The organism is Tabrizicola sp. YIM 78059 (genome assembly GCF_004959785.1).
Lineage (GTDB): Bacteria > Pseudomonadota > Alphaproteobacteria > Rhodobacterales > Rhodobacteraceae > Tabrizicola > Tabrizicola caldifontis.
Genome location: NZ_SJZH01000005.1, coordinates 223380 through 265571, shown reverse-complemented (window position 1 = coordinate 265571; position 42192 = coordinate 223380). Strand labels below are relative to the sequence as shown.

General features: G+C 64.9%; 44 protein-coding genes, 1 tRNA gene and 1 pseudogene (1 of these 46 cut by a window edge). 29 read left to right on the top strand and 17 right to left on the bottom strand.

Translation table 11 applies throughout. From position 1 onward, the window contains the following. Window positions 1–65: 65 nt before the first annotated feature. The 6 genes from pstA to EZM81_RS09395 all read right to left on the bottom strand — a co-directional run bounded on the left by pstA (window position 66) and on the right by EZM81_RS09395 (window position 7836). The gene (pstA, locus tag EZM81_RS09420; protein ID WP_135451057.1) at window positions 66–1361 is read right to left on the bottom strand and encodes a phosphate ABC transporter permease PstA; all 1296 of its coding nucleotides are present in this window, start codon (window positions 1359–1361) and stop codon (window positions 66–68) included. 10 nt (window positions 1362–1371) lie between these two features. Next, entirely contained in the window at window positions 1372–2748 is a 1377-nt protein-coding gene (gene pstC / locus EZM81_RS09415) for a phosphate ABC transporter permease subunit PstC (protein ID WP_136645530.1), read from the bottom strand. Between the two features lie 66 nt (window positions 2749–2814). After that, the gene (locus EZM81_RS09410; protein WP_136645529.1) at window positions 2815–3864 is read right to left on the bottom strand and encodes a PstS family phosphate ABC transporter substrate-binding protein; all 1050 of its coding nucleotides are present in this window, start codon (window positions 3862–3864) and stop codon (window positions 2815–2817) included. 124 nt (window positions 3865–3988) lie between these two features. After that, window positions 3989–5572 carry a GMC family oxidoreductase gene (locus tag EZM81_RS09405; protein ID WP_136645528.1) on the bottom strand — a complete coding sequence of 528 codons (1584 nt, stop codon included), beginning with the start codon at window positions 5570–5572 and terminating at the stop codon, window positions 3989–3991. Next, window positions 5569–6966, bottom strand: coding sequence for an aldehyde dehydrogenase family protein (locus EZM81_RS09400; protein WP_136645527.1), 1398 nt, complete (start codon window positions 6964–6966; stop codon window positions 5569–5571). Before EZM81_RS09400 ends, EZM81_RS09405 begins: the two co-directional genes overlap by 4 nt. 381 nt (window positions 6967–7347) lie before the next feature. Beyond that, complete coding sequence (locus tag EZM81_RS09395) at window positions 7348–7836, bottom strand: Hint domain-containing protein (RefSeq protein ID WP_169052345.1); 489 nt, start codon at window positions 7834–7836, stop codon at window positions 7348–7350. Between the two features lie 178 nt (window positions 7837–8014). On the opposite strand from EZM81_RS09395, the gene EZM81_RS09390 reads away from it, so the two are divergent. Both EZM81_RS09390 and tig read left to right on the top strand, forming a co-directional pair. Further along, window positions 8015–8099, top strand: a tRNA-Leu gene (locus tag EZM81_RS09390). A gap of 161 nt (window positions 8100–8260) precedes the next feature. Continuing rightward, a complete protein-coding gene (tig, locus tag EZM81_RS09385) occupies window positions 8261–9595 on the top strand; it encodes a trigger factor (protein WP_136645525.1) in 1335 nt (444 codons plus the stop codon). A gap of 437 nt (window positions 9596–10032) precedes the next feature. Here tig and rplI read toward each other — a convergent pair whose 3' ends face one another. The 3 genes from rplI to rpsF are packed head-to-tail and all read right to left on the bottom strand — an operon-like array spanning window position 10033 to window position 11271. Then, on the bottom strand, window positions 10033–10602 hold the full coding sequence (gene rplI, locus EZM81_RS09380; protein ID WP_135451064.1) for a 50S ribosomal protein L9: 570 nt from the start codon (window positions 10600–10602) through the stop codon (window positions 10033–10035). 12 nt (window positions 10603–10614) lie between these two features. Continuing rightward, complete coding sequence (gene rpsR, locus EZM81_RS09375; RefSeq protein ID WP_103256213.1) at window positions 10615–10842, bottom strand: 30S ribosomal protein S18; 228 nt, start codon at window positions 10840–10842, stop codon at window positions 10615–10617. An 18-nt stretch (window positions 10843–10860) separates the two neighbouring features. Continuing rightward, the gene (gene rpsF / locus EZM81_RS09370; protein ID WP_135451065.1) at window positions 10861–11271 is read right to left on the bottom strand and encodes a 30S ribosomal protein S6; all 411 of its coding nucleotides are present in this window, start codon (window positions 11269–11271) and stop codon (window positions 10861–10863) included. Between the two features lie 311 nt (window positions 11272–11582). Here rpsF and EZM81_RS09365 point away from each other — a divergent pair, with 311 nt between their 5' ends. Then, window positions 11583–12158, top strand: coding sequence for a YceI family protein (locus EZM81_RS09365; RefSeq protein ID WP_136645524.1), 576 nt, complete (start codon window positions 11583–11585; stop codon window positions 12156–12158). A 93-nt stretch (window positions 12159–12251) separates the two neighbouring features. Here the strand turns inward: EZM81_RS09365 and EZM81_RS09360 are convergent, their stop codons facing one another. Further along, entirely contained in the window at window positions 12252–13442 is a 1191-nt protein-coding gene (locus EZM81_RS09360; RefSeq protein WP_136645523.1) for a cytochrome b/b6 domain-containing protein, read from the bottom strand. Between the two features lie 141 nt (window positions 13443–13583). On the opposite strand from EZM81_RS09360, the gene fabD reads away from it, so the two are divergent. From fabD to EZM81_RS09250, 22 genes are all read left to right on the top strand, one after another. Beyond that, the gene (fabD, locus tag EZM81_RS09355) at window positions 13584–14513 is read left to right on the top strand and encodes an ACP S-malonyltransferase (protein ID WP_135451069.1); all 930 of its coding nucleotides are present in this window, start codon (window positions 13584–13586) and stop codon (window positions 14511–14513) included. 11 nt (window positions 14514–14524) lie between these two features. Continuing rightward, window positions 14525–15262, top strand: a complete 738-nt coding sequence (gene fabG / locus EZM81_RS09350) for a 3-oxoacyl-ACP reductase FabG (RefSeq protein ID WP_136645522.1) — start codon at window positions 14525–14527, stop codon at window positions 15260–15262. A gap of 164 nt (window positions 15263–15426) precedes the next feature. Further along, a complete protein-coding gene (locus EZM81_RS09345; protein WP_103256210.1) occupies window positions 15427–15660 on the top strand; it encodes an acyl carrier protein in 234 nt (77 codons plus the stop codon). Window positions 15661–15807: 147 nt separating this feature from the next. Next, on the top strand, window positions 15808–17067 hold the full coding sequence (gene fabF / locus EZM81_RS09340) for a beta-ketoacyl-ACP synthase II (protein WP_136645521.1): 1260 nt from the start codon (window positions 15808–15810) through the stop codon (window positions 17065–17067). Window positions 17068–17070: 3 nt separating this feature from the next. Then, window positions 17071–18249 (top strand): endolytic transglycosylase MltG, encoded by a 1179-nt coding sequence (mltG, locus tag EZM81_RS09335; protein WP_136645520.1) that lies wholly within the window; start codon window positions 17071–17073, stop codon window positions 18247–18249. A 186-nt stretch (window positions 18250–18435) separates the two neighbouring features. Then, on the top strand, window positions 18436–18765 hold the full coding sequence (locus EZM81_RS09330; protein ID WP_135451073.1) for a hypothetical protein: 330 nt from the start codon (window positions 18436–18438) through the stop codon (window positions 18763–18765). After that, window positions 18758–20053, top strand: coding sequence for a DNA-packaging protein (locus EZM81_RS09325; RefSeq protein WP_136645519.1), 1296 nt, complete (start codon window positions 18758–18760; stop codon window positions 20051–20053). The genes EZM81_RS09330 and EZM81_RS09325 overlap by 8 nt, the downstream gene beginning before the upstream one ends. Before the next feature lie 89 nt (window positions 20054–20142). After that, on the top strand, window positions 20143–21321 hold the full coding sequence (locus EZM81_RS09320) for a phage portal protein (RefSeq protein ID WP_136645546.1): 1179 nt from the start codon (window positions 20143–20145) through the stop codon (window positions 21319–21321). Then, window positions 21318–21563 carry a hypothetical protein gene (locus EZM81_RS09315; RefSeq protein WP_135451075.1) on the top strand — a complete coding sequence of 82 codons (246 nt, stop codon included), beginning with the start codon at window positions 21318–21320 and terminating at the stop codon, window positions 21561–21563. Before EZM81_RS09320 ends, EZM81_RS09315 begins: the two co-directional genes overlap by 4 nt. A 4-nt stretch (window positions 21564–21567) precedes the next feature. Then, window positions 21568–22122, top strand: coding sequence for an HK97 family phage prohead protease (locus tag EZM81_RS09310; RefSeq protein WP_136645518.1), 555 nt, complete (start codon window positions 21568–21570; stop codon window positions 22120–22122). A gap of 33 nt (window positions 22123–22155) precedes the next feature. Next, the gene (locus EZM81_RS09305) at window positions 22156–23352 is read left to right on the top strand and encodes a phage major capsid protein (protein WP_135451077.1); all 1197 of its coding nucleotides are present in this window, start codon (window positions 22156–22158) and stop codon (window positions 23350–23352) included. Window positions 23353–23438: 86 nt separating this feature from the next. Beyond that, complete coding sequence (locus tag EZM81_RS09300) at window positions 23439–24035, top strand: head-tail connector protein (protein WP_136645517.1); 597 nt, start codon at window positions 23439–23441, stop codon at window positions 24033–24035. Beyond that, complete coding sequence (locus EZM81_RS09295) at window positions 24032–24370, top strand: head-tail adaptor protein (RefSeq protein WP_135451079.1); 339 nt, start codon at window positions 24032–24034, stop codon at window positions 24368–24370. The genes EZM81_RS09300 and EZM81_RS09295 overlap by 4 nt, the downstream gene beginning before the upstream one ends. Next, window positions 24367–24762 (top strand): DUF3168 domain-containing protein, encoded by a 396-nt coding sequence (locus EZM81_RS09290; RefSeq protein ID WP_135451080.1) that lies wholly within the window; start codon window positions 24367–24369, stop codon window positions 24760–24762. The genes EZM81_RS09295 and EZM81_RS09290 overlap by 4 nt, the downstream gene beginning before the upstream one ends. A 32-nt stretch (window positions 24763–24794) precedes the next feature. Next, window positions 24795–25208: a phage major tail protein, TP901-1 family gene (locus tag EZM81_RS09285; protein WP_135451081.1), complete on the top strand. Its 414-nt coding sequence runs from the start codon at window positions 24795–24797 to the stop codon at window positions 25206–25208. 1 nt (window position 25209) lies between these two features. Further along, window positions 25210–25530: a gene transfer agent family protein gene (locus EZM81_RS09280; protein WP_135451082.1), complete on the top strand. Its 321-nt coding sequence runs from the start codon at window positions 25210–25212 to the stop codon at window positions 25528–25530. After that, window positions 25527–25778, top strand: a complete 252-nt coding sequence (locus tag EZM81_RS09275) for a rcc01693 family protein (RefSeq protein WP_135451083.1) — start codon at window positions 25527–25529, stop codon at window positions 25776–25778. Before EZM81_RS09280 ends, EZM81_RS09275 begins: the two co-directional genes overlap by 4 nt. Beyond that, the gene (locus EZM81_RS09270; RefSeq protein ID WP_136645516.1) at window positions 25735–26385 is read left to right on the top strand and encodes a phage tail tape measure protein; all 651 of its coding nucleotides are present in this window, start codon (window positions 25735–25737) and stop codon (window positions 26383–26385) included. Before EZM81_RS09275 ends, EZM81_RS09270 begins: the two co-directional genes overlap by 44 nt. Before the next feature lie 8 nt (window positions 26386–26393). Then, on the top strand, window positions 26394–27026 hold the full coding sequence (locus EZM81_RS09265; protein WP_135451085.1) for a DUF2460 domain-containing protein: 633 nt from the start codon (window positions 26394–26396) through the stop codon (window positions 27024–27026). Further along, window positions 27023–27943: a DUF2163 domain-containing protein gene (locus EZM81_RS09260; RefSeq protein WP_136645515.1), complete on the top strand. Its 921-nt coding sequence runs from the start codon at window positions 27023–27025 to the stop codon at window positions 27941–27943. The genes EZM81_RS09265 and EZM81_RS09260 overlap by 4 nt, the downstream gene beginning before the upstream one ends. Next, window positions 27940–28383, top strand: coding sequence for a peptidase (locus EZM81_RS09255; RefSeq protein WP_135451087.1), 444 nt, complete (start codon window positions 27940–27942; stop codon window positions 28381–28383). The genes EZM81_RS09260 and EZM81_RS09255 overlap by 4 nt, the downstream gene beginning before the upstream one ends. Then, window positions 28384–32280 carry a glycoside hydrolase/phage tail family protein gene (locus tag EZM81_RS09250; RefSeq protein ID WP_136645514.1) on the top strand — a complete coding sequence of 1299 codons (3897 nt, stop codon included), beginning with the start codon at window positions 28384–28386 and terminating at the stop codon, window positions 32278–32280. It begins immediately after the preceding gene. Between the two features lie 31 nt (window positions 32281–32311). Here the strand turns inward: EZM81_RS09250 and EZM81_RS09245 are convergent, their stop codons facing one another. Beyond that, window positions 32312–32554 carry a hypothetical protein gene (locus EZM81_RS09245; RefSeq protein ID WP_136645513.1) on the bottom strand — a complete coding sequence of 81 codons (243 nt, stop codon included), beginning with the start codon at window positions 32552–32554 and terminating at the stop codon, window positions 32312–32314. Between the two features lie 87 nt (window positions 32555–32641). Between EZM81_RS09245 and cysE the strand changes: the two genes are divergently transcribed. From cysE to EZM81_RS18540, 4 genes and pseudogenes are all read left to right on the top strand, one after another. Then, window positions 32642–33448: a serine O-acetyltransferase gene (cysE, locus tag EZM81_RS09240; protein ID WP_136645512.1), complete on the top strand. Its 807-nt coding sequence runs from the start codon at window positions 32642–32644 to the stop codon at window positions 33446–33448. A gap of 10 nt (window positions 33449–33458) precedes the next feature. Next, the gene (locus EZM81_RS09235) at window positions 33459–34106 is read left to right on the top strand and encodes a lysophospholipid acyltransferase family protein (RefSeq protein ID WP_136645511.1); all 648 of its coding nucleotides are present in this window, start codon (window positions 33459–33461) and stop codon (window positions 34104–34106) included. Continuing rightward, window positions 34103–35050, top strand: a pseudogene (locus EZM81_RS09230) (phosphatidate cytidylyltransferase). Before EZM81_RS09235 ends, EZM81_RS09230 begins: the two are co-directional and overlap by 4 nt. A 218-nt stretch (window positions 35051–35268) precedes the next feature. After that, window positions 35269–35679, top strand: coding sequence for a CDP-alcohol phosphatidyltransferase family protein (locus tag EZM81_RS18540; RefSeq protein ID WP_248298176.1), 411 nt, complete (start codon window positions 35269–35271; stop codon window positions 35677–35679). 90 nt (window positions 35680–35769) lie between these two features. Here the strand turns inward: EZM81_RS18540 and EZM81_RS09220 are convergent, their stop codons facing one another. The 6 genes from EZM81_RS09220 to pgk all read right to left on the bottom strand — a co-directional run. After that, on the bottom strand, window positions 35770–37104 hold the full coding sequence (locus EZM81_RS09220; RefSeq protein WP_136645509.1) for a pyruvate dehydrogenase complex dihydrolipoamide acetyltransferase: 1335 nt from the start codon (window positions 37102–37104) through the stop codon (window positions 35770–35772). 9 nt (window positions 37105–37113) lie between these two features. After that, window positions 37114–38499 (bottom strand): pyruvate dehydrogenase complex E1 component subunit beta, encoded by a 1386-nt coding sequence (locus EZM81_RS09215; protein ID WP_136645508.1) that lies wholly within the window; start codon window positions 38497–38499, stop codon window positions 37114–37116. 13 nt (window positions 38500–38512) lie between these two features. Beyond that, complete coding sequence (gene pdhA / locus EZM81_RS09210) at window positions 38513–39499, bottom strand: pyruvate dehydrogenase (acetyl-transferring) E1 component subunit alpha (protein WP_135448769.1); 987 nt, start codon at window positions 39497–39499, stop codon at window positions 38513–38515. Between the two features lie 255 nt (window positions 39500–39754). Next, complete coding sequence (locus EZM81_RS09205) at window positions 39755–40057, bottom strand: septum formation initiator family protein (protein WP_135448768.1); 303 nt, start codon at window positions 40055–40057, stop codon at window positions 39755–39757. A 112-nt stretch (window positions 40058–40169) separates the two neighbouring features. Beyond that, window positions 40170–41054, bottom strand: coding sequence for a fructose bisphosphate aldolase (locus tag EZM81_RS09200; protein WP_136645507.1), 885 nt, complete (start codon window positions 41052–41054; stop codon window positions 40170–40172). A gap of 49 nt (window positions 41055–41103) precedes the next feature. Then, window positions 41104–42192, bottom strand: partial view of a phosphoglycerate kinase gene (gene pgk, locus EZM81_RS09195; RefSeq protein ID WP_135448766.1) — the 3' portion only. It continues 102 nt past the right edge of the window; the window shows 1089 of its 1191 coding nt (coding positions 103–1191); the start codon falls outside the window, past its right edge — the gene reads right to left on this strand; it ends in the stop codon at window positions 41104–41106.

The window sequence follows — 42192 nt, the reverse complement described above, 5'->3', positions numbered from 1 at the left end:
TCTTGGCCGTGACAGTGCCCGCATCAAGGCCCGTGCGTGTCATGTCATTCATCGCGTCCATTCCCTTACCAGCGCCGTTCGAATCTGCGGCGCAGCCAGATCGCCAGGGCGTTCATCATCACCAGGATGGTCAGAAGCACCAGGATCGCGGCCGAGGTCCGGCTGACGAATCCGCGTTCCGGACTGTCGGCCCAGATGAAGATCTGCGTCGGCAGGGTAGTGGCGCTTTCGAACGGTGTCGAAGGCGCGGCCGTGATGAAGGCGTTCATCCCGATCAGAAGAAGCGGAGCCGTTTCGCCGATGGCCTGTGCCATGGCGATGATCGTGCCGGTCATGATGCCGGGCATGGCCAGCGGCAGCACATGGTGGAAGACGACCTGCTGGCGCGAGGCGCCGATCCCCAGCGCCGCCTCGCGGATCGACGGCGGCACGGCCTTGAGCGAGGCGCGCGTGGCGATGATAATTGTTGGTAGCGACATCAGCGCAAGTGTCAGGCCGCCGACCAGCGGCGACCCGCGCATCAGGCCGAACCAGTTCAGAAAGACCGCCAGGGCGAGAAGGCCGAAGACGACCGAGGGCACCGCGGCGAGGTTGTTGATGTTCACCTCGATCAGGTCGCTGATGCGGTTCTTTGGCGCGAATTCCTCGAGATAGATCGCCGCGCCGATCCCGACCGGCAGGGCGATGGCAAAGCAGACCAGAAGCAGGTAGCCCGTGCCGACAAAGGCCCCCTTGAGCCCGGCCAGTTCGGGAAAGCGCGAATCGGCACTGGTGAACAGTGCCCAGTTGAAGGGAGTGGATATCCGGCCCGCGGCGACAAGCTGGTCGAAGGCGGCGATCTGGGCATCGCTGACGCGGCGGTTGGCCTCGGGCGTGTTGCGGTCGACGGTGCCCTTGTTCAGCTGGTCGAACGGGTCAGAGACCGGGACACGGATGGTCAGGACCGAACCGATCAGCGTCGGATCGGCCACCACGCGGTCGCGGACCATGAAGGTTGCCCCGTCAGACAGGATGGCGCGCACATCGCGCAGGGCGCGGTCTTCAAGGCCGGGGAACATCTCGGCGACGGCGGCCTGCATCACCCGGCGCCAGTTGCTGCCTGCCACATCCTCGGCATCGACCAGCGCCGGGTCGAGGCGGACATCAATGGTGACATGGGTCTGGGTGAAGGCCTTGTAGCCGGTCGTCGCCAGAGAGCCGAGCATCAGCATCAGGAAGCCGATTGCCAGACTGATCGAGACCAGCCCCGCCATACGCAGCAAAAGCTCGCTGCGCCGCCGCTTGCGCAGCCTTTCGCGGTAGGCGTCCGAGGTCCAGTCAAACCCCGCTCCGGTTTGCGACGAGGGAGAGGTATCGGTCATGGGGGGCCGCCTAGTCGTAAAGTTCGCGGTATTTCCGCACGATGCGGAGCGCGAGGATGTTGATGAACAGCGTGACGACGAAGAGAAGCATGCCAAGCGCGAAGGCAGCCAGGGTCTTGGGGTTGTCGAATTCGGTATCGCCGATCAGCAGCGTGACGATCTGGACGGTCACGGTTGTCACGGTGTCGAGCGGGTTGATCGTCAGCTTGGCGATGATGCCGGCGGCCATGACGACGATCATCGTCTCGCCGATGGCGCGGCTGACGGCCAGCAGGATGCCACCGACGATGCCGGGAATGGCGGCGGGAAAGAGCACCTTCATCATCGTCTCGCCCCGCGTGGCGCCAAGCGCCAGCGAGCCGTCCGACAACGCCCGCGGCACGGCCGACAGCGCGTCGTCCGTGAAGGAAGAGATGAACGGGATCAGCATGATCGCCATGCAGACACCGGCCGCAAGCGCGGTGTTCGGCGCGACATCCAGCCCCAGGCTGGCCCCGGTCGAGCGCAGGAAGGGCGCGATGATCAGGATGGCGAAGAAGCCATACACGATGGTCGGCACGCCGGCGAGGATTTCCAGCACCGGCTTCACGATATTGCGGGTGCGGGGAGAGGCGAATTCGTTCAGGTAGATCGCGGCAAACAGGCCGATCGGCACAGCGACGACCAAGGCGATCATCATGATCACGACCGATCCCAGCAGCACGGGCAGCACGCCGAAGGCACCCTGGCCCGCCACCTGGTCGGCCCGGATGGCGATCTGCGGTTCCCAGCGCAGGCCGAACAGGAATTCCTGGATCGGCACCATGCGGAAGAACTTGATGCTTTCAAAGACCAGCGAAAGGACGATGCCGACGGTGGTGAAGATCGCCACGGTGGAACAGAAGATCATCAGGCCATAGATGATGCGTTCAACCCCGTGCCGGGCGCGGAATTCGGCCGAAACGCGTGTGCGTGCGAAGACCATCAGCGCGATCGACATCAGCGCCACGATTACGACCATGGCAAGCCGGGCCGCGGCGGTGCGTTCCTTCAGCAGCTCGGCTGCTGCAAGCTTCCATTCCTCGGGCGTACCGAAAACCTGGCCGCGGGCGATGGACTTGATTTCGGTCAGGATCAGGGCGGTCTGACCCTTGTCAAGGCCTTCAAGCACCCCGGGGGGCAGCGAGGCCATAACGCTGCGGTCGATCACGCTGCCTTGCAGCATCAGCCATAGCAGGATGACCACAATGCCCGGGACAGCGATCAGCAGTGCGGAATAGAGGCCATGAAAACCGACAAGCGAGTGCAGCCTTGTTCCGTGGGCGCGGATCTGCGCGGCTGCATGACGGTTCAGGAGGTAGCCGATGACGACGGCTGCGAAGAGGATCAGGAATGCAAGCGTGGTCATGGTTGGCCCCTTGTAGGCTGGGCAGAGCACCGCCCGGGGCACAGGGCCCCGGGCGGATGCGTTGGATCACTTCTGGGGAGCAGCCATGTTGACGCCCTTGGTCAGCGCGTCCTGCACGGCAGCCAGGGCTTCGTCGCTGAGGACCACGAGGCCCCGCTCTTCCAGGTAGCCGCCCTTGCCCAGGGCGTCTTCCGAGGCATAGGTCGCCAGGAATTCGTTCAGGCCCGGGATCACGCCGCGGTGGGCGTTCTTCACATAGATGAAGAGCGGCCGCGAGATCGGGTATTCGAAGCTGGCAATCGTGTCCATGTTGGCCTCGACGCCGTTGATCTTGACGTCCTTCAGCTTGTCGAGGTTTTCATAGAGGAACGAATAGCCGAAGATCCCGACCGCGTTCGGATCCGCCTCGAGGCGCTGGACGATCAGGTTGTCGTTCTCGCCCGCCTCGACGAAGGGGCCGTCCTGACGCATGCGCGAGCAGTCTTCCTCGACGAACTTCTTGTAGTCGTCGGCGTTGGCTTCCTTCAGTGCCTTGGCATAGTCGGTCGCGGCGCAGCCGACATGCATCGCCAGTTCGACGAAGGCGTCACGGGTGCCCGAGGTGGGCGGCGGGCCGTAGGCAAGAATCGGGGTGTCGGGAAGCGCGGCGTCGATGTCCGACCACTTCTTGTAGGGGTTGTCCACCAGCTGGCCATCGACCGGCACCTTGGCGGCCAGGGCCTTGTAGACCTGTTCCAGCGTCAGATCCCAATCGGTTTCGTTCGCGCGGCTGATGGCGATGGCCAGGCCGTCGTAGCCGATCATGGCTTCGGTGATGTCCGTCACGCCATTCTGCACGCACAGCTCGTATTCCGACTTCTTCATCGCACGCGAGGCGCCGGTGATGTCGGGATGGTCTGCGCCCACGCCGGCGCAGAAGATCTGCATGCCGCCGCCAGTGCCGGTGGATTCCACGACCGGAGCCGCGCCGCCCTGGTTGGCGAATTCTTCGGCGACCGCCTGGGTGTAGGGGAAGACGGTCGAAGAACCGACGATGCGGATCTGGTCACGAGCTTCGGCCATCGGCGCGATGGCAGCAAGGGCCAGCACCGAAGCGGTGATCTGGAAGGATTTCATGGATGCACTCCTGCAATACCTGCGGCCTCGGATGGCTGCATGGGACCGGCTCTAGCCCCGCCACGTGACGCTTATTCATCAGTTTTGTAAAAACTGTATGACAGTCTGTCCGGCTGCTGCGCTGTCAGTGCGGGGTCGGCATCATGCGCGCAATGTTCTCGGCAATCATCATGGTCGGTGCGTTGGTGTTGCCCGCGATGATCGCCGGCATCAGCGAGGCATCGACGACCCGCAGTCCCTCGACCCCCCGTACACGGCCTGCCGGATCGGTGACCGAAGCCGAATCGCGGCCCATGCGGCAGGTGCCCACAGGGTGGTAGATCGTCTCGGCCCGTGCCCGGATGTCAGCGGCAAGGGCCTCGTCAGAGGCGATGTCGGCACCGGGCTGGGTTTCCCGGGCGATGTGGCGCGCCAGGGCTGGTGCCCGGGTGATGGCGCGCGCCTGTTTCAGGCCGGCAAGCAGCACCGGCAGATCATCGGGGTCGGACAGATAATTCGGGTCGATCCGGGGCTTGGCCGTGGGGTCGGGAGAGGAGAGCGTGATGCGCCCGCGTGACTTCGGCAGAAGGTCGCAGACATGCAGCGTGAGCCCATAGCCGAACGAGGTGCGGCGACCATGGTCGTGCAGATAGGCCGGGATGAAGTGGAATTGCAGGTTTGGCCGGTCGCGCGATGCATCGGAGCGCGCAAAGCCCCCGGCCTCGGCCACGTTAGATGTCAGTTCCCCGGTCCGGTGGCGGGCATAGGCCCAGGCAGCGCGGATCGCGCGCGGAAGGAACGAGGGAGTTATGCCGATCGCCTCGCGGCCTTTCAGCGCGGCCTGCACGGTGATGTCGAGATGATCGGCCAGGTTTTCCCCGACTTCCGGCGCGTTGAAAAGGATCGGGATCCCCATGGCGTGAAGATGTGCCGCCGGCCCGATGCCGGAGAGCATCAGCACCTGTGGCGAGTTGATCGCGCCGCCGGAAAGGATGATCTCGCCGCCCTCGGCCAGAGAAAGGTCGCGCCCTTTCAGGCGGACACCAGTTGCCCGGCGCCCGTCGAAAAGGACACGGTGAACCTGCGCACCGGTCAGGATGGTCAGGTTCGGCCTCTGGCGCACGGGGTCAAGAAACGCGCGGGCGGCACTGTGTCGCTGGCCGTTTTCTTGCGTGACCTGATAGAGACCGACACCCTCTTGCGTCGTGCCGTTGAAGTCGGGGTTTTCGGCGTGCAGGCATTCGATCCCCGCCTGTACGAAGGCCCGGGAAAGCGGGTTGGGGTGGCGAAGATCGCTGACCGTCAGCGGCCCATCGGTGCCGTGATGGGGTTCGGTGAACGCGGTGTTCGCCTCATGTTCGAGAAAGATCCGCCGGACTGCAGGCCAGTCCCATTCGGGACCGGCAGCCTGTGCCCATCCCCGGTAGTCTTCGGGATGGCCGCGCATGTAGATCATGGCGTTGATCGAGCTGGACCCGCCAAGGACGCGGCCCCGGGGCCAGTAGAGGCTGCGGTTTCCCAGCTGGGGCTGTGGCTCGGTATCATAGGCCCAGTTGATGTGCCGCGACCGCGCAAGAAGGGCGAGGCCCAGTGGCACGTGGATCAACGGGTTGCGGTCCGGTGGTCCGGCCTCGATCAGGCAGACGCGGGTTCTGGGGTTCCGGGAAAGGTGGTTGGCCAGGACGCAGCCTGCAGACCCGGCGCCGACGATGATGTAGTGCCAGGTCATCCCAGCACCCGCTTGATCAGCCCGATCAATCGCATCTTGTGCCGGTCGTAAGGCGGGAACAGAAGGGGCAGGGCCAGGAACCGGTTCTGCAGGATGGCGCGTTCGTGGCTGAAGGCGCGGAAGCCCCATTCCCCATGCGCGGCACCTATTCCGGAGGTGTTCACCCCGCCGAAGGGCAGGTTGGCCTGGGTATAGTGCACCACCGTCAGGTTGATCCCGACCCCGCCCGAGGTGGTCTGGCTGATGATACGGTCGATTCGTGCCTGGTCACGGTCGAAGATGTAAAGCGCAAGCGGCTTGTCGCGGGCGTTGATCCTGTCGATCACGGGGGAAAGGTCGTCAAAGGGCAGGATCGGCAGGATCGGACCGAAGATTTCCTCCTGATCCAGCAGCATTTCGGGGGTTATGCCTTGCAGCAGAAGGGGTCCTCTGGTCCGGCCTTCGCCTCCGTTGTCGTGAACGGGGTCGGCGCCCTTTTCCAGCGCATCGGCGATGAGCGCAGAAAGGCGGCTTGCGTGCTGGTCACTGACGATCTGGCAAAGGTTTTCGCTTGCTGCCGCGGTGCCGTATGCCTTCGCGATGCGTGCCCGAAGGGCAGAAAGGAAGCGGTCCTTGATGCTGACGTGTACGAAAAGGTGGTCGGGCGCGATGCAAACCTGACCTGCGTTCAGGAACTTGCCGAAAACGATCCAGTCAGCGGCACGTTCGATGTCTGCGCCTTCGCCGACGATGACCGGGGACTTGCCGCCCAGTTCCAGGGTGACGGACGTCAGGTTCCGCGCGGCTGCGGCCATCACGATCTTTCCGACTGCCGGACTGCCGGTGAAGAAGATATGATCGAAGGGCAGGGCGAGAAGCTCTTCCGCCACCTCCTTTCCGCCCTCGATCACGCTTACCAGGTCTGGCGGGAAGGCTGCGGCGATCATCCTTGCGATCAGGGCGCTGCTTGCTGGCGTCACCTCGGACGGTTTGAGGATCGCGGCATTACCGGCTGCGAGACAGGAGACGAGGGGGGAAAGCGCAAGGCAGAATGGCAGGTTCCAGGGCGAGATGATCAGGCAGGTGCCCCGCGGCTGCGGGATCACCTTGCCCGAGGCGCCGAAGGTGGCAAATGTGGGCGCAACGCGGCGGGGCCGCATCCACGCGTGCAGTCGGCGGCGGGCATGGCGGATGTCCTGCAGCACCGTGAGGTAGTCGATAAGGATCGTCTCGGCCTCGGGGCGGCCAAGGTCGGATCTGACGGCTTCCACGATGGCCTTTTCGTTGGCGCGCATCACACTGGCCAGCCGGTCGAGCGCGGCGCGTCGTTCACCGAGGCCGAAACGGATGCGGCGTTCGGCATTGCCGGCGCGCATGGTCTCGAAGGTGGTGCGGATGGGGGACAGGGGTGTCATGCGGCGAGATTAGCGAGGAAATCGCGCATGGGTAGTGGGACGCGGCGTCATCCGCACGCTTCGCCGGCCCCCATCCCCACCCCCTACCCACGAGGGGGTGGCAGGCGCCTGGTCTGCGGTGCGCGTGGCAGGACAGGCAATCGGATCGGGAAGGCCGCACCCCGGCTGTATCACGCCCCGGTGGGCCGAACCGCGAAATGTGATGCTGGCGCGGTCGCGGGCAGGAGTGGCGAAGTCTGCTGCGGCTTACGCTGCCCGGGACACTGGCGAAGGCATTGGCGCCGCATCTTCGGGATGTCGATGCGAGAAAGACGCCGACGCCGGTCGGGTCGGGGCGCGACGACCCAAGGTTCCCGTGCTGCCCGCGGGGCAGGCCGGGGATCAGACCCCGCTTTCCTCATGCGCGAGGGCAGGGCAGGCGAGTTCCAGCCCCTCTGCATAGATTACCGCGTCCTCCTCGAAGCGGAGGGTATAGAGGCGGACCTGGCCATGAAACTCCCGAAGGACGAATTCACCATCTTCCAGCCGGGCGGCGGGAATGGCGGCAAAATCGCGACCATAAAGCGCCCGGGCGCGCCAGTCGCGGATCAAGAGGCACTGGCCGGGGGCGAGAAGCAGATCTTCTTCGGGTCGGCCGTGACCGAGGACCGAGCCGCGGACCCGCACCAGCTCCATCGCGCGGCGGCGCAGCACGGAAATGGCCAGAAGCTTGCGGCCCCCGGTGCGCGTCACGATGCGGTCGCCGGGTTGCAGGTATTCGACAGGCAGCAGCCCATCCATCGTCGCGATGCGGGTGCCTTCCAGGACGCCGGTCAGTGTGGTGGCGCCACTGTCCACCCTGATGCCGGAAATGTGCGACGTCGTGTCCATGGCAAACCCTGACCTGATCCTTCCTGGTGCAGGAATTTCACCGATTTGTGACCCGGCTTCGGTCCACATTCGGTCATTTCGGGGCAGATGTGGCGGCATCGCGCAGGGCTTGCGGCAACAAGATGGCGGGCGATTGCCCCTCGCGCATGTGCATCCGGTTTGCTAGAAGGACGGGCGTGCGGGTGTGGCGGAACTGGCAGACGCACCGGATTTAGGTTCCGGCGCCGCAAGGCGTGGGGGTTCAAGTCCCTTCACCCGCACCACGTCACCGGGTTCCCGGCCGTGACGATTTGCCCCTTATTCCCCCTTACAACCGCGGAAAAGCTTTGATAGAAGGCCCGCGACCCGCGCGGGGCTTGCGCCTTGCGCCGGTAGGCTATTGCGCAATCGCGCCCGGATTGGATCGTAGGAAGGACACCCCAGCATGCAGGTCACCGAGACCCTGAACGAAGGCCTCAAGCGCGGCTATACCATCACCGTCACGGCGGCCGAACTGGATGCCAAGGTGCAGGAAAAGCTGCTGGAGGCGCAGCCCGAGGTCGAGATCAAGGGTTTCCGCAAGGGCAAGGTGCCGCTGGCCATCCTGAAGAAGCAATTCGGCGCGCGTGTGCTGGGCGATGCGATGCAGGAAGCCATCGACGCGGCGATGCGCGATCATTTCGACAAGACCGGCGACCGGCCGGCGCTGCAGCCGGAAGTGAAGATGGTCGGCGGCGAGACCTGGAAGGAAGGTCAGGATGTCGTCGTCGAGATGACCTATGACGCGCTGCCCCCGATCCCCGAGGTGGATGTATCGAGCATCAAGCTTGAGCGGCTGATCGTGAAGGCCGACGACAAGTCGATCGACGAAGCGCTGGAGAACCTGGCCAGCTCGGCCAAGACCTTCGAGGACCGCAAGAAGGGCTCGAAGGCCAAGGAGGGCGATCAGGTTGTGATCGACTTCAAGGGTTCGGTCGATGGCGAGCTCTTCGATGGCGGCTCGGCCGAGGACTACCCGCTGGTGCTGGGCTCGAAGAGCTTCATCCCCGGTTTCGAGGACCAGCTGATCGGCGCGAAGGTGGGCGACGAGGTCAACGTGAACGTGTCGTTCCCGGAAAACTACGGCGCCAGCCACCTGGCGGGCAAGGCTGCAGTCTTTGCCTGCACCGTGAAGGCGGTGAAGGAGCCGAAGCCTGCCGCGATCGATGACGAGCTGGCGAAGAAGTTCGGTGCCGAGGATCTGGACAAGCTGAAGGCCCAGATCGCCGAGCGGCTGGAAGCCGAATACAAGGGCGCCGCCCGCGCGGTGCTGAAGCGGTCGCTGCTTGACCAGCTGGACGCAATGGTCAAGTTCGACCTGCCGTCGAAACTGGTTGAGGCCGAGGCAAACCAGATTGCCCATCAGCTTTGGCACGAGGAGCATCCGCACGAGCACGGCCATGACCACGGGGCGATCGAGCCGACGGACGAGCACAGGAAGCTGGCTGAGCGCCGTGTGCGCCTGGGGCTGCTGCTGGCCGAGATCGGCCGCAAGGCCGAGGTCACCGTGACCGATGCCGAGATGACCCAGGCCGTGCTGGCCGCCGCCCGCCAGTACCCGGGGCAGGAGCGGCAGTTCTTCGAATTCGTGCAGAAGAACGTCCAGATGCAGCAGCAGCTGCGCGCCCCGGTCTTCGAAGACAAGGTCGTCGATCACCTTGTTTCGCTGGCCAACGTGACCGAGAAGGAAGTGTCGAAGGACGAGCTGCAGAAGGCCGTCGAGGCGCTGGACGAGATGTAAGCCGGCAGCAGATCCGGCAGAGAGGATCAGGCCGCGCCTTCGGGTGCGGCCTTTACGTTTGCGCTGATCGCGCCTGCAGGGCACGCTTCCTTATCGGTCCTGCGCGTATCTTAAGGTGACGCTGACCCAGCCATTGGATGACAGGGGGGCGGTCGCCCCGGACCGCACGGCGCCTGGCCCGCGGCCGGGAACATGACAGGGTGCGCGACGGGGCCACCGGCAGCTGTGGAGAGATCGGGGCCCTGAACAGGAGGGGCCGTGTTCCGTGGGTCGCGCAGGGTCGCTGCGCGATATTGCCGAAAGATCGTGCATGACATGATGCGCGCAGATACGGATCGGCCTTCACAACACCGAAGGCGGCCTGCTGCGGCCGCGCGGCAAGAGAAAACCGCGCCCGGGACAGCCCGGACGCGGTTTGCAGCCCCGTGGGGACCGGCCTATTCCTCGGAAGCGGCGGCGCCAACTTCGTCGAACAGCTCGGCGATCTCGAACTCTGCCTGGGCTTCGGCCTCGGCGGCAAGTTCCTGGATCGACTTGCCCGAGGCCTGCAGTTCGGCTTCTTCGGCCGACCGGGCCACGTTCAGCGTGATCTTGACCGCGACTTCCGGGTGCAGGCGCACCGAAACGGTATGAAGCCCCAGTTCCTTGATCGGCTTGTCCAGCACGACCTGGGTCCGGCTGATGGTGAAGCCTGCCTCGGTCGCGGCCTCGGCCGCATCGCGCGGCGTGACAGAACCGTAAAGAGCGCCGGCGTCCGAAGCCGAGCGGATCACGATGAAGGTCTGGCCGTCGAGCTTCTCGGCCACGGCCTCGGCTTCCCGGCGGGTTTCCAGGTTGGTGGCTTCCAGCTGGGCCTTCTTCGCCTCGAAGGCCTTGATGTTGGCCTCGTTTGCGCGAAGCGCCTTGCCCTGCGGGAGCAGGTAGTTGCGGGCGTATCCGTCCTTGACGTTCACGACCTCGCCCATCTGGCCAAGCTTGGCCACGCGTTCCAGAAGGATGACTTGCATGTGCGTCGCTCCTTATTTCACGGCATAGGGCAGCAGGGCCAGGAAGCGGGCGCGCTTGATGGCCTGGGCCAGTTCACGCTGCTTCTTCGCCGAGACTGCGGTGATGCGGGACGGCACGATCTTGCCGCGCTCGGAGATGTAGCGCTGCAGCAGACGCGTGTCCTTGTAGTCGATTGCCGGAGCATTGTCGCCCGAGAAGGGGCAAACCTTGCGGCGGCGGAAGAACGGTTTGTTCGCCATGATGTGTCCTTTCTCAGATCAACGACGCGGGGCCGGGGAACGTTCGCCGAACGACGGGCGCTCGCGGCGTTCGCCGCCAAAGCCGCCACGGTCGCCATCACGGTCTTCCCGCTTCTGCATCTGGACCGAGGGGCCTTCGCCGTGCTTGTCCACCTTGATGGTCAGCACGCGCATCACGTCGTCATGCAGGCGCATCAGGCGTTCCATTTCCTGCACGGCAGCGGCGGGCGCGTCCGTCTTGAGGAAGGCGTAGTGGCCCTTGCGGTTCTTGTTGATCTTGTAGGCCATCGTCTTGACGCCCCAGTACTCCTGATCAACGACCTTGCCGCCGTTGTCCGCGAGGACGGTGGAGAAATGTTCGATAAGGCCTTCGGCCTGCGCGTTGGAAAGGTCCTGGCGCGCGATGAAGACATGCTCGTAAAGAGGCATGCGGGCTTCCTTCGTTTCAGGGCGGCTTCACAGGACGGGCGATTGGCCTTTCCGCAGCCCGTCCACGAGAGGCATCGCCAGTTCATGGATAAGCGGAAAGGATGCGGCCTTATACAGGGACTTGCCGCACTTGCAAGTGAAATGGGCGGAATGAAAAAGGCCGCGCTGCGCGCGGTTCGCCGATTTCCGCGCCAGTTGTTCATTTTCGAACAGTCAGCCTTCCGGCCTGCCGGATTGCCGCGCTGCGGCGACGCCCGCATCCTTCGCCGCCTCAACCCACGGCCTGCGGGCCGCAGATCACAAGGTGAAGCATGACCCGTCTTTTCGCCCTGGCCATGTCGGCCGCCCTTGTCACAACCCCCGCCCTTGCCGAAGCGGAAAGGTATGTGCTGGACGCCAGCCACAGCCAGATCGTCTTCAGCTACAATCACCTGGGCTATTCGACCAGCTGGGGCATGTTCTCTGGCTTTGACGGGGAGATCATGTTCGACCAGGCAAACCCGGCGGCCTCGTCGGTCACGGTGGCCTTTCCGGTGCGCACGATGCTGACCGGCTGGGAGGCTCGGTTCGACCATTTCATGTCGCCCGACTTCTTCGGAGCGGCCGAGGACGAGATGGTGACCTTCACCTCGACCGGCATCGAGGTGACCGGAGAAAATACCGCCAGGATCACGGGGGATCTGACGCTGAACGAGGTGACGAAGCCTGTGGTGCTTGAGGCGGTGCTGAACCAGGTCGGCGACCATCCTATGGAGGGCAAGCCCTGGGCGGGCTTTTCGGCCACGACGACGCTGTTGCGCAGCGACTTCAATCTTGGCCAGTTCGCGCCCTTCGTCAGTGACGAGGTCGAGGTGCAGATCTCGATCGAGGCGATGAAGGCCGAGTGAGCCATCTGTCAGTGGCGAAGGGGCCGTCCGGTAGTCCGGGCGGCCCCTTTCTTTTCGGGCGGCTGTTCGCGCGCTTTGCCCGTCTCTCGCGGGTCAGCTGCGGGCAGCCGTCAGGACGACATCAACCACCACCTGAAAGCCGACCGCGGCCTCGTCGTCGTAGCTTTGGCCCATGCCGAAATCGCGTCGGTCGAGGGTGACGGTTCCGGTCATTCGCGCCGTGTCGCCATCGATCAGAAGCGAGAAGGGCAGGGTTACGGGCCGGTCAACCCCGCGCAGTGTCAGGGTGCCCTGGGCCGCATAGCCATCGGGCGCGGGCAGGATGTCAGCGCTGAAGGTGGCGGTCGGGTGGGTGGCGACGTCGAAGAATTCGGCCTCCTGCGCCTGCCGGGTGACGCTGCCCAGGGTGAGGCTGCCGGTGTCGATGGTGACGACGACGCTGCCGTGGCGACCTTCGGTCGGGGTTTCATCAAAGGTGATCCCGGCGGTCCACGCGGCGAAGCTGCCGGTGACTTCGGCGCCCATCTGGCGCACGGTGATCGAAAGTGTACCATCCTCGACCGTCCAGTTGCCGGCGGCCGGCGGGGGCGGTGGGGCGCTGGCCACGGCTTCTGTATTCGGCACCAGAAGGGTGGCAAGGCCTGCGGCTGTGGAATAGAGCGCAAGGGCAAGGATGGCCGGCAGGGCGGCGTGGCGCACCGGATGCGGGCGGTCGGGGGCGCTGACCCCGCGCAGCATGCGCAACAGGGTAGCGTCGCGGTCGATGAGGTGGTGTTTCATCGCGCCGGCGATGTGCAAGAGGATCGCCAGCCCAAGGAGCCTGGTGAAGACCCAATGCGCGGCACCTGCGGCATTGGCCACGGCCTGGGACTGCGGGACGAAGGGAAGGGTCTGTCCGAAGGGCCAGAGGATCGGGGCGAAGCCGGTCATCGCGGCATGATGCACCCATCCCGAAAGCGGCACTGCGACAAGCGAGAGGTAAAGAATCCAGTGGACCAGCCATGCAAGCGTCAGTTCCACCTTGCGCTGGGGATGAAGCGGCACGGGGCGCCGTTCCACAAGCGCCCATAGGATGCGGGCCAAGCCGAGGAAGAAGGCTGCGAGGCCCAGTGTCTTGTGGAACGAGAAAAGCTGTGCCTTGCGCGCCAGTGCCTCGGCCGTGTCGTGGGGCAGCCGGTTGGCGATGACGCCAAGCAGGATCGCGGTCAGGATCAGCAGCGCCACCAGCCAGTGAAAGGTTCGGGTGACGGTGCCGAAGCGTGTGTCGGAGTTGCGGGCGGGCATCGGGACTCCTGCGATGGTGTGTTGACCATCTAGTCCCCTATTTCACCCTGCGCACAGGGCGCAGGCCGCACAGGACTTGTGCGGGCGATTGCGCACTGGTTTCCACCGCGCTATCCGGTGACAAAGCAAGGGGAGAAAGCCATGAGCCGCGCATTCGTCTTTCCGGGGCAGGGGGCCCAGACCATCGGCATGGGGAAGGCCCTGGCCGAAGCCTATCCGGTGGCGAAGGCCGTGTTCGACGAGGTGGACGCGGCGTTGGGCGAGAAGCTGTCGGCCCTGATCTGGGAAGGCGACATTGCCGAACTGACGCTGACGCAGAACGCCCAGCCCGCGCTGATGGCAACTTCCATCGCGGCGCTGAGGGCGCTTGAGTCGGAAGGTTTGGGGATCGAGCAGGCAAGCTTCGTTGCCGGGCACTCGCTTGGCGAATATTCGGCACTATGCGCGGCGGGGTCGCTGACGCTTTCGGATACCGCGCGGCTGTTGCGGATCCGGGGTCGCGCGATGCAGGAGGCAGTCCCGGTGGGTATCGGGGCGATGGCGGCGCTGCTGGGGCTCGACTTCGAGACGGCGGCTGCGGTTGCGGCCGAGGCGGCCCAGGGCGAGGTCTGCCAGGCAGCGAATGACAACGATCCGGCGCAGGTGGTGGTGTCGGGCCACAAGGCAGCGGTTGAACGGGCGGTCGAGATCGCCAAAGCCAGGGGGGCGAAGCGGGCGCTGATGCTGCCGGTATCCGCCCCCTTCCATTGCGCGCTGATGCAGCCGGCCGCGCGCGTGATGGCCGAGGCGCTGGCGGCGGTGCCTATTGCCAGGCCCGCCGTGCCTGTCGTCGTGAACGTCCGCGCCGAGGCGGTGACGGAACCCGACCGGATCATGGACTTGCTGGTGGCGCAGGTTACCGGTTCGGTCCGCTGGCGGGAATCGGTGCTCTGGATGGAAAGGGCGGGTGTGACCGAGTTCTGGGAGATCGGCGCGGGCAAGGCACTGTCGGGGATGATCAAGCGCATTGCGCCCGGTGCCGTCACCCGTGCGATCGGCACGCCCGAAGACATTGCCGCCCTGAAGGGCTGAGAGGAGACAAGATGTTCGATCTGACCGGAAAATGCGCGCTGGTGACCGGCGCGAGTGGCGGCATCGGTGCCGAGATCGCCCGGGTGTTGCATACGGCGGGGGCAACAGTGGGCCTGTCCGGCACGCGGATACAGCCGCTGGAGGCTCTCGCCGCTGACCTGGGCGAGCGTGCCCATGTGCTGTCCTGCAACCTGTCGAACCCCGAGGAAGTCGAGGGTCTGGTCAAGCGCGCGGTCGAGGCGATGGGTGCGGTGGACATTCTGGTAAACAACGCCGGAATTACCCGCGACGGCCTTATCATGCGGATGTCGGACGAGGACTGGCAATCCGTCATCGACGTGAACCTGACAGCGACCTTCCGGCTGTGTCGCGCTGCGGTCCGGGGAATGATGAAGGCGCGCTGGGGGCGGATCGTCAACATTTCGTCCGTCGTGGGGACTACCGGAAATCCCGGCCAGGTCAACTATGCGGCGTCGAAGGCCGGGATGGTGGGGCTGTCGAAGTCGCTGGCGGCAGAAGTGGCCAGCCGGGGAATCACCGTGAACTGCGTGGCGCCGGGCTTCATCGAGACGGCAATGACCGACAAGCTGAACGAGCAGCAGCGGGCAGCTATACTGGGTGCGGTGCCGGCGGGCCGCATGGGCACACCGCAGGAGATTGCCGCGGCGGTTCTTTATCTCGCCTCACAGGAGGCGGGCTATGTGACAGGGGCCACGCTGCACGTGAACGGCGGCATGGCGATGGTGTGATGACGGCCCGCCACAAGTCAGGTTAAAGCGTTTGCCATGCGCCGCGACCCTTGCTATAGGCGCGCAGGATTTCCGCAGGGGCCCCGGCCCAGGCAGACAACCGCCCGGCAACGGGCAGAATGAGACAAGGCCGGGACGAGCCCCGCCAAGATAGAGGAACGGACATGAGCGACATCGCTGATCGCGTGAAGAAGATCGTCGTCGAGCATCTGGGCGTCGAAGAGGACAAGGTGACGGAATCGGCCTCGTTCATCGACGATCTGGGGGCGGATTCTCTGGACACGGTCGAGCTGGTCATGGCCTTCGAGGAAGAATTCGGCATCGAGATCCCCGATGACGCCGCCGAGACCATCCAGACCTTCGGCGACGCGGTGAAGTTCATTTCGGAAGCCGCCTGAGATCCCTTCCCTTTGCAGGACAGCGGGGCACCCTTCGGGGTGCCTTTTGCGTTTGCGCTGGCCGCCGATCCCGGGGCCCCACGGTTGCGCGGGTGAAAGGCGGCGTGTATCACCCGGCAAAAGCCTGTCTTCGAGGGAGAGAGCAGCATGCGGCGTGTCGTGGTCACCGGCCTTGGTTTGGTCACCCCCCTGGCCTGTGGCGTGGAAGAGACGTGGAGCCGGTTGCTCGCCGGCCAGTCGGGGGCGGGCCCGATCACGCGGTTCGACCCATCAAATGTGGTCACGCAATATGCCTGCGAGATTCCAAGAGGCGACGGGTCGGATGGAACCTTCAATCCCGACGACTGGATGGAGCCGAAGGAACAGCGCAAGGTCGATGACTTCATCATTTATGGCATGGCGGCAGCGACGCAGGCGGTGCGCGACGCCGGGTGGGAGGCCCCATCCGAAGAGGAAAAGCTGCGGACCGGGGTCATGATCGGGTCGGGGATCGGCGGACTGACCTCGATTGCCGAAACCGCGGTGCTGATCAAGGAGAAGGGCCCGAAGCGGGTTTCGCCCTTCTTCATTCCCGGCGCGCTGATCAACCTGGTCTCGGGTCAGGTGTCGATCCGCTTCGGCTTCAAGGGGCCGAACCATGCCGTGGTGACAGCCTGCTCCACTGGCGCCCACGCGATTGGTGACGCGGCGCGGCTGATTGCCTTCGGCGACGCCGATGTGATGGTTGCCGGTGGCGCGGAAAGCCCGATCAGCGAGATCGGGATTGCCGGGTTCAACGCCTGCAAGGCCCTGTCGACCAAGCGCGCCGACGATCCGGCCAAGGCAAGCCGTCCCTATGACGCGGACCGCGACGGCTTTGTGATGGGCGAGGGCGCGGGCGTCGTGGTGCTGGAAGAATACGAGCACGCCAAGGCGCGCGGGGCAAGGATCTATGCGGAAGTGCTGGGCTATGGCCTGTCGGGCGACGCCTATCATATCACCGCACCGTCCGAAGATGGCGACGGGGGCTTCCGGTCGATGTCGGCGGCATTGGCCCGCGCTGGTCTGTCGCCGGCGGAAATCGACTACATCAACGCGCATGGCACCAGCACCATGGCGGATACTATCGAACTGTCCGCCGTCGAACGGCTGCTGGGCAACCATGCGGTCAATGCGACGATGTCGTCGACCAAATCCTCGATCGGGCATCTTCTAGGCGCGGCGGGGGCGGTCGAGGCTATCTTCTGCATTCTTGCGATCCGCGACCAGGTCGCACCGCCGACATTGAATCTGGACAATCCGGCGGTGACGCCGAAGCTGGACCTTGCCCCGCACCATGCGGTGCGGCGGCGGATCGACGTGGCGCTTTCGAACAGCTTCGGCTTCGGCGGAACCAATGCCAGCCTGATCGTCGGCAAGGTGCGCTGAGGCATGTGGAAATCCGTAGCCTCGAATGCGCTGACCCTGTTCATCGTGATCCTTGTCGCGCTGGCCGCGCTGGTGGCCTGGGGGCGGAACGAGTTCATCAAGCCCGGGCCGCTGGCGCAGCCGATCTGCCTGCAGGTCGAGCGCGGCGCCTCGCTGAGTGCGGTCAGCCGCAACCTGGCCGAGCGCGGGGCGATCACGGATGCGCGGATCTTCCGCATCGGGGCGGAATATGCCGATCTTGCCGATGACCTGAAGTTCGGCAGCTACACGATTCCGGCTGGTGCCAGCATGCAGGAGGTTCTGGCTGCGATCACATCTTCCGGGCGATCGACCTGCGGGCGTGACCTCAACTTTCGTATTGGCGTGACGCGGTCGGACGTGATCCTGTCGGAACTGGACCTGTCCACGAACACCTATGTCGAGGTCGTGCGGTTCGATGCCGGGGCAACACCGGTGCCGCAGGAATATGCCGAGGTGGCCGATGATCCGGCCCTGGTATTCCGGGTGACGGTGGCGGAAGGCGTGACCAGCTGGCAGATTGTGGATTCGCTGAAGAAAGCGGATTTCCTGCAAGGTTCACTGGAAACCGTTCCGCCAGAGGGTACCTTGGCCCCCGGTGGCTACGAGGCCGTGCGAGGCACGGAGCGCAACGCCCTGATTGCCGAGATGACGCGGCGTCAGTCGGCGATCCTGGCCGAGGAATGGGAGAAGCGCGCGCCCGACCTGCCCTATGACACGCCCGAAGAGGCGTTGATCATGGCTTCCATCATAGAGAAGGAAACCGGCGTGCCGGACGAGCGCGGTCGCGTCGCCAGCGTCTTCGTGAACCGGTTGGCACGGGGGATGCGGTTGCAGACCGATCCGACGGTGATCTACGGCATCACCAAGGGCGAGGGCGTGCTGGGCCGGGGCCTGCGCCAGAGCGAACTGCGCCGCGAGACGCCCTGGAACACCTATGTGATAGACGGATTGCCGCCCACGCCCATAGCCAACCCGGGCCGCGAGTCGATCCGCGCGGCGCTGAACCCAGACCAGACCGACTATCTTTTCTTCGTTGCCGATGGCACCGGGGGACATGCCTTTGCCTCTACGCTGGATGAACACAACCGCAACGTCGCCCGCTGGCGCGCGATCGAGGCGTCGCAGGGCACGGAAGGCCAGACCGGGGTCCAGGGGGAATAGGTTGAGAAAGGATTAACTGTTCGCACGGCAAGCCATTGACGATATTGAATTTTAATCTTGACTTTGCGTGCGGTCCGATGTAGGACTTGCGCTATGCTAGCAGAAGTGTCGAAGCGGCCCGGGGTCACCCGTCGGCCGCTTTTCCATTTGGCTCGTGCGGGGGGCATGAGGAGTGGGCGGGTCTAGATGACAGCAGTCATGACGGGGGACGGCGCGGCGCCAGAGGACATCCTGGCAGCGACGGAATGGTTCTACCGGGAAGCGGTGATGGAGCTTTACCGCACGATCACAGCGATCCGGGCGGGAGAGTTCTCAGAGGTCAGATCGGCACAGACGGCGATCCGCGATCTTCGCGCGACGGCGCTGCAGGTGCTGGAGGAAAGGGGAAAAGTTGACAAACTCCGCAAGCAGATCGCCGGCCAGGTCGGAGCCGGAGGCGTGCTCGATTTCGACGGGGCCCGAGCTGAGATCGGGCGCCGCCTGGCTTGCCTCCGCGACGCCGGAGGAGGTGGATGAATTTCTGGGGAGCCTGAGCCAGAACGCGCTGTTGTCGTTGCCCTGGATGTTCGAGTTCTGGGCGCTGGCGCATCAGTTGCCGCCGCGCGGCGCCTGGAAGACCTGGATCATCATGGGCGGGCGAGGCGCGGGCAAGACGCGTGCTGGCGCCGAATGGGTGCGGGCGCAGGTGGAAGGTGCGGGGCCGCTGGACGCTGGCCGTGCGCGCCGGGTGGCGCTGGTCGGCGAGACGGTCGATCAGGCGCGCGAGGTTATGGTGATGGGCGAAAGCGGCATTCTGGCCTGCTCTCCTCCTGATCGACGACCGGAGTGGCAGGCCTCGCGCAATCGGCTGGTCTGGCCGAATGGTGCAGTAGCGCAGGTCTTTTCGGCACACGAGCCGGAAGCCTTGCGCGGGCCGCAGTTCGATGCCGCCTGGGCGGACGAGCTGGGCAAGTGGAAGAAGGGGGCGGAGGCCTGGGATCAGCTGCAGTTTGCGTTGCGTCTGGGGAAGAACCCGCAAGCCGTGGTGACGACGACCCCGCGCAACGTGGCGGTGCTGAAGGCGATCCTGAAGAACCCCTCGACGGTTGTCACACATGCCCCGACCGAGGCGAACCGGGCCTATCTTGCCGAAAGCTTTCTGGCCGAGGTGCAGGCGCGCTATGGCGGCACGCGGATCGGCCGGCAGGAGCTGGAAGGGCTGCTGGTTGAGGACGAGGAGGGCGCACTGTGGACCACGCCGATGCTGGAGGCGGCGCGGAACAACAGCCCCCCCCTGTGCAACAGGGTGGTGGTGGCGGTCGATCCTCCCGTAACCGCTATGAAATCAAGCGACGAGTGCGGGATCGTGGTCGTAGGCGCCGATACCCGGGGAGAGCCGAGGCACTGGCGCGCGATAGTGCTGGAGGATGCCAGCATCAAGGGTGCCAGCCCCGAGGGCTGGGCCCGGGCCGCGCTGGCTGCGATGGAGCGGCACAGCGCGGACCGGCTGGTGGCCGAAGTGAACCAGGGCGGCGAACTTGTGGAGCGGCTGGTGCGGATGATCAACCCTCTGGTGCCGTTCCGGGCGGTGCATGCGACGCGGTCGAAGATGCTGCGGGCCGAGCCGGTGGCGGCGCTTTACGAACAGGGCCGGGTGGCGCATGCGCGGGGGCTGGGCGCGCTGGAGGATCAGATGTGCCGGATGACTGCGGCGGGCTGGCAGGGGGCGGGCAGCCCTGACCGGCTGGATGCTCTGGTATGGGCGCTGACCGATCTGATGCTGGACCCGTTGCACATCGGCCGCCCCAGCGTGCGGTCACTTTAGCGGATTTTCTTTTCTGGTGGGTCATATGGCCGGGCGCATCAGGCAGCCCGGGACGGCCGGGCCTTGCCGGGGGCATGAAGGAGCGCGAGATGGTGTTCGATTTTCTGCGGAAGGCGCCGCAACGGGCTGTGCCGGAACGCAAGGCAAGTGCCGTGGGCCGGGTGATTGCCTGGGGCAATGCGGGCCGTGTGGCCTGGAGCCCGCGGGACACGGCCAGCCTGACACGGACGGGGTTCCAGGCGAATCCCGTGGGCTATCGCGTGGTGCGGCTGGTTGCCGAGTCGGCCGCGGCACTGCCCCTGATCTGCCAGAGTGCCGCACAGCGGTTCGAGGCGCATCCGGTCCTGGACCTGATCGAACGACCGAACGCGGGTCAGGGGAGGGCAGAGTTTCTGGAGGCAGTCTATGGCTATCTGCTTCTGTCCGGTAACGCCTACGTCGAGGCGGTACCGGGTGCGGGCCGCATGCCGGGCGAGTTGCATGTACTGCGGTCGGACCGGATGAGCGTGGTTCCCGGCGCGGACGGCTGGCCGGTCGCCTATGACTACACGGTCAGCGGGCGGACGCATCGCTATGACGTGACGGGCGGGGAGAGCCCGATCTGCCATCTGAAGACCTTCCATCCGCAGGATGACCATTACGGCTTTTCGCCGATGCAGGCGGCGGCGGTGGCGGTGGATGTGCATAACAGCGCCTCGAGCTGGTCGAAGGCGCTGCTGGACAATGCCGCCCGGCCATCGGGGGCCATCGTCTACAAGGGCGCGGACGGGGCGGCGAGCCTTTCGCAGGACCAGTACGACCGGCTGGTGGCGGAGATGGAGGCGCATCATCAGGGCGCGCGTAACGCGGGGCGGCCGATGCTGCTTGAGGGGGGCCTTGACTGGAAGCCGATGGGGTTCAGCCCCAGCGACATGGAGTTCCAGAAGACCAAGGAAGCCGCCGCGCGCGAGATCGCGATTGCCTTCGGCGTGCCGCCGATGCTGCTGGGCATTCCCGGCGATGCCACCTATTCCAACTATCAAGAAGCAAACCGCGCCTTCTACCGGCTGACGGTACTGCCCCTGGCGACCAAGGTGCTGGCGGATCTGGCGCATTGGCTCTCGGGTTTTGCCGGCGAGGCGGTGGAGCTGAAGCCCGACCTCGACCATGTTCCGGCGCTGGCGAGCGAGCGTGATCTGCTGTGGTCCCGGGTCGCGGCGGCCGAGTTCCTGACCGAGGCCGAAAAGCGGCGGATCCTGGGTCTGCCGAAGCTTGCGGAGGCGGAATGACGGCGCGGCGGAGCGAGGGCGGCTCCCGCTTCGTCTATGACAGCTTCGATGTCGCGGCGGCGCGGATCGAGGCGAACGAGCGGGTGGCGAACGAGCGCTGGGCGGGGCTGGAATATCGGCTGGGGCTGATCGAGGCGACGCTGGAGCGGCTGGAGAAACGGATCTGGGTCGGCGTCTACGGTGTGGCGGCGTTCCTGTTGGCACAGATGGCCGAGACGGTCGTCCAGGCAGCGATGAGGTGAAGGGATGAACGTGGATTACGGGGCGCCCGAGCGCAAGTTCCACCGGCCCGACCACGGGCTGGCGGTCAGCGAAGGGCATGTGGTGGAGGGGTATGCGTCGCTGTTCGGCAAGGCCGACCAAGGTGGCGACATCGTGCAGAAGGGCGCCTATGCCGCGAGCCTGAAGCGTCTGGCCGCGCGGGGCGGGCGGGTCAAGATGCTGTGGCAGCACGATCCGGGCCAGCCCATCGGCGTCTGGGACGAGGTGCGCGAGGATGCCACCGGCCTTTGGGTCAAAGGACGCATCCTGACCGAGGTGGGGAAGGGCCGCGAGGTGGCGGCGCTGGTCCAGGCGGGGGCGATTGACGGGCTGTCGATCGGCTACCGCACCGTCAAGGCGGAACGCGACGGCAAGGGCAAGCGCCTGTTGTCGGAGTTGGAGCTTTGGGAGGTCTCGCTGGTGACCTTCCCGATGCTTCCCGAGGCGCGGGTCGCGGCCAAGGCAGACGCCCTGGACAACGACTGGCGCGACATGGCGGCGGTCTTCGAGAACGCGCGCCGCAGTCTGGCCGAGCGATAGCGCGGCGTCCCTACCGAAGAGAAGGATGAAGAGATGACCGAGATTGAGGCTCGGGCCGGGGAAGGTTTGCCCCGGACCCGGACGGCGGCCGCCGAGGCGAAGGCGGCTATGGCGGGGTTCCTGGCTGAGTTCGCCCGCTTTCAGGACGACGTGAAATCCAAGCTGAAACATCAGGAAGAGCGACTGACCATGCTGAACGCGAAGACGATGTCCCATGGCCGCCCGGCGCTGTCGGCCCGTGCGGAAACCGAGGCCCCGCATCAGAAGGCGTTCAACGCCTATTTGCGCACCGGCGACGATGACGGCCTGCGCGGCCTGAACCTGGAAGGCAAGGCGATGTCCACCGCCGTGGCGGCCGACGGCGGCTATCTGGTCGATCCGCAGACCGCGGACCGCATCCGGTCGATGCTGTTCGCGACGTCGTCGTTGCGGTCCATCGCCAATGTCGTGCAGGTCGAGGCCGGTTCCTACGACGTGATCGTGGACCGCAGCGAAGTGGGGTCTGGCTGGGCGACCGAGACAGCCGCCACTGCCGAGACCGCGACCCCGGTCATCGAGCGCATCTCGATCAAGCTTCATGAACTGGCCGCCATGCCCAAGGCCAGCCAGCGCCTGCTGGACGACAGCGCCTTTGACGTCGAAGGCTGGCTCGCCGAAAAGATCGCCACGCGCTTCATTCGCGCCGAGGCCGCGGCCTTCATCAATGGCGATGGCGTGGACAAGCCCAAGGGCATCCTTCTGCCGACCAAGGTGGCGAATGCTTCGTGGACCTGGGGCAACATCGGATATGTGCCCACGGGTGCGGCCTCGGACTTTGCCGCCACCAACCCGGCCGACTGCATCGTGAACCTGGTCTATGCGCTGGGTGCGGAATATCGGGCGAACGGCACCTTCGTGATGAATTCCAAGACCGTAGGTGCGGTGCGCAAGATGAAGGATGGCGACGGGCGCTTCCTGTGGTCGGATGGTCTGGCAGCGGGTGAACCTTCGCGGCTGATGGGCTATCCGGTGCTGGTCTGCGAGGACATGCCGGATGTAGCCGCGAATGCCTTCCCGATCGCCTTCGGCGATTTCCGGTCGGCCTATACCATCGCGGAACGCCCGGACCTGAGGATCCTGCGTGATCCGTTCAGCGCAAAGCCGAACGTCCTTTTCTACGCCAACAAGCGCGTGGGCGGCGACATTACCGACTATGGGGCGATCAAGCTGCTGCGCGTTGCGACGTCGTGATGATGTGGCCCGGTCCCCGAACGGGGGCCGGGCCTTCCCGGAGCCCTGCAATTCCTGACGGTGCGGCCGCAGGCGGAGATTGACCCATGATGTTGATCGAAGAGACCCCGGTGCCCTCCACGGCCCTGCCGGTGGAAGAGATGAAGGACCATCTGCGGATGGGGTCCGGATTTGCCGACGGCGCCATGCAGGACGGGCTGATCGAGACCTATCTGCGGGCCGCGATGGCGGCAATAGAGGGGCGGATCGGCAAGATCCTGTTGCAGCGCCGTTTCCTGTGGGAGCTGGAGAGCTGGCGCGAAGCCGACCAAGCGTTGCCGGTCGCACCGGTGTCGGCGATCGTGAGCCTGACGCTGGTCGATGCAGCCGGTGGCGAGACAGTGGTGCCGGCCGCCGCCTTCCGGCTTAAAACGGATCTGCATCGGCCGCGACTGGCGGGCCGGACTTCCCTTCTGCCGTCCATCCCCTGCGACGGGGTGGCAAAAGTGGTTTTCGACGCGGGTTTTGGGCCCGCCTGGACTGATATCCCGGTCGATCTGCGACAGGCGGTGCTGCTGCTTGCGGCTGAATATTACGAGCATCGCCACGACGACGGGGCCCAGGCCGCGGGACTGCCCTTCGGGGTGGTGACGCTGATCGAGCGCTGGCGGACGGTGCGCATACTGGGCGGGGGGCGGACATGAACGCTCCCCATCTGAACCGCCTGCTGGTCCTTGAAGCAGTCGAGCGGACCCCTGACGGCGCCGGCGGGTTCTCGTCGGTCTGGACGGCGCTGGGCACCTTGTGGGCCGAGGTCATGCCGGGCCAGGGCGGCGATCTGCCAGGCGAGGAGCGGATGATGTCGGCGGTGCCTTGCCGGATCACTGTGCGGGCCGCGCCGGCGGGTTCGCCGTCGCGCCCCATTGCCGGCCAGCGGTTCCGCGAGGGAACGCGGCTATTCCTGATCCAGGCAGTGGCCGAGCGGGACCGGTCGGGCCGTTATCTGACCTGTTTTGGGCGCGAGGAGGTGCAGAGATGAGCTATGGAGCAGCCCCCGCCTTGCAGACGGCGGTGTTTCAGCGCCTGTCGGGCTGGCCGGCACTGGCGGGCGTCCCGATCCATGACGCCGTGCCGCCCAACGTCAGCGGGACCTTCGTGCTGATCGGGCCGGAGGAGGCGCGCGACCAGTCTGACAAGTCGGGCGCGGGGGCCGAGCATCAGCTGGTGATCAGCGTGATCACCGATACAACGGGCTTTCTGTCGATCAAGGCCATCGCCGCCGAGATTTCGGACGCGCTGGCCGACGCCCCGTTGTCGCTGAGCCGTGGCGTGCTGGTCAGCCTGTTCTTCCTGCGGGCCAGTGCCCGCCGGATCCAGGAAGGCGAGACGCGGCGGATCGACTTGGCCTTCCGGGCACGAGTTCAACTCTGACGCCCCCTGAAACCAACTGACGGAGAGCGAACATGGCGGTGCAAAGCGGCAAGGATCTGCTGATCAAGATAGACCAGACGGGTGATGGCCAGTTCGTCACCATCGCCGGGCTGAGGGCCACGCGGATCAGCTTCAATGCGGAATCGGTGGATGTCACCAGTCTGGAAAGCCAGGGCGGCTGGCGCGAGCTGCTCGCTGGGGCTGGGGTCAAGTCGGCGCAGATCTCGGGATCGGGTGTGTTCCGGGACGAGGCGACGGACGAACGTGCCCGGCAGGTGTTCTTCAACGGTGAGATCCCGGATTTCCAGGTGGTGATCCCGAGTTTCGGTGTGATCGAGGGGCCGTTCCAGATCACCTCGATCGAGTATGCGGGCAGCCACAATGACGAGGCGAGCTACGAGATGGCGATGGCCTCGGCAGGTGCCCTGACCTTCACGGCGCTTTGACATGGCGAACCCCTGGACAGGCGAGGTGGCGATCTGGCTGGACGGTCAGCGCCATGTGGCAAAGCTGACGTTGGGTGCCTTGGCCGAGCTGGAGGCAGCGCTGGAGGCGGGTTCGCTTCTGGATCTGGTTCGGCGGTTCGAGGAGCGGAGCTTTTCTACCCGCGATGTGCTGGCGCTGATCGTGGCAGGGCTGCGGGGCGGTGGCTGGCAGGGCACGGCGGCCGACCTTCTGCAGATCGAGATCGGCGGCGGGCCGGTCGGGGCAGCGCGGACCGCGGCGGAACTGCTGGCGCGGGCCTTTGCCCTGCCGGAAGATCCATGACTGCCCGCGCGCGCGGAATCGACTGGCGCGGGCTGATGCAGGCGGGCCTGCACGGCCTGCGGCTGGAGCCAGCGGTCTTCTGGCGTCTGACGCCGGTAGAGTTGCGGATCATGCTGGGGCGGGAGGGACTGGTTCCGCCCCTGACACGCGCGCGGTTGGCGGAACTGGTCGCCGCGTTTCCCGATGCAGCAAAGGAAGATTGCAATGCCGGATATCGGAACGATGCAGGAGCAGCTCCAGGCGCTTGAGGCGCAGCTTGGGTCGTCGGTGTCGATGGTGACGGCGTTCGACAGTGAACTCGCCCGGATGCGCGAGACGATGATCTTTGCCAGCCGAGAGGTGAACACCTTGTCGAACGGAATCAGCGGGGGGCTGAGGAAAGCGTTCGACGGGCTGGTCCTTGATGGCACGAAATTGCAGGACGCGCTCAAGTCGGTGGCGAAGACTATCGTGGATACGGTCTATGCGATCGCCATGAAGCCGATCACCGATGCGGTGGGGGGCCTTCTTGCCCAAGGGGTTTCGTCAGTCATGGGCGCGGGAATGCCGTTTGCCGATGGCGGCGCCTTCTCGCAGGGCCGTGTGCTGCCCTTCGCCAAGGGCGGCGTCATATCGGCGCCGACCAGCTTTCCGATGCGGGGAGGAACCGGGTTGATGGGCGAGGCGGGGCCGGAGGCAATCATGCCCCTGGCAAGGGGACCTGACGGTCGGCTGGGGGTGCAGGCCGGGGGCGGGCGCAGCGTGAACGTGGTGATGAACATCTCCACGCCGGACGTCCAGGGCTTTCAGCGTAGTCAGAGCCAGATTGCCGCCCAGGTCAGCCGCGCCCTGGCCCGCGGCCAACGCAACCGGTGAGGACGAACATGGCCTTTCACGAGATACGCTTTCCGGCCAACCTGAGCTTCGGCTCGATCGGGGGCCCGGAACGGCGGACGGAAATCGTCACCCTTACCAATGGCTTCGAGGAACGCAACACGCCTTGGGCGCATTCGCGCCGGCGCTATGACGCCGGGTTGGGCCTGCGGTCGCTGGACGACATCGAGACCCTGATCGCCTTCTTCGAGGCGAGGGCCGGTCAGTTGCATGGCTTTCGCTGGAAGGACTGGTCGGACTACAAGTCCTGCCAGCCCAGCGGAACGCCGGGTCCTCTGGACCAGCTGATCGGCATCGGCGACGGGGTGACGACCGTGTTCCAGTTGCAGAAGACCTATCGTTCGGGGCTGCAGGAATATGCGCGGCCGATCCGCAAGCCGGTGGCGGGCACCGTGCAGGTGGCGCTGGCCGGGGATCCGAAGATCGAGGAGCTGGAGTTCGTGGTGAATGCCGAGACCGGCGAAGTCGCCTTCGAGATCGCGCCAGATGCGGGGGTGCGGGTAACGGCAGGCTTCGAATTCGACGTGCCGGTACGTTTTGACAGCGATGCGATCCAGGTCTCGGTGGCCTCGTTTCAGGCGGGTGACGTTCCGAGCGTTCCCATCTTGGAGATCCGGCTATGAGCACCGATCAATTGCGTGCACATCTTGCAACGGGTGCCACGACTGTCTGCCGGGTCTGGACGGTTACGCGCCGGGATGGCGTGGTCTTGGGATTTACCGACCATGACCGTGATCTTGTCGTGGACGGCGTGCTGTGCCGGGCGGACACCGGGCTGACGGCGAGGGCTGTACAACAGACGACAGGCCTGTCGGTGGACAACTCGGAAGTGGTTGGTGCCCTGAGTGACGCGGCTATCAGCGAGGCCGATCTGCTGTCGGGGCGGTTCGACGGGGCAGTTGTGCGATCCTTTCTGGTCAACTGGGCGAAGCCGGAGGACTGGGTCGAGCAGTTTCGGGGCTCGTTCGGGGAAATCCAGCGGTCGGGCGGCGCCTTTCGGGCCGAACTGCGCGGCCTGAGCGAAGCCCTGAACCAGCCGCAGGGGCTTGCCTATCAGCCGTCATGTTCCGCGGTTCTGGGTGACGGTCGCTGCCGATTCGACTTGGCGACGCCGGGCTATTCGGTGCAGCTTCCGGTCGAGACGGTGGAAGAGGGCCGGGTCCTTTCCTTTGAAAGGTTCGAAGCCTTTGAGGACCGTTGGTTCGAGCATGGCCGGGTCGAAGTTGTGAGCGGCGCGGCGACGGGCTTGATCGGGGTGGTTAAGAAAGACCGTGCCATTGGGGCCGGTCGCAGGATTGAGCTGTGGCAGGCGATCGGAGCTGGCCTTGCGGCGGGGGATCTGGTCAGGATCGGGGCAGGGTGCAATAAGCATGCTGAAACCTGCCGGGCCAAGTTCGCCAACTCCCTGAACTTCCGTGGCTTTCCCCATGTTCCTGGCGAGGATTGGCTGGCTTCGTATCCGGTGCCCGGTCGTCCGAATACCGGGAAGTCGCTGGCAGCCCGGTTGCCTTCCACGCTTTCCAGTGGTTCCGGGTCATGACGCGGCCCGAACGCGTTGTCGAGGTGGCCCGGGACTGGATCGGAACGCCATATCTGCATCAGGCTTCCGTTCGTGGCGCCGGGACGGATTGTCTCGGACTGCTTCGCGGGGTCTGGCGTCAGATCGTCGGCGAGGAGCCCGAGCCGATGCCGGCTTACAGCGACGACTGGGCCGAGCCTTCCAGACAGGAGGTCCTGATGGAGGCCGCCGCGCGCTGGCTGCGGCGCAAGCCGTTGGAAGAGATTGCGGTTGGCGATGTGCTTTTGTTCCGGATGCGCGAAGGGGGCATCGCCAAGCATCTTGGCATTCAGTCCGTGATCGGTGCCAGTGCTGCCTTCGTTCACGCCTATGCCGGACACGGCGTGGTCGAGAGCCCGCTTTCCCTTCCATGGCAGCGCCGGATCGCGGCGCGCTTCTGCTTTCCTGAAGGAGCCGAATGAATGGCCACGCTACTTCTGTCTGCGGCCGGAGCGGCCATCGGCGCCGGATTCGGGGGTACGATCCTCGGGCTGTCCGGTGCCGTGATCGGCCGAACCATCGGCGCGACGCTGGGCCGGGTGATCGACCAGCGGCTTATGGGATCAGGTTCGGAACCCGTGGACGTGGGGCGGATCGACCGCCTGCGGCTTACCGGCGCTAGTGAAGGTGCCCCCATAGGCCAGGTCTGGGGACGCATGCGGATTGCCGGCCAGGTCATCTGGGCGACCGAATTCACCGAAACCGTGCGCCGTCGCCGATCGGGAAAGGGGGCGCCGAAACCCAGGGTCAACGAATACAGCTACTCCGTTAGTCTGGCGATCGCGCTGTGCGAGGGCGAAATCCTGCGCGTCGGGCGCATCTGGGCCGATGGCAACGAAATTTCGCCGCGCGATTTGAATCTGCGGCTCTACAGCGGCAGCGAAACGCAGCTCCCGGATCCGAAGATTGAAGCAGTCGAGGGTGCCGGACGAGCACCTGCCTATCGCGGTGTCGCCTATGTCCTGATCGAGGATCTGGACCTCGGTTCTTACGGCAATCGCGTTCCACAGTTCAGTTTCGAGGTGGTCCGTTCGGCGCAGGGTCCGGGAGTGGAACCGGGGTCGACCCTGGCCGGTGCCATCCGGGCGGTCGCGATGATTCCGGGCACCGGCGAATACGGGTTGGCGACAACGCCTGTCCATTACGCTGATGGACCTGGCCGGAACCGCACGGCGAACATGCATTCTGCTTCGGGCCTTACGGATTTTGCGACAAGCCTGAGGCAGCTTGGTGAGGAAATGCCAGCCGTCGGTTCGGTGTCGCTGGTCGTTTCCTGGTTCGGCAATGATCTGCGCTGTGGATCGTGCGAGCTGCGGCCGAAGGTCGAACAGAAGGCGCGCGACGGCGTGGGCATGCCCTGGCGGGCAGGCGGCATCGGGCGCAGCGCCGCCCAGGAGGTGCCCAGGGTGGAGGATTCATCGATCTATGGCGGGACACCTGCTGATGCATCGGTGATCGAAGCGATCCGAGCTGTCCGGGGTTGCGGCAAGGAGGTGATGTTCTATCCCTTCATCCTGATGGACCAGGTGGAGGGCAATGCTCTGCCTGATCCCTGGACTGGTGCAGGATCGCAACCGAAGCTTCCCTGGCGCGGCCGCATTACTCTTTCTATCGCACCAGGCCGCGCCGGTTCTCCGGACCGCACCGCAGCGGCTGAAGCCGAAGTGGCACGCTTCTTCGGAGCCGCCCGGCCGGAGCATTTCACTGCGGTCGGGGACACGGTCGCATATTCCGGCCCTGAGGACTGGGGATATCGCAGGTTCATCCTTCATTATGCCCGGCTTTGCGCCGTTGCCGGAGGGGTCGATGCCTTCTGCATCGGCTCTGAGATGCGGTCGCTGACGCAGATTCGCGGTGCAGGCGACAGTTTCCCTGCGGTCGAAGCCCTGCGGCAACTGGCGCAGGACGTGCGCCAGATTCTTGGGCCTGAAACCAAGATCAGCTACGCGGCGGACTGGTCGGAATACTTTGGACACCGGGCGGACGGGAACCTCTACTTCAATCTCGATCCGCTGTGGGCTGATCCGAACGTGGATTTTATCGGCATCGACAATTACATGCCGCTGTCTGACTGGCGGGATGGCGAAGACCATGCGGATGCAGGTTGGGGGTCAATCTACAACCTCGACTATCTGCGGGCAAACATCGAGGGTGGCGAAGGTTTCGATTGGTATTACGACAGCCCGGAAGGTGCCCTTGCCCAGCGGCGGTTGCCGATCACTGACGGTGACCATGACGAGCCATGGGTCTTCCGCTACAAGGATCTGCGGTCCTGGTGGTCGAACCTGCATCACGAACGGATCGGAGGTGTCCGGCAGACCAGCCCCACGGCATGGGTGCCTGGCTCCAAGCCCTTCCGCTTTACCGAGTTCGGAGCGCCTGCGGTCGACAGGGGGACCAACCAGCCCAACAAGTTTGTGGACGACAAATCGTCGGAGTCCGGCTTGCCGGCCTGGTCGAGCGGGCGGCGAGACGATCTGATTCAGATGCAGTACTTTCTTGCGGTCACTTCGTACTGGTCTGATCCGGTACGGAACCCGGTTTCGGCGCTGTACGGTGGTCCGATGGTCGACATCGCCCGTGCGCATGCCTGGGCGTGGGATGCCCGGCCCTTTCCCGAGTTCCCGGGTCAGATTGCGATATGGAGCGACGGGCCAAACTATGCGCGCGGACATTGGCTTAACGGAAGGGCGACCAATCAGCCGCTGCCAGCCGTCGTGACCGAGATCTGTGCGCGATCAGGGGTTGATGCCGTCGATACGCGGGCGCTTTTCGGGTTGGTCCGGGGGTTTGCCCAGTCTGATATCACCACAGGACGCGCGACCCTGCAGCCGTTGCTTCTTGCCTTCGGCTTCGATGCGCTGGAACGCGATGGCAAACTGTATTTCAGAACGCGCAGCGGTCGTGCCGAGGCTGCAATCACTGAAGAAGAACTTGTCGTCCTGCCCGACATGGAGGGGTCGTTCGAGAGTGTTCGGGCCCCGGATGCTGAGACCGCGGGTCAGGTAAGGGTCAGCTTTTTCGATGCGCAGTCCAGCTACGAGGTCCGCTCGGCCGAGGCACGCTTTCCGGATGAAGAGGCACGCGGCGTGGCGCAGACGGAACTGCCTCTGGCCATGACCGGCGGCGAAGGAATTGCCACAGTCGAACGCTGGCTGGCCGAGTCGAGAGTCGCCAGGGAAAGCGCACGCTTTGCACTGCCAAAGTCTCGTCTGATGATCGGGGCGGGTGACGTGGTGGAATTTGCCGGACGGCGCTATCGGATCGATCGCGTGGAACAGGCAGAGGCCCAGCTGCTGGATGCCGTCCGCGTTGAGCCGGGCGTCTACATGCCTTCGGACAGTGACGGCGAAGCCACCATGACCCGCCCGTACCTTGGGCCGGTTCCCGTCTTTCCGGTATTCATGGACCTGCCACTGCTTTCCGGGCAGGAAGTTCCGCATGCGCCGCACGTCGCAATCGCGGCGTCGCCTTGGCCCGGACCGGTTGCCCTTTGGTCGGCTGGTCAGGACTCCGGCTACGAATTGAACCGCCTGTTTGCGGCGGCGGCGGTTGTCGGAACCACCGAGACCCCAATGGCTCGTGCGCGGCCAGGGGTCTGGGACCGCGGGGCACCGCTACGGATCAGGTTGGCTAGCGGCGAACTGGTCTCGGTCGGCATGAACGAAGTCCTGAACGGGGCGAACGCAATGGCGATCGGTGACGGAAGCAGCCAGAAGTGGGAGGTATTCCAGTTCGCGCGGGCCGAGGTCGTGGCGCCCGATACCTATGAAGTATCCCTGCGACTGCGTGGCCAAGCCGGAACTGACGGGTTGATGCCGGACGTCTGGCCGGCGGGCAGCACCGTGGTTCTGCTGGACCCCACCGTGCTTCAGGTCGAATTGCCACTGTCGGCGCGAAGCCTTGCCCGCTATTATCGCGTCGGTGCCGCAGGCCGGGGTATCGACGATGCCAACGTGGTCTTGCGGGTAGAGGCCTTTGATGGTGCCGGTCTGCGCCCCTATCCGGTCGCGCATCTGCGGGCCCGGCGTGACCGGAATGACAGTTTGACCGTCAGCTGGATACGCCGGACAAGGATCGATGGCGATACCTGGCAGTCCTTTGAAGCCCCTCTGGGTGAGGAAAGCGAGGCCTATATGGTTCGTGTTGTCCAGTCTGGTGCGATCTGTTCGGAATTCGTCGTGACGATGCCGCAGTTCGTCTATCCGGCTGACAGGCGTTCAGCTGATCTGGTGACTGGCCTATTTCGGGTCGAGGTTGCGCAGGTATCGGCAAGCTATGGGCCCGGGCCTTTCCGCGCAATCGACCTGATGAACTGAGATGCGGCCACCTTTTGCTCATGAGGTCGTATTACTCGCGCGCGTGCTGATGCGGCATCCGCCTCGGCGAAGGTTTGGCGTGGCAAAGTCCTTGTTGGCCGAAGTCGAGATCGCTGCGAGACGACAGTGCGAGACCGGCAAGGCAGATCCGCGTTTCGGTGACGGCAGCCTCATGGCGCGATGCCATCAGGCTTGCCCTGCCATTGAACCGATGGCCGATGACCCGGATTTTCTTCACTCTCTGGGAACTGCCTGTCGCGCCCTGCTTGTCCATTCCGAGGCGTGATGACACTGCCGACAACTTTGAGTGTCGCAACAACGGCCCGCTGTGTTAAAAAGGCGCCAGACAGGAGGCACCGCCATGTTGGAAACCAAGCCGAAAGTAACCGCTGTCGATCCGGTGTGGCGGCGTGTGTGCGAGGAGGCGGAGGAAGCGATCCGAAACGAGCCGCTTCTCGGCGGGCTGATCCATTCCGGCCTGCTGCATCACATCAACATGGAGCGGGCACTTGCCTACCGCTTCTCGCTCAAGCTGGCCTCTGGTGAGATGAGCGAGCAGATCCTGCGGGAAATCGCCGACGAGGCCTATGACGCCGATCCCGAACTTGGTGCAGCGGCGCGGTCGGACCTGATGGCGGTCTATGAACGCGATCCGGCGTGCCACCGCTTCTTGCAGCCGATCCTTTTCTTTAAGGGCTATCAGGCAGTGCAGGCTTATCGCATCGGGCACTGGCTCTGGCAGGCCGGACGCATTGATCTGGCCTATTTCGTCCAGATGCGGGTGTCCGAGGTATTCGGTGTCGACATCCATCCGGCGGCCCGTGTTGGCAAGGGCATCATGATTGACCACGCTCATTCCATCGTGATCGGAGAAACGGCAGTCGTCGGTGACAACGTGTCCATGCTGCATTCCGTGACGCTTGGCGGCACTGGGAAAGAGGACGGAGACCGGCATCCGAAGATCGGCGATGGCGTCCTGATCGGGGCAGGGGCCAAGGTTCTGGGCAATATCCATGTAGGCCGCTGTTCGCGCATCGCTGCCGGGTCGGTCGTTCTGGAGGACGTGCCGCCGAATACCACCGTAGCCGGTGTTCCCGCCAGGGTTGTCGGGAAGGCAGGTTGCGCCCAGCCGGCATTGACGATGGATCAGATCCTCAAGGCTGAATGAAGCGCTCGGAATGACGCTAACCCTGCGCGCCGCCGTGGCCGGCCTTGCCGGCCAGGCGATCTCTGTCCTCGCGCGGTTCATGACCGCGCCTCGCGCCATCTGGCAGGGCATCGAGCCACTGGCGCTCCAGCGCGTGTATTTCGCCAACCACTCTTCCAATGCCGATTTCGTCCTGCTTTGGACGGTTCTGCCAGCACCGCTGCGCCGTCGCACCCGACCGGTTGCCGCGCTGGACTACTGGCTTGCCTCTACCCTTCGCGCTTTCATAGGTCGTGATGTATTCAATGCCGTCCTTATTGACCGCCGCCCCGAGGCGCGGACCCGCGATCCGATTCAACAGATGGTCGAGGCGCTCGACGCGGGTGCCTCGTTGATCCTTTTCCCAGAAGGCAAGCGCAACAGCTCGGACGAGCCGCTGCTGCCCTTCAAGACTGGCCTTTACCACCTTGCTAAGGCTCGGCCAAAGGTCGATCTTGTCCCGGTCTGGATCGCGAACCTGAACAAGGTCATGCCCAAGGGGGAAGTCATTCCGGTGCCGCTGATCTGCACCTTGACCTTCGGCGCACCCATCCACCTGTCACCTGAAGAAACCAAGGAGGCTTTCCTGTCCCGGGCCTCGGCCGCCCTTCTGGAACTGCGGCCGCAGGTGCCGGCATGACTGCGACGCCCCACCTGATTTGGCTTCTAGCCGGCGTGGCTGCAATCCTGATCCTCGCCTCCATCGTCGGCGAGATACTGCGGCAGCGCCTGTCGCCCGCTGGTGACAACCCGGTCATCGAAAACCTGAATGCCCGGATTGCGGCCTGGTGGGTTATGGTGATCCTGCTTGCGATCGCCTTCCTTGCAGGCAAACCGGGCGTCGTGATACTGTTCGCACTTGCTTCATTTGCGGGCCTGCGGGAGTTTCTTACCCTTACCACCCACAACCGTGCCGACCACTGGTCGCTTCTGGCCTGCTTCTTCCTGGTTCTGCCGTTTCATTACTACCTCATCCTGATCGACTGGTACGGCATGTAAGCTGTCTTCGTGCCGGTCTATGTGTTCCTGCTGCTGCCCGTTCTCTCGGCGCTGCGGGGGTCCACCCAGAATTTTCTCGTCCGCGTCTCGGAAACCCAGTGGGCGCTGATGATCTGCGTCTATTGTGTCAGCCATGTTCCGGCACTGCTTTATCTGCAGATTCCTGGCTTCGAAGGGCGCAATGTCATTCTCATCGCCTATCTGATCTTCGTCGTGCAACTATCCGACGTGATGCAGTATATCTGGGGCAGGATGATCGGCAGAACAAGGATTGCCCCTGCGCTGTCGCCATCGAAGACGTGGGAGGGGCTGGTAGGTGGTGCCCTGACCGCGGTTTTCGTTGGTTCTTCTCTTTGGTGGATGACGCCCTTCACGCCGGCAGAGGCTGCGCTGATGTGCCTGATCCTGACAACAATGGGCTTCTTCGGCGGCCTTGTGATGTCGGCGATCAAGCGGGACCGCGGGGTCAAGGATTGGGGCCACCTGATCCCCGGACACGGCGGCTTCCTGGACCGGCTGGACAGTGTGATCTTCGCCGCGCCGATCTTCTTTCACGTCACCCGCTATTACTGGTCGCTGACATGACGGGTGCGCCCGCTCCTCGCCGGCCACTCCGGTCGCGCAACTCGGGATGGGCAAGGCGTCTCTCCGCCCTGGCCGTGCAGAGGGGCTATAAGGCGAACCAGATCTCGCGCGCCTCTGTCGGGTTCGCTGCGATAGGGTTTCTGCTATACACACTATCACAGTTCGGCCCGCGCAACCTGCAAATCCTGTGGTTGATCCTCGCATCCGTTTCAATCCAGATGCGGCTGATCTGCAATCTGATCGATGGGATGGTCGCGGTCGAAGGCGGGCAGGGCGAAAAGGATGGCGCCTTCTGGAATGAGGCGCCTGATCGGCTGTCCGACCTTCTCCTTCTGACCGGAGCAGGAATCGCCGCCGGCAACCCCGGTCTCGGTGCTCTTGCAGCAGCCTTGGCTATTGCCACCGCCTATATTCGCGAATTCGGTCGCGCCGAAGGTTTCCCGGCCGATTTCTCCGGCCCCCTTGCCAAGCCGCAACGCATGGCAGTCTTGACTGCGGGCAGCGTCCTTGCAGCGCTTTATACCGCTGAATTGACGCTGACTGTCACGCTATGGATCATCGTCATCGGCACCGCCGTCACGGTCATTCGCCGCTCCCGGACGCTCATCGGAAGGCTGAACTCCCGCTGAAAGAATTGGGAGGCCAAAGCCCCCCAATTCATCTGTCCGCAAGTATCCCAAGGGTGTGCGGTGGGTAGAACCCCTGCTTCAATGTGGTGGTCACGCCAGCATCACCATCGGGTTTTCCAGTGCCTCGATCACCGCCTTCAGAAACTCGGCGCCCAAGGCACCGTCGATCACCCGGTGATCCACCGACAGCGTCATCGACATGACCGTCGCCACCCCGATGGTCCCGTCCGCCATCACCACCGGCTTCTTCACTCCCGCGCCCACCGCCAGGATCGAGCCATGCGGCGGGTTGATGACCGCGTCGAAGTTCTCGATCCCCATCATCCCGAGGTTCGAGATCGCGAAGCTGCCACCCTGATACTCATGCGGAGCCAGCTTCTTCGTCTTCGCCCGTGACGCCAGATCCTTCATCTCGGCCGACAGTGCGCTCAACGACTTCTTCTCCGCATCGCGCAGGACTGGCGTGAAGAGCCCCCCATCCACCGCCACAGCTACCGCGACGTCAGAAGGCTTCAGCCGCAGGATCCGGTCTCCGGCCCAGACCGCATTGGCCGCCGGCACCGCCTGCAGCGCCATCGCACAGGCCTTGATAATGAAGTCATTGACCGACAGCTTCACGCCGCGCCCTTCGAGCCGCCGGTTCAGCTGTTCGCGGAAGGCCATCAGCGCATCAAGCCGCACCTCGCGCCGCAGATAGAAATGCGGGATGGTCTGCTTGGCCTCGGTCAGCCGCGCCGCAATGGTCCGGCGCATGCCATCCAGCGGCACTTCCTCGTAAACGCGGTCGGCATACATCTTCAGCACCGTCTCGGTCGCCGGACCGGTCGGCATCGCCGTGGCAGCTGGGGCCGCTGCCGGGGCAGGGGCCGCCTTGGGCGCTTTCGCAACCGGAGCCGCCGCTGGCGTCACCGCGCCCGGCTGCATCCCCTCGACATCCGCGCGGACGATCCGGCCATGCGGGCCCGATCCCCTGACAGTCGTCAGGTCGATCCCCTTCTCCTTCGCGATTCGTCGCGCCAGCGGCGACGCGAAGACGCGCGCCCCGTTCGCGGCAACCGGGGCCGCCGGGGCAGGGGATGCCGCCGCAGCGGGCGCCGCAACCGGCCGCTCATCGCTCGCCCTCGCCTCGCTCTTCGCGGGCGCCGCCGATGCAGGCCCCGCCGCGGCCGAGGTGGCATCCTCGCCCTCGTCCAGCAGCAGCGCGATGGGCGTGTTGACCTTCACCCCGGCGGTCCCTTCGGCCACCAGGATCCTGCCGATAACACCCTCGTCGACGGCCTCGAACTCCATCGTGGCCTTGTCGGTCTCGATCTCGGCCAGGATCTGGCCGGACTTCACCGTGTCACCTTCCTTCACCAGCCATTTCGCCAGCGTGCCCTCCTCCATGGTCGGAGACAGGGCCGGCATCAGAATTTCGGTCGCCATGGCCTCACCTCACCGGTAGCAGACGGATTTTACCGCGGCGACAACCTCCGCCGGGGTGATCAGCGCGAACCTCTCCAGGTTCGCGGCATAGGGCATCGGCACGTCCTTGCCCGTGCAGGTCACGACCGGCGCGTCCAGATAATCAAACGCCCGCTGCATGATCGTGCTGGCCAGATGGTCGCCGATCGACCCCACCGGGAAGCCTTCCTCGACCGTGACGCAGCGGTTGGTCTTCATCACAGATGCCAGCACCGTGTCATAGTCGATGGGCCGCAGGGTGCGCAGGTTCACCACCTCGGCGTTGATGCCGTCCTTCGCCAGCTCCTCCGCTGCCGACATGGCGTGGCTGCACCCGATCCCGAACGAGACAACCGTCACGTCCGACCCCGGCCGCAGGATCGAGGCCTTGCCGAAGGGAATGGTGAAATCGCCCTCGGCCGGCACCTCGAAGGACCGCCCGTAAAGGATCTCGTTTTCCAGGAAGACCACCGGGTTCGGGTCGCGGATCGCGGTCTTGAGCAGACCCTTCGCATCCGCCGCCGTATAGGGCATGCAGACCTTCAGCCCCGGGATTGCCGCATACCAGGCCGCGAAGTCCTGGCTGTGCTGTGCCGCCACCCGCGCCGCTGCCCCGTTCGGGCCGCGGAAGACGATCGGGCTGCCCATCTGGCCACCCGACATGTAGAGGGTCTTGGCAGCCGAGTTGATGATGTGGTCTATCGCCTGCATCGAGAAGTTGAACGTCATGAACTCGACGATCGGCTTCAGTCCGCCCCACGCGGCACCCACGCCGATCCCGGCAAAGCCCATCTCGGTGATCGGCGTATCGACCACCCTGCGCGCGCCGAACTCGTCCAGCAGGCCCTGGGAAATCTTGTAGGCGCCCTGATATTCGCCCACTTCCTCGCCCATAAGGAAGACGGTCGGATCGGCGCGCATCTCCTCGGCCATAGCCTCGCGCAGCGCCTCGCGCACCGTCATGGTCTTCGTCGGCGTGCCTTCGGGCAGGTCGGAATGCGGCCAACCCGCTGCGGCAACTGGCGCAGGTCGGGCTTCAGCCCTAACCTCCACCAAGGTGGGAGGCGCTGCCACCTGGGCAGTCGCCACCGAAGACGCCGCTGCCGGGGCTGGGGTCGTATCACCGACGCTTTCGCCCTCGTCCATCAGCACCGCGATCGGCGTGTTCACCTTCACGCCCGCCGTCCCTTCGGGAACCAGGATCTTCCCCAGGATTCCCTCATCGACCGCCTCGAACTCCATCGTCGCCTTGTCGGTCTCGATCTCGGCGATGATCTGGCCGGACTTCACCCGGTCGCCTTCCTTGACCAGCCATTTCGCCAGCGTGCCTTCCTCCATGGTCGGGGACAGCGCGGGCATCAGAACTTCAGTGGCCATTACGTCTCCTCCCTCAGGCGTAAATGTCGGTCCAGAGCTCGTCCAGCGGTGGCTCGGGGCTTTCCTTGGCGAATTCCGCACTTTCGTTCACGATCGCCTTGATCTCACGGTCGATGGCCTTCAGCTCCTCGTCCGACGCCAGCCCGCCCTGCGTCAGCAGATCGCGGACATGCTCGATGCAGTCCTTTTCGGTCTTGATCTTCTCGACCTCCTCTCGTGTGCGATACTTGGCCGGGTCCGACATGGAATGGCCCCGGTAACGGTAGGTCATCATCTCCAGGATGTATGGCCCGTTCCCCGCCCGGCAGTGCGCTACAGCCTTCTCACCCGCAGCCTTCACCGCCAGCACGTCCATTCCGTCCACCTGCTCGCCCGGGATGCCGTAGGCCAGACCCCGGCCATACAGGGTCGTGGACTTGGTGGACCGCTTGACGCTGGTGCCCATCGCATACTGGTTGTTCTCGATCACGAATACCACCGGCAGCGCCCAAAGCTCGGCCATGTTGTAGGTCTCGTAGACCTGGCCCTGGTTGGCCGCGCCGTCGCCAAAATAGGTGAAGGTCACATTGTCATTGCCCAGATACTTGTCAGCGAACGCAAGACCCGCGCCCAACGGCACCTGTGCACCGACAATTCCATGCCCACCGTAGAAATGTTTCTCTTTCGAGAACATGTGCATCGAGCCGCCCTTGCCCTTGGAGTAGCCGCCGATGCGGCCGGTAAGTTCGGCCATCACGCCCTTCGGATCCATCCCGCAGGCCAGCATGTGGCCGTGGTCGCGATAGCTGGTGATCCGCTTGTCGCCGGGCTTCGCGGCCGCCTCCAGGCCCACGACCACCGCCTCCTGCCCGATATAGAGATGGCAGAACCCGCCGATCAGCCCCATGCCGTAAAGCTGGCCCGCCTTCTCCTCGAACCGCCGGATCAGCAGCATCTCGCGGTAATATTTCAGAAGTTCTTCCTTCGAGACATTCGGTCTCGTCTCCGGCTTTTTCGCCATCGGGCTCCTCCCATGGGTCGCGGAATGGTTTAGCGTTAAACCATCCATACACCATCGATGATTATTGGGCCAACGGAAATTTGCCCGGCGCCATGCTTGCAGGTCATGCCCCCATGCAGCACGCGAAACCCGGCTGCATACCCGGGCGTGAGCCGCCTCGTCGCATCAGGGGAACTGCTTCCCCTCGCTTCCAGGTACAGGGCAGGCGCAAGGTGGCAACTGACTGCTCCGCCCCGGATGGTGGCCAGAGGCACGTCAGCGGATGGCGATCTCGTCGGCCCGCATGTAGCCCAGGACATCGCGGGTCTGCTGATCCAGCAGGTCGAGGTCCAGATAGTCGTCCGACAGCCGACGGGTCAGGTTCTGCATCTCGGCAAGTTCGGCGGCAAGACGGTCACGCTCTTCGGTCAGATCGGCGGCTTCAGCATTGATGGCGATGCGGGCGAACATCCCGTAGTCGCCCTGCACCGCCGCGAAAGTGAAATACACGCCCAGTCCGAAGGCCAGGATCAGATAGATCACCCCACCAAAACCGCGGCGAACACCTGCCGACGCCATGCCCTAGCCCCTAAACCCCCTCATCCGTCGGGGGCATTAGAAAAAGCATGGCATATCAGGATCGGCTTGTGAATCCCGAAAATATGCTTGGGGCAACGGCTTGGCCGCCGTCTCAGGTTATCGAGGCAGCGTAGATGCTGTCGATCGCTTCTTTCAGGGCCGCGTCGAATTCCGCGTCTGTCTGCCGGGCCGACAGGCCTTCGCTCAGCGCGCGGCTGAAGCTGGCGATGATCCCGTGGTTCTGCGCCAGGATCCGGTTCGCCTCGTCCCGGCTGTAGCCGCCCGACAGGGCCACCACCTTCAGCACCTTGGGATGCTTCACCAGCGGCTGGTAGAAATCCGGCACCGTGGGCAGCGACAGCTTCAGCATCACCTGGCCCTCGTAGCCCTCCAGCGCCTTCAGGATCTCCTCCTGCAGGATCGCCTCGGCCTCGGCCTTGTCGGGGATCGAGATCGTGACCTCCGGCTCCAGGATCGGCATCAGCCCGTGGGCGGCCACCTGGCGGCCGATCTCGAACTGCTGGGCGACGATGGCGGCGATGCCCTTGCGGTTGGCCGCATTGATGACCGAGCGTTCCTTGGTCCCGAAGATCCCCGCCTTCGCCGCCCGTTCAAGCAGCGCGTCGAGGCCCGGGATCGGCTTCATCAGCTGCACCCCGTCGGCTTCCGCTTCCAGCCCCTTGTCGATCTTCAGGAAGGGAACGATGCCGCGCTTCTCCCACAGGTAGGTCGCGGTGGGGATGCCGTCGATGGTGCGGTCCATGGTCTGCTCGAACAGGATCGCGCCCAGCACCTTGTCGCCGCTGAAGGCGGGGGACTTGATGATCCGCGTCCGCATCGCGTGGATCAGGTCGAACATCTGCGCCTCGCCGGAATAGTCGGTTTCCGGAATTCCATACAGCTTCAGCGCCTTGGGCGTGGATCCGCCCGACTGGTCCAGCGCGGCGATGAAGCCCCGCCCGTTCCGCACCTTCTCCAGCATCTTCGTGTTCATCATGGTCCTCTCCCGCAACATCCCTGTGGCATAGCCCCCGGGGGCCGCCCGCTCAACCCATCAGCGCCTTCACACCTGGCAGTTCCTTGCCTTCCATCCATTCCAGGAAGGCCCCGCCTGCGGTCGAGATGAAGGTGAAATCCCCCGCGACGCCCGCCGCGTTCAGCGCCGCAACCGTGTCGCCGCCGCCCGCGACCGAAATCAGCCTGCCCGCCTTCGTCAGCCGCGCCGCCGCCTGCGCGGCCGCATTGGTCGCTGCATCGAAGGGCTTGATCTCGAACGCGCCGAGTGGCCCGTTCCAGATCAGCGTCCTTGCCCCGGCAAAGACCGCCTCCAGCGCCGCGACCGTCTTCGGCCCCGCATCCAGGATCATCGCATCCGGTGGGCACATCTGGACATCGACCACCTGGCTCTCGGCTCCGGCCTTGAACTCGCGCGCCACCACCACATCGACCGGCAGATGGATCTGGCAACCCGCATTCTGCGCCCGGTGCCGGATCTCGCGCGCAGTTTCGGCCATCTCGCGTTCGGCCAGCGACCGGCCGACCTCGATCCCCTCGGCCACAAGGAAGGTGTTCGCCATGCCCCCGCCGATCACAAGGTGATCGACCTTGGTCACCAGGTTCGCCAGAAGATCGATCTTGGTCGAGACCTTCGCGCCCCCCACCACCGCGACCAGCGGCCGCTCGGGAGACCCCAGCGCCGCCTCCAGCGCCCTCAGCTCCGCCTCCATCAGCCGCCCCGCCGCCGCCGGCAACAGCCGCGCCAGCCCCTCGGTCGAGGCATGCGCCCGGTGCGCAGCAGAAAATGCGTCGTTCACATAGACTTGGCCCAGCTTGGCCATCTCGGCGGCAAGCGCGGGATCGTTCTTCTCCTCGCCCGGATGGAAGCGGGTGTTCTCCAGAAGCACTACCTCGCCCGGTCCGGCCTTGGCGATGGCCTCGGCGGCAGGTGCCCCCACGCAGTCGGTGCCGAAGACCACCTTCCGCCCCAGCGAGCCGGCCAGGGCATCGACGACATGGGAAAGGCTCATCTCGGGCACGACCTTGCCCTTGGGCCGGTCGAAATGCGCCAGCAGCACGACCTTGCCGCCCTTGGCGATGATGTCGTCCACCGTGGGCCTGATCTTGTCGATCCGGGT

Excerpts from the sequence above, each read along its gene's own strand:
- EZM81_RS09365 (WP_136645524.1), top strand. The coding sequence starts at position 11,583 with ATGACCCGTCTTTTCGCCCTGGCCATGTCGGCCGCCCTTGTCACAACC.
- EZM81_RS09400 (WP_136645527.1), bottom strand. The coding sequence starts at position 6,966 with ATGACACCCCTGTCCCCCATCCGCACCACCTTCGAGACCATGCGCGCC.
- tig (WP_136645525.1), top strand. The coding sequence starts at position 8,261 with ATGCAGGTCACCGAGACCCTGAACGAAGGCCTCAAGCGCGGCTATACC.
- EZM81_RS09270 (WP_136645516.1), top strand. The coding sequence starts at position 25,735 with ATGCCGGATATCGGAACGATGCAGGAGCAGCTCCAGGCGCTTGAGGCG.
- fabF (WP_136645521.1), top strand. The coding sequence starts at position 15,808 with ATGCGGCGTGTCGTGGTCACCGGCCTTGGTTTGGTCACCCCCCTGGCC.
- EZM81_RS09290 (WP_135451080.1), top strand. The coding sequence starts at position 24,367 with ATGAGCTATGGAGCAGCCCCCGCCTTGCAGACGGCGGTGTTTCAGCGC.
- EZM81_RS09220 (WP_136645509.1), bottom strand. The coding sequence starts at position 37,104 with ATGGCGACCGAAATTCTGATGCCGGCCCTGTCTCCGACCATGGAGGAG.
- EZM81_RS09245 (WP_136645513.1), bottom strand. The coding sequence starts at position 32,554 with ATGGACAAGCAGGGCGCGACAGGCAGTTCCCAGAGAGTGAAGAAAATC.
- rpsF (WP_135451065.1), bottom strand. The coding sequence starts at position 11,271 with ATGCCTCTTTACGAGCATGTCTTCATCGCGCGCCAGGACCTTTCCAAC.
- EZM81_RS09200 (WP_136645507.1), bottom strand. The coding sequence starts at position 41,054 with ATGATGAACACGAAGATGCTGGAGAAGGTGCGGAACGGGCGGGGCTTC.
- EZM81_RS09260 (WP_136645515.1), top strand. The coding sequence starts at position 27,023 with ATGAGCACCGATCAATTGCGTGCACATCTTGCAACGGGTGCCACGACT.
- EZM81_RS09405 (WP_136645528.1), bottom strand. The coding sequence starts at position 5,572 with ATGACCTGGCACTACATCATCGTCGGCGCCGGGTCTGCAGGCTGCGTC.
- fabD (WP_135451069.1), top strand. The coding sequence starts at position 13,584 with ATGAGCCGCGCATTCGTCTTTCCGGGGCAGGGGGCCCAGACCATCGGC.
- EZM81_RS09285 (WP_135451081.1), top strand. The coding sequence starts at position 24,795 with ATGGCGGTGCAAAGCGGCAAGGATCTGCTGATCAAGATAGACCAGACG.
- EZM81_RS09315 (WP_135451075.1), top strand. The coding sequence starts at position 21,318 with ATGACGGCGCGGCGGAGCGAGGGCGGCTCCCGCTTCGTCTATGACAGC.
- pdhA (WP_135448769.1), bottom strand. The coding sequence starts at position 39,499 with ATGGCGAAAAAGCCGGAGACGAGACCGAATGTCTCGAAGGAAGAACTT.
- EZM81_RS09265 (WP_135451085.1), top strand. The coding sequence starts at position 26,394 with ATGGCCTTTCACGAGATACGCTTTCCGGCCAACCTGAGCTTCGGCTCG.
- EZM81_RS09320 (WP_136645546.1), top strand. The coding sequence starts at position 20,143 with ATGGTGTTCGATTTTCTGCGGAAGGCGCCGCAACGGGCTGTGCCGGAA.
- pstA (WP_135451057.1), bottom strand. The coding sequence starts at position 1,361 with ATGACCGATACCTCTCCCTCGTCGCAAACCGGAGCGGGGTTTGACTGG.
- EZM81_RS09330 (WP_135451073.1), top strand. The coding sequence starts at position 18,436 with ATGACAGCAGTCATGACGGGGGACGGCGCGGCGCCAGAGGACATCCTG.
- EZM81_RS09250 (WP_136645514.1), top strand. The coding sequence starts at position 28,384 with ATGGCCACGCTACTTCTGTCTGCGGCCGGAGCGGCCATCGGCGCCGGA.
- EZM81_RS09395 (WP_169052345.1), bottom strand. The coding sequence starts at position 7,836 with ATGGACACGACGTCGCACATTTCCGGCATCAGGGTGGACAGTGGCGCC.
- EZM81_RS09360 (WP_136645523.1), bottom strand. The coding sequence starts at position 13,442 with ATGCCCGCCCGCAACTCCGACACACGCTTCGGCACCGTCACCCGAACC.
- mltG (WP_136645520.1), top strand. The coding sequence starts at position 17,071 with ATGTGGAAATCCGTAGCCTCGAATGCGCTGACCCTGTTCATCGTGATC.
- cysE (WP_136645512.1), top strand. The coding sequence starts at position 32,642 with ATGTTGGAAACCAAGCCGAAAGTAACCGCTGTCGATCCGGTGTGGCGG.
- rpsR (WP_103256213.1), bottom strand. The coding sequence starts at position 10,842 with ATGGCGAACAAACCGTTCTTCCGCCGCCGCAAGGTTTGCCCCTTCTCG.
- pstC (WP_136645530.1), bottom strand. The coding sequence starts at position 2,748 with ATGACCACGCTTGCATTCCTGATCCTCTTCGCAGCCGTCGTCATCGGC.
- EZM81_RS09295 (WP_135451079.1), top strand. The coding sequence starts at position 24,032 with ATGAACGCTCCCCATCTGAACCGCCTGCTGGTCCTTGAAGCAGTCGAG.
- EZM81_RS09205 (WP_135448768.1), bottom strand. The coding sequence starts at position 40,057 with ATGGCGTCGGCAGGTGTTCGCCGCGGTTTTGGTGGGGTGATCTATCTG.
- EZM81_RS09275 (WP_135451083.1), top strand. The coding sequence starts at position 25,527 with ATGACTGCCCGCGCGCGCGGAATCGACTGGCGCGGGCTGATGCAGGCG.
- EZM81_RS09215 (WP_136645508.1), bottom strand. The coding sequence starts at position 38,499 with ATGGCCACTGAAGTTCTGATGCCCGCGCTGTCCCCGACCATGGAGGAA.
- EZM81_RS09280 (WP_135451082.1), top strand. The coding sequence starts at position 25,210 with ATGGCGAACCCCTGGACAGGCGAGGTGGCGATCTGGCTGGACGGTCAG.
- EZM81_RS09410 (WP_136645529.1), bottom strand. The coding sequence starts at position 3,864 with ATGAAATCCTTCCAGATCACCGCTTCGGTGCTGGCCCTTGCTGCCATC.
- fabG (WP_136645522.1), top strand. The coding sequence starts at position 14,525 with ATGTTCGATCTGACCGGAAAATGCGCGCTGGTGACCGGCGCGAGTGGC.
- rplI (WP_135451064.1), bottom strand. The coding sequence starts at position 10,602 with ATGCAAGTCATCCTTCTGGAACGCGTGGCCAAGCTTGGCCAGATGGGC.
- EZM81_RS09345 (WP_103256210.1), top strand. The coding sequence starts at position 15,427 with ATGAGCGACATCGCTGATCGCGTGAAGAAGATCGTCGTCGAGCATCTG.
- EZM81_RS09300 (WP_136645517.1), top strand. The coding sequence starts at position 23,439 with ATGATGTTGATCGAAGAGACCCCGGTGCCCTCCACGGCCCTGCCGGTG.
- EZM81_RS18540 (WP_248298176.1), top strand. The coding sequence starts at position 35,269 with ATGCGGCTGATCTGCAATCTGATCGATGGGATGGTCGCGGTCGAAGGC.
- EZM81_RS09310 (WP_136645518.1), top strand. The coding sequence starts at position 21,568 with ATGAACGTGGATTACGGGGCGCCCGAGCGCAAGTTCCACCGGCCCGAC.
- EZM81_RS09305 (WP_135451077.1), top strand. The coding sequence starts at position 22,156 with ATGACCGAGATTGAGGCTCGGGCCGGGGAAGGTTTGCCCCGGACCCGG.
- EZM81_RS09255 (WP_135451087.1), top strand. The coding sequence starts at position 27,940 with ATGACGCGGCCCGAACGCGTTGTCGAGGTGGCCCGGGACTGGATCGGA.
- EZM81_RS09235 (WP_136645511.1), top strand. The coding sequence starts at position 33,459 with ATGACGCTAACCCTGCGCGCCGCCGTGGCCGGCCTTGCCGGCCAGGCG.